Raw genomic sequence first — 55,768 nt, forward strand, 5'->3', positions numbered from 1 at the left:
GGTCGACAATAATACCGTCATTGCCCCTTTTGCGAATAAAACCTATCAGCTTAAACATGCCCCTGCCAGTGGCTCAGCCGTGGAGTGGGAAGCCATAAATGATTTCGGCACAACGTCTAAAACCTTTACCCAGAAAATGAATTAACAGGACGTTATGCGCTGTATCAGTAAGTTGTGCCTGGCTGTTTCTGTGATGCTTTCGAAAACAGTGTTTGCCGGGGAATATTTCGACCCCGGCTTATTACAGTCGGCAAACGGCAATACAGTGATTAATGACACCAGTCTCCTCAGCCAGGGCGTTCAGCCGGCGGGGACTTATCGCGTCCGGATTAAGGTCAACGGAAAGCCATCTCTGGTTTCAGATGTCCGGTTTGAACTGAATGACAAAAAGGAGCTCGTACCCTGTCTCACTTTTCAGACCTATCAGAAACTCGGCGTGGATTTGAAAAAGGTCGCTTCGAATGCTGAGGATAATAGCGTGAAAAATGCCTGCACTGACATGCAAGAGCAGTTTCCCGGTACGAAGGCGGATTTTGATTTTTCAAAACTGACGCTGGATATTTCTCTCCCGCAAACCGTGATGCGCGATGAGTCGCTGACCGGCGTGCCGGAAGAGGAGTGGGACGACGGCGTGCCCGCCATCATCAGCATGTACCAGCTTTCCGGGCAGCAATATCTCCATCGCACCAGCGACACCCAGGACACGGTATTTGCTAATCTGACCAACGGCTTTAACTTTGGCCGCTGGCGCTATCGCAATAACGCCACCCTCAGCAATGACGATGGCTGGAAGACGCTCTCAAACTATGTCGAAACCGCCGTCCGCTCCCTGAAAGGGGAGTTGACCCTGGGCGACGCCAGCACACCGGGCGATATTTTTGACAGCCTCGTGGTGCGTGGGGTCCAGCTCAATTCCGATGATGATATGCAGCCTGACCAGTTAACGGGCTTTGCGCCTCTCATTCGCGGGATTGCGAAGAGTAACGCCCAGGTCACCGTACGCAGTAATGGCTACATCATTTATCAGCGCTCGGTTCCGCCAGGCCCGTTCGTGATTCAGGATCTGTCGTCCGTTTCAAACGGCGGCAAGCTGGATGTCACCGTCACCGAGGCCGATGGTTCAGAAACGCACAGCACCGTCTCTTACTCGAACGTTCCGCAACTTTTACGCGCGCATCAGATGAAATACAGCCTGGCAGCGGGGCGGTATGTGACGAACAGCAACAGCGTGGAAGAGACCCCGGAAATACTGCAGGCGGCGATCTCCTGGGGGCTGCCGCTGGATATCACTACTTACGGCGGTATCCAGTATCAGGAAAAATATAAGGCGGCGAGCCTGGGCGCGGGTTTTGACCTGAAGCGTGCGGGCGGCATCGCCATTGATGTCACTGAAAGCCAGGGGCAGCGCGGCAATTCGCCAGAGTATAAAGGCGATATGCTGCGTCTGACCTACCGCAACGGCATCCCGGAAACCGGGACGCAGATCCAGCTGGATAATCGCTATTACCGCCGCAACTACCTCTCTTTTAGTGACTGGGCCGATTCAGAAACGCTGTTCGAAGACTCGCGGTTAAAACGCGAATACAACCTGACCCTCAATCAGACCCTGACGGACGAACACAGCTTCTTTGCCACGCTGAGCCGCACGGCGAACCAGGACAGCTCGGTCTCGCGCTCCTGGCAGCTCGGCTGGAACGGCTCGTGGCAACGCGTCAGTTTTTCACTGGCGTGGAGCATGACCCGTAGCGAAGGGATGTCCGACTGGGATAAGCAGCTGGCGCTCACGTTGTCTGTTCCGCTGGGGAATATCTTCCCGGCCACGCAGCCGATGGTCAACTACAGCGCCACCACGGGCCTGAAAGGCGATCTGACAAACCAGGTCGGCGTGTCGGGTCACATGGGGGAAGGGCAGGATCTGAGCTGGAATACCCAGGTCTCTTACGCGTCGCAGAACGGGCAAAGCGACACTCAGAGCGGCTCCGCAGGCATCGATTACCAGGGCAATCGCGGCGAATTCAACGTGACCTATAACGCCGACCGCAACCAGTACCTTTCCTGGAACGCCTCCGGGAACTTACTCGCGCATAAAGACGGCATCACGCTGGGACGTTTCTCCAGCGGTAGCCAGGCGCTGGTGGCGATCCCTGGTGCGGAGAATGTCGAGCTGGGCAGCAACCAGAATATTCGCACTGACTCCCGGGGCTTTGCCATCGTGCCCGATCTCCAGTCCTATCACCGCAACACCATGACGGTCGATCCGCAGAGCAATAAAGAGGTCGATTTTGTCAGCACCTCCTCTGAGGTGATCCCGACGAAAGACGCCATTGTGCTGGCCCGCTTCAAAGCGATCGGCGGACGTAAAGTGGTGATGAACGTGAGCTACAAAGGCCAGCCGTTGCCCTTCGGTGCGCGGGCAAGAATCGAGGGCAACGACGACACCTGGTACGTCGGGGATCAGGGCCAGGCTTACCTCAACTCCGCCCCCGACAGCGGCACGGTGAATTTCAGCTGGGGCGATAAACAGCAGTGCTCCGCGCCATTCGCCATCCCGACAAAAGCGTCGGTGAAGCTGGCTATCGCCATCCTGAACGTCGAATGCCACTGAGGAGCGCACGATGAAACCTTTTTCCTGCTGGGGAATCGCCACCGTCATGATGCTAAGCGCCGTTGCGTTAACCGCCCGCGCGCATGACTGCCAGATCCAGAATCGACAGGCGCCGTTAAATCTGACGATCCCGTTAACCGTTCAATTGCCGGACATAGCGGGTACCGCCGCTATCGGGACAGTTTTGTCGGTGAACGAGAAAACTCTCGCGCAGCTGACCGGGTCGCATCATGCAATCGCTCCGGCGTGCCAGGGTGAAGTACAGCGCATCCTGAACGGCAGAATGAGCACGGCGCAAAGCGGGGATCATATTTACAGCACTTCGCTGCCGGGCGTCGGTGTAAGAATTACGGTTATCTATGACCAGCCGGCGAGGGCAAAAAAAGAGTGGGTATTACCTTTTAACACGCCTTTTTCGGAGGTCCCGACGCATCCGCTCAGCACCGATGATATTAAATTGCGCATTGAAGCGATCAAGACCGGCATTATTCAGGGCGGCACGATGACCATTCGACTGCCGTCCCTGGTCTCACTGAATGACAATTCCCTGGTGGTAAACCTGGCGATGACGGTGTTAGCCGCCAGAGCCCACTGTGAAATTCTGGTCGATCAGCCGCAAATCGAATTGCCGCCGATTAATGTGAAGGATCTGGCCAGCAGCATGGCAAAACAAAATTATCCGGTCGGCGTGAATCTACAGTGCATGAACACCACCCGGGCCAGCATGAATATCGAAGGCGCTACCGAGCCACAAAATGTCACCGTCTTTAAAAATGTCGCACCCGAAAACCCGGCCTCCGGCGTGGGCATCGAAATGCTCTATAACGGCAGCGTGATGACCCCTTTCCAGCCCATCGATATGGCATTGCCCGTGCAGCAGATGAATATCCCGGTCCCGCTGTCGGTTCGCTATGCAAAAACGGATCAACCCGTCAGCGAAGGAAAAGTGAAAGCCCAAATTACGCTGAGAATTAATTATTTATAACGAAATAGGGAAGGTTTCTTTTTTCATTCTGAAATGAGAAGGCTTCGCCTATTTTATTCAGATACAACACTATAAGGATATTATTTATGAAAAAGTCAATTTTAGGACTGGCCGTCTCCGCATTGTTTGTGATGGGCGCAGCTCAGGCTTCCACCAACCCTGATGACATCTCAGCAAACCTGACCATTTCCGGTACGGTGACTCCGACTCTGTCACCTTGCACCGTTAACCTCGGTCAGTCTTCTGTTGACCTGCAAGCAGACATTTCCACCTTGGTGACTCAGGGCACTTCTACCACTCCGATGAATACCGTAGACCTGACCGTCACTGGCGATGAGCAGTGCGCAGACCTGGTTTCTCAGGGCAAAATCGCCTACAAATTCCTCGGCACGGCAGATAGCTCAATGGGCAGCGTCCTGGCAAACACGGCGACGGGCGAAGGCGCAGCAAGCGGTATTGGCATCGCGCTGTATGACAACGCAGGCCAGAATCTGCTCATCAACAAAGATACGATGACGGCGACGACGGGTGCCGCTCATTTAGGTCTGGGGATGGTAAAACTGGCAGGCCAGGCAGCGAACGCGGGTGCTGTACAGGGTTCTCTGACGATTCAGATCGAACGTCTGTAATAAATCCCTCCTCGTGAAATCGAGGGGGAATTCTATTCTGCGTTGTTGACTAATAACCGAGAACACCATGAAAATTATCTACTCTGCATTAATCCTGTCATCAGTGATGACAGGCTTTGCCGCGCAGGCCGAAGATGTTTCCGCCACGCTGTCGATTACCGGGAATGCCACCAGTGGACCGACGGGTTGCGAAGTGATTATGAACCCACAGACCATCGCATTAGATACTATCGATCTGGATGCGCTGCCATGGCAGGGGGGAAATACCATTCCGAAGAATCCAATTAACCTGCATGTTTCAGGTAGCAGCGAGTGTTATGCATTAGTGGCAGCGAATCGCATGGCTTATCGTTTTGTGGGTACGCCAGATGCCGGTGAAGGGTCGGTGTTAGCCAATACAGATACGTCATCTCTCGCCGCGCAAGGCGTAGGGATTGGCATATTTGATATGCACGGTAAATTCCTGGATATCAGGAAAACTGTATCGGCGCTGGATATAGAACGTATTACCCTGCAGGTCGTGTCTCTCAAAGGAACGGAACAAAGACCTACCGAGGGGAATGTGAACGGCGATCTCACGGTCCAGATTGAACGTCTGTAATCCATAGCGACAACCACCCGTTTTGTGGAATTTAAAACGGGAAATAAAAAAGCCCGAAGTCTCTTCGGGCTTTTCACTCACAACGTGAGAATCAACTTACAGGAAGTTAATCTGGACGTTGGCATTCGCTGCAATCGTCCCTGCGGTTGCGGGTTTAGTGTTATCAGACAGCACAACATCCGTCTGAATGGCGATGTGTGCTTCGCCCATCTCGTTAATATTGCGCGAGGTCGTGCTCCCCGAGTTGATTGGGACTAACGGATGCAGGTCATTACCTACCTGTTCGTAAAAACCAATCGCCACGTTTTGCGCGGCACCCGCAGCGGCCGATTGGGTGCTGAGCAGTTTGCCGTTCACGGCATCAGCGGCACCCAGTACGGTGGCGGAAACATGCATACCCTTGTGGCAACCCATAATGTCAATCATATACAGCTGGGCATGCTGAGGGCCGTCTTCCGCGCGGCGGATCTCATCCGGGCCTGAGATGTTGTCAAAAGTTAAGCTTGTCGGGGCCGAAATGACGCAATCACTGGCGGAGATCACCTTTGCGGTGACGTCCATATCGTATGTCCCCAACGTGTCACTCGCATTAACCGTTCCTGCACAACCCAGGGCTACGGCAGTCAACGCAAAACAGAGAAGTTTTTTATTCATAATAGTTGCCTTGATGAAATCGATATAGGCGAACAGATCAATGTGGCGATCTCTTCACGCTAAATAAAAATTACAGATAGTCGATTTTGAATTGTGCAGAAGAGGTCACCAGACCAGGTTCAATTGTTTTTGCGCCATCTGTTTTCGCCAGCGCGACAATTAAGTTAATGCCCAGGTTTGTAACCCCGGCAGGTTTCGCGAACGTACTGGCTTCACCCCCGACGGTGAGTTGTTTAAAGTCAGGGAAAGTCCAGACGCCAACGCCCACATTAGATGCGGCACCGGATTGCGAGGTATTGGTTAACAGAGAGGCATCCGTTGCATCCGCCGATCCCTGGAGGCTCACAGAAAGTACGCTTTCCGCTGACGCACAGTTTTCAAATGAGAGGGTCGTCGCGCCCGTCATGGCCTGCGGTGCCTGATCGCTGGTTTTGATATCGGTATCGATAACTTCGCCAAGATCGAGGGAGGGTTTGATGTTGACCGTGCATTTTTCACTCGAAACAATCGCACCGGATATTTCCAGTGGCAATGTGCTGTCCGTCGCGGCATTTGCCATTCCTGGTGCCAGTATCAGGGTGACCAGTGAAGCCAGTGCCATATTTGTGCTGAATTTTTTCATACTCTTTTCCTTTGAGTTTATAAATACCAAATCTTATCCATGAGGAATGAATAGGATTTGCTATTTATTTAAAATTCCTTCCCGTCTACATATCTTTCTATTAATGGTAAATCGTAGAGCGCGTTCAGCTTAGCCTAAAAAGATATATTCCTGTATTTAACGCGGGCTTTTCTGAGGTCTAAAAATATACCTTCTGGCGCTATATTCTTCGGTTAATTTCAGGTCGGGCAAAAGCGCGTCTTTATGAGAATGGGACTTTCCCTCTACTCTTCCTGCGATTAGGAGGTATCCTTAGGGTCAGTCGTTGGTCGTTAATGTTTCGAATTCGCGGATCTCACCAAACTATGCAAAAAATGTTCAGAATGCCGCTGCTCCTGGCATTGTTGTCGTGCCTGATGATGATGCCTTTTCTCTCGCAGGCAGAGGACGCCCCCTCGCAAACCGAGGCAGAGCAGCCCGTCAAGGTCAACGTCGGCACGGCGTTGCCGGCCCTGCAAAAACGCCTGGATACCCTCAAACAGCAGGTGTCTGCGGTCAAAACCGACAAAAAATTCACCGCCCTGAATGACGATGCGCTCAAGCTCGCCGAAGACGCCAACAAACTGGCGGTGGTGCTTGCCCCGCAGCTGACGCAGATTCAGGCCCAGCTGGATGTGCTCGGTCCGGCTCCCGCGCCTGGCACGGTCACGGAAACGGCGCAGGTGGTCGGCCAGCGTAAGCAGCTTAATAACAGCAAAACGCTGCTGACCACCCAGATTGAGCAGGTCAAAGCCATCGCCGTTAACGCCCAGAATCTCTCCAGCCAAATCTACGGCCTGCGACGCGATGCGCTGAAAACCCAGATCGCCCTCAATACCGGCAGCATTCTGGGAGAGAAATTCTGGTCGCCGCTGATCTCGCCTAACGAGAAAGACACGCAACGGTTCGACGAGTTCGGCTCGCAGGTGAGCGACGCCTGGCATCAGGCGTGGGACGAAGACTGGTATTTCGGCTCCGGGTTCTACCTGCTGTTGGCCTTGGTCATCGGCCTGTTCGGGCGCAAAGCGCTGGACAGACCGATGAACTGGATCTTGCCGCGCTGGCTGCCGCAGGGGCGTTTTCGCCGCAGCTTCCTCGCCTGTTTCACCACGCTCAGCACCACGGTGACACTCGGGATCAGCATGCAGCTGATCTGCTATATCTTCACGCGTCTGCCGGACACCTCCCGCCTGGTGATGGATTTCGCCGATCAGCTGGTTGAGCTGACCTGGTTCTCGGCGATCATCGCAGGCCTGGGTATCGCGCTGCTCTCGAACAGCCACCCGTCGTGGCGTCTGCCGGGCATCGCCGATCCGCTGGCGAAAACCCTCGCCTCGTTCCCGATTCTGCTCGCGGCCTCCATTTTCATCTTCGGTATTATCGAGCAGCTCAATGGCCTGGTGGGCTCGAGCATTGATGCGACCCTGTTCGGTAACGGTCTGTCGGCGCTGCTGGTGGCGCTGAACTGCCTGATTGCGCCAATCCGCGTTAACCGGATGCGGCGTAAAATGCGCGCGGAAGGGGAGCAGACCGAGGCGCGTTCGACGATGGCGGGGCTGATTCACCTGGTGATCAGCCTGACGGCGTTCGTCATTCTGCTCGCGCTGCTAATTGGTTATATCCCGCTGGCACGCTTTGTCACCTTCGAACTGCTGTGGATTGGCCTGGTGGTCAGCTGCCTCTACCTGCTGATCCACTTCGTGGTGGATCTCTGTGAAGCGGTGTTCTCGCCGACCACCCAGAGCGGGAAAATCCTCCAGAGCACCCTGAGCGTCAACGAGCGCCACCTGTCTCTGGCGTCGACCTTATTCTCTGCCTTGGGCAAAACCACGCTGCTGTTGATGGCCCTCGTGGCGCTGCTCAACGGCACTTTCGGCACCACCACGCCGCTGGAACTGGTCAGTAAAATCGCCGATATCTGGGGCGGCAAAGGCCTCGAGAGCATGAATATCATCCCGGCGCATGCGGTGAATGCCGTGCTGTGTCTGGTGGTCGGATGGTATATCTTGCGCTCGTCGCGCCGCTGGCTGGATCACGAGTTCCTGCCGAAAACCACGATGGACAGAGGCCTGCGCGCCTCGCTGGTGACGCTCTTTACCAATGTTGGCTACGTGCTGCTGATCATGCTCACTCTGTCGATGCTCGGCATCGAGTGGAATCGTCTGGCGTGGATCGTCAGCGCCCTGTCGGTCGGTATCGGTTTTGGTCTGCAGGAGATTGTGAAGAACTTTATCTCCGGCCTGATCCTGCTGACGGAGCGCCCGGTAAAAGTGGGGGATTTGGTGAGTATCAGCGGCGTCGAGGGCGATATCCGCCGCATCAACGTGCGTGCGACGGAAATTCAGCTGAGTGATAAATCCACGGTTATCGTGCCGAACTCGCAGCTGATTTCCCAGAACGTGCGTAACGCGACCATGGGCAATGCGCAGGGCGTCGCGACTATCGCGCTGACCTTCCCGCTGGATATCGACCCGGAGCAGGTGCGTAATCTGCTGCTGGAGGCCTATAGCCTGCATGAATCTATTCTGGAAGCGCCCGCGCCGTCGGTCAGCTTTAAAGAGCTGGGGCCGAACGGGATTGTGCTGAGCGTCACCGGGTACGTGAACAGCCCGCGCATGGTCAGCGGAACGCGCAGCGACCTGCTGTATGAGATCCTCAAAATGCTGCGCGCGGCGGGCATCAGCCTCAGTCAGACGCAGACGATGGTGCTGGAACAGCCGCACCGCGTCACAGTTGAGGATGAAGCGAAAGGTCAGTGATAAACTGGATTGGGGCCGGGAACGGCCCATTTTAACTTTGTTGTTTTTTTTCAATTCTGCATGGTGTGTTTTTTGTAATTAAAAGGGTTGTGTAATGGCATCTGCTCATCTCGGTTTCCCGACGGAAACCGTCGTTGTATTTGTGGTGATGGCGGTGGGGGCGATGTTTATCGATCTCTTCATGCATCGTCACGACAAACCTGTCTCGCTGAAAAGCGCCGTGATGTGGTCCATTTTCTGGGTCATGCTGGCGATGGCGTTTGCCGGGTTCCTGTACGTTCACCATGGCGCCGAAATGGCGAGCCTGTTCCTCACCGGCTATGCGCTGGAAGAGGTGCTGTCGGTCGATAATCTGTTCGTGATGATGGCGATTTTCGCCTGGTTCGGCGTGCCGGATAAATATCGTCACCGCGTGCTCTACTGGGGTGTGCTGGGGGCGATTGTGTTCCGCGGGATTTTCGTGGCGATCGGCACCAGCCTGCTGAGTCTTGGCCCGTATGTGGAAGTGGTTTTTGCGCTGGTGGTCGGCTGGACCGCGCTGATGATGCTCCGTCGTAACGAAGAGAGCGACGAAGTGGAAGACTATTCTCACCATCTGGCGTATCGCCTGGTGAAACGCTTCTATCCGGTGTGGCCGAAGATCAGCAGCAACAAGTTTTTGCTGACCCAGAAAGAGGTGGATGCCGAGCTGGAAAAACCGGAAAACCAGGATGTGATGGTGGGCCGCGTGAAGAAAGCGAAGCGCTACGCGACGCCGCTGCTGCTGTGCGTGGCGGTGGTGGAGCTGTCGGACGTGATGTTTGCTTTCGATTCGGTGCCCGCGATTATCGCCGTCAGCCGTGAACCGCTGATCATTTACAGCGCGATGATGTTCGCGATCCTCGGCTTACGTACGCTCTACTTTGTGCTGGAAGCGATGAAACAGTATCTGGTCCATCTGGAGAAATCCGTGGTGCTGCTGCTGTTCTTCGTGGCGTTTAAGCTGGGGCTGAATGCCACCGACCACTTCTGGCATCACGGGTATAACATCTCCGCGAACATGAGCCTGTTTGTGGTGTTGGGTGTGCTGGCGCTGGGGATTATTGCGAGTGTGGTGTTCCCTGGGAAACGTGCTGCCTGATGCCCTCACCCCGGCCCTCTCCCACAGGGAGAGGGAGAAAGTGTTGTAGGCCGGGTAAGGCGAAGCCGCCACCCGGCGATACCGACTACTTAATCGGCGAATGACGCCGCGCTCTTGGCGGATGGAAATGCCGCCAGTGCGGATCCTGCGCGGCGGCCAGCAACTCATGGTCGCCGCGCGTATCGCCCCAGGCGCGCAGGTGGTAATCGTTCAAATCACCATACACCCGCTCCAGTCTCGCGACCTTCTGCGCACAGCGGCAGTTATGTCCGGTGATCCGGCCCGTCAGTTTACCGTCCACCACTTCCAGCTGCGTACCAATCAGTTTAATACCGAGCTTATCGGCCCATGGCTGCAGGACCAGCGCCGGAGAGGCTGAACAGATCGTCACCTCCGCACCGGAATTCACTTCCGCCGCCACCGCCATTACGCCCGCCGGACGCATCAGCTTGTTCCAGTATTTCTCGCAAAATAGCTCCGCCTGCTCGCGCAGCCAGTGCTCGTCTACGCCAGTCAGGAAGGTCTTCACCAGCACCTCTTTCAGCTCATCGCGCGTCAGTTTGCGGCGCACGCAGTGGAGGGTCGGCAGCGCCATGCGCACCAGTCGTCCGGCAAAATAACGTTTACCAAAGGCAAATCGCAGAAAGGGGATAAAGCTGTCGTGGTGCGTCAACGTCCCGTCAAAGTCAAAAACGGAGAGCACCCGGGATTTTGCCACTGCCTCATCGGCGATCATATTGGTCATAAAGATGTCTTAGCTGAAATACACATTCTGGTCATTAGTTTACCTGCTTTACCTTTCCAGTCCCTCAATCACGTGCTTTTTTTTCACAAAGTTGCGACCCGGCTGGAATGTCCGTTTTTGGACCAACTAGTGATTGGATGAAAAGTGAGCTGTCTATATTATCACCGCATCGAAAGCCTATTCGAGGGACCATTGCCCCCTCACCGGTAAGGAAAAACTCACTCACAGCTTAGAATTGATATGACCTTTAGACTGCTTTTTTCAACCCTCTTGTTAAGTTTTGCTTCGTTTTCCGCATTCAGTTTCGAACTGCCTGCATCCATGTTATCGCATCAGCATCAGCTGTCGCTCTCACCGGCAAAAACGTCGCTGGAGCATCAGGAACCGGGCCAGCTGCGTGGCCGCATCCTGGCGCAGTATCAACAATGGAAAGGGACGCATTACGTCTGGGGCGGCACCTCGCACCGCGGCGTGGATTGCTCAGCCCTGATGCAACATCTGTTTAGCGAGGCTGCCGATCTGTCGCTGCCGCGTACAACGGGAGAACAGATCAACCGTGGCGTTCAGGTGGCGGAATACCGCCTCAAAGCGGGTGATCTGATCTTCTTCCAGACCGGGCCGCACCGCCGCCATGTTGGCGTGTATATTGGCCACGACCAGTTTATTCACGCCTCAACCAGTCAGGGCGTGACGGTCTCGACGCTGGCGAACAACTACTGGCATTCGCACTTCATTACCGCCCGCCGGGTGACGGGCAGCAATGCCTAAATAATGTCGTCGACCACGCCACCGTCCACGCGCAATGCCGCGCCGGAGGTGGCGGAGGCCTGCGTTGAACAGACATACACCACCATATTGGCGACCTCTTCCACGGTCGATGCGCGCTGAATCACCGACGTCGGTCGATTGGCCATGACAAACTCTTTCGCCAGCTGTTCGAGCGACTTGCCCGTTTTCTCCATCTCATCTTTCATCATCGCCGCGAATCCGTCTGACATCGTCGGCCCCGGCAGGACGCTGTTCACGGTCACGCCGCTGCCCGCCACAAATTTCGCCAGACCGCGCGCCAGCGACAGCTGGGCCGTCTTCGTCACGCCGTAGTGGATCATGTCCGCCGGAATATTGCATGCCGATTCAGACGAGATAAACACCACTCGACCCCAGCCTTTTTGCACCATCCCCGGCAGCAGGGCGCGCGACAGGCGCACGCCGGACATCACGTTGGTCTGCCAGTAGCGATCCCAGGTGTCGTCGTCGGTGGCGTAGAAATCCTCCGGCCCGTAAATCCCGGCGTTGTTCACCAGGATGTCGACGTTCGATGCCACCTTCAGCACCGACTCCACGCCTTCGGACGAGCTGAGATCGGCGATGGTCGCCCGCACCTGTGCGCCAGGCACCGCCTGCTGGAGCTGCTGAATACCGTTATTTACCGACTCCGCGCTGCGCCCGTTGATGATCACTTCCGCACCGCTTTCCGCCAGCCCGCGCGCAATGGCGAGCCCAATGCCGCCGGTAGATGCCGTGACCAGTGCGACTTTTCCCGTCAGATCGATTTTCATAGGCTGTTCCTTATGATGAGTAAAGTTCAGACCCTAAAGCGTAGCAGTTCACGGGCCCTTCGATGACCTCATCTATTCTTGCTTTTAACCGGTAATATTAAATAAAAACGACAATCGTCGAGAATGAAAAGTTCCGACTCACTTCGCATTTATTTAAATGAAAACAAGGTTTTTTGGATCTGTTAAGCGTTCGTTTACTTTTATCCGGTGGGCGACTGAAATATATTCTTAACATGACGTGAGCATTGTCACACAAATTTATTATGCGCAGGCGTTTCTTAAGTTACTGTTACTTATGATTTTTTATCGCTGTCTTTTCATGTCGATATGTTTTAGCTCTCCGTCTCTTAATTCTTTCCTAAGAAAAGAAGATTACTTTGGCGTTATTGAGGCATTGTTGACATTAATGACGCTATGACTAGATTTTATTTCGTCTTTATTTAAAAAGCATCCCGCACTATTCGGTGAACTGCCGTGACGATCGTTAAGAATAATATCGCAAGGAAATTAATAATGAGTGATTTTCTGCCTTTTTCACGCCCGTCGATGGGCGCGGAAGAAATTGCCGCTCTGCAGGACGTTCTGGCGTCTGGCTGGATCACCACCGGGCCGAAGAATCAGGCGCTGGAAGAGGCATTCTGTACCCTCACGGGAAACCGCCACGCGATTGCCGTCAGTTCAGCCACGGGCGGAATGCACGTCACCCTGATGGCGCTGGGCATCGGACCAGGGGATGAAGTGATCACCCCGTCCCTGACCTGGGTGTCGACGCTGAATATGATCGTGCTGCTGGGTGCCACGCCGGTGATGATCGACGTCGATCGCGATAACCTGATGGTCACGCCGGAGGCTGTCGAAGCGGCGATCACACCGCGCACCAAAGCCATTATCCCGGTGCATTACGCCGGGGCGCCGGTGGATATCGACGCCATTCGCGCCATCGCTGAACGCCACGGTATTCCGGTTGTCGAAGACGCCGCCCACGCCGCCGGGACGTACTACAAAGGCCGTCACGTCGGCTGGCAGGGAACGGCGATTTTCTCTTTCCACGCCATCAAAAACATGACCTGCGCAGAAGGCGGGCTCGTGGTGACGGATGACGAACAGCTGGCGCAGCGCATTCGCAGCCTCAAATTCCACGGTCTCGGCGTGGATGCATTCGACCGCCAGACGCTCGGTCGCGCGCCGCAGGCCGAAGTGATCTCCCCCGGTTTTAAGTACAACCTCGCCGATATCAACGCCGCGCTGGCCCTGGTGCAGCTCGGCAAGCTGGGCAATGCCAACCGCCGCCGCGCGGAGATTGCCAGCCGCTATCTGCTGGAGCTTGCCGACACGCCGTTCAAGCCCCTGAGCGTACCCGCCTGGCCGCATCTGCATGCCTGGCATCTGTTCATCATTCGCGTGGACGAAGCGGCGTGCGGCATCACCCGCGACGCGCTGATGGAAGCCCTGAAAGCCCAGGGTATCGGCACTGGCCTGCATTTCCGCGCGGCCCACACGCAAAAATATTACCGCGAGCGGTTCCCGGAGGTGTCCTTGCCGAACACCGAATGGAACAGCGCACGCATCTGTTCACTCCCTCTTTTCCCGGATATGACTCATGACGACACAACCCGCGTCATTACCGCGCTCCATCAGCTTGCAGGACATGGACATGTTTAGTCTGCCGCCTGTGAAAAAAGTCTCGGTGGTGATCCCGGTTTATAACGAGCAGGAGAGCCTGCCGGAGCTGATTCGCCGCACTACCGCCGCCTGTGACACCATGGGCAAGGAGTATGAAATCCTGCTGGTGGACGACGGCAGCAGCGACGACTCCGCGATGATGCTCACCGAAGCCGCTGAGCTCGACGGCAGCCACATCGTCGCCGTGCTGCTGAACCGCAACTACGGGCAGCACTCGGCAATCATGGCCGGGTTCAGCCACGTGACGGGCGATCTGATCATCACCCTCGACGCCGATCTGCAGAACCCGCCGGAGGAGATCCCGCGCCTGGTCGCGACCGCCGACGAAGGTTATGACGTGGTCGGCACCGTACGCCAGAACCGCCAGGACAGCGTGTTCCGCAAGCTGGCCTCGCGCACCATCAACCGCCTGATCCAGCGCACCACCGGCAAGGCGATGGGCGATTACGGCTGCATGCTGCGCGCCTACCGTCGCCACATCGTTGACGCGATGCTGCACTGCCACGAACGCAGCACCTTCATTCCGATTCTCGCCAATACCTTTGCGCGTAAGGCCACGGAGATCCCGGTGCTGCACGCCGAGCGCGAGCACGGGGAATCGAAATACAGCTTTATGCGCCTGATCAATCTGATGTACGACCTGATCACCTGCCTGACCACCACGCCGCTGCGTCTGCTCAGCGTCTTCGGCAGCATCATTGCCCTGATGGGCTTTGCGCTCTCTGTGCTGCTGGTGGTCCTGCGTCTGGCCTATGGCCCGCAGTGGGCGGCGGAAGGGGTCTTTATGCTCTTCGCCGTGCTGTTCATGTTTATCGGCGCCCAGTTTGTCGGCATGGGGTTACTCGGTGAGTACATCGGCCGTATCTACAACGATGTCCGCGCACGTCCGCGCTACTTTATTCAACGTGTTGTCCGTCAGGAACACAAATCCTCTCAGGAAGGAAATCACCCATGAAAGCCGTTGTTTTTGCCTATCACGATATGGGATGTACGGGCACGTTAGCCCTTCTGGAAGCGGGTTATGACATCGCCGCTATTTTCACTCACCCGGATACCGCGGGCGAGAACCACTTCTTTAGCTCCGTGGCGCGTATCGCCGCTGAGCGTGAAATCCCGGTGTACGCACCCGATGACGTGAACCATCCGCTGTGGGTGGACCGCATCCAGAAACTCGCGCCCGATGTGATTTTCTCGTTCTACTACCGCAACCTGCTGTGCGATGAGATCCTCAGCGCTGCAAACGCCGGGGCGTACAACCTTCACGGTTCCCTGCTGCCGAAATATCGTGGTCGCGCGCCGCTGAACTGGGTGCTGGTGAACGGCGAAACGGAAACGGGCGTGACGCTGCACCGGATGGTGAAAAGCGCGGATGCCGGGGCGATTGCCGCCCAGCAGCGGGTCGGTATTGAAGCGGATGACACCGCCCTGACCCTGCATCATAAGCTGTGTGCCGCGGCACAGACATTACTGCGCGACGCCCTGCCAGCCCTGCGTGAGGGCACGATTAAAGAGACCGAACAGAATCACAGCGAAGCCACCTGTTTTGGCCGTCGCACCCCGGAAGACGGGCGTCTCGACTGGACCAGACCGGCGGCACAACTCCACAACCTGGTGCGCGCGGTGACCGATCCGTGGCCGGGTGCGGTGGCTTACGTCGGGGCGAGTAAATTTATCGTCTGGAAATCCCGCGTGCGCGCCGACATTCCGGCGGCGAAACCGGGCACCGTCATTTCCGCTTCCCCGCTGGTGATCGCCTGCGGCGAACAGGCGCTGGAGATTGTCACCGGACAGACGGAAAACGGCGTCTATATGCCGGGCACACAGCTGGCGCAGTCCTTAGGCCTGGTGAACGGCGCACTGGTGACCAGCGCCCCGTTTGTGGCCCTGAAACGCCGCACCCGCGTGCTGATCCTCGGCGTGAACGGTTTTATTGGTAACCACCTGACCGAACGTTTGCTGAAAGACGACAACTACGAAATCTATGGTCTCGATATTGGTTCGGATGCGATCAGCCGTTTCCTCGACTGCCCGCGCTTCCATTTCGTGGAAGGGGATATCAGCATCCACTCCGAGTGGATCGAATACCACATCAAGAAATGCGACGTGGTGCTGCCGCTGGTGGCCATCGCCACGCCGATCGAATACACCCGTAACCCGCTGCGCGTTTTCGAGCTCGATTTTGAAGAGAACCTGAAAATCATCCGCGACTGCGTGAAGTACAACAAGCGCATCATCTTCCCGTCCACCTCGGAGGTGTACGGCATGTGCACCGACAAAGTGTTCGACGAAGACACCTCGAACCTGGTCGTCGGGCCGATCAACAAACAGCGCTGGATTTACTCCGTATCGAAACAGCTGCTGGACCGCGTGATCTGGGCCTACGGCGAAAAAGAGAATCTGCGCTTCACCCTGTTCCGTCCATTTAACTGGATGGGGCCGCGCCTCGATAACCTGAACGCGGCGCGCATTGGCAGCTCGCGTGCCATCACCCAGCTGATCCTCAATCTGGTGGAAGGCTCGCCGATCAAGCTGATCGAAGGCGGCAAACAGAAACGCTGCTTCACCGATATCAGCGATGGCATCGAAGCCCTGTTCCGCATCATCGAGAACAAAGACGGGCGCTGCGACGGGGAGATCATCAACATCGGCAACCCGGAGAACGAAGCGAGCATCCGCGAGCTGGCCGAAATGCTGCTTGAAAGCTTCGAGCGCCATCCGCTGCGCGACCGCTTCCCGCCGTTCGCCGGTTTCCGCGAAGTGGAAAGCAGCAGCTATTATGGCAAAGGGTATCAGGACGTTGAGCACCGCAAACCGAGCATTCGCAATGCGAAACGCTGCCTGAACTGGACGCCGACGGTGGATATGGTCCAGACCATCGACGAAACGCTCGATTTCTTCCTGCGCACCGTGGAGCTGACGGAACAGGCATCATGAAAAAAGTCGGTTTACGCATTGATGTCGATACCTTTCGTGGCACCCGCGACGGCGTGCCGCGCCTGCTGGAACTGCTGAGCGAGCACCAGGTGCGCGCCAGCTTTTTCTTCAGCGTCGGGCCTGACAACATGGGGCGCCACCTGTGGCGCCTGTTTAAACCGACCTTTCTGATGAAAATGCTGCGCTCGCGCGCGGCCTCCCTCTACGGCTGGGATATTCTGCTGGCAGGCACCGCCTGGCCCGGAAAACGCATCGGGGCGGGCAACGAAGAGGTGATCCGCGCCGCGGCCCTGAGCCATGAAGTCGGGCTGCACGCCTGGGATCATCACGCCTGGCAGGCCTGGAGCGGGGTGTGGAAAATCCCCCGTCTGACCCGTGAAGTCGAACGCGGTCTGATGGAGCTGGAGGCGATCCTCGGCAAGCCGGTCCACTGCTCGGCGGTGGCGGGCTGGCGCGCGGATCAGCGCGTCGTTCGCGCCAAAGAGCCGTTTAAGTTTCGCTATAACAGCGACTGTCGCGGCAGTGGGCCATTTCTGCCACAGCTCGGCGAATCGCGGTTCGGTACCGTGCAAATCCCGGTCACGCTCCCGACCTGGGATGAAGTGGTCGGGCGAGAAGTGACGGCGGAGAATTTTAACCGCTATATTCTCGACTGCATTCACCGCGATACCGGCACGCCGGTCTACACCATTCACGCCGAAGTGGAGGGGATTGCGTATCAGCAGGACTTCGCCGCGCTGCTGCAACTGGCCGCGCAGGAAGGCATTCAGTTTTGCCCGTTAAGCGAGCTGTTGCCTGACGACCTCAGTACCTTACCCGTCGGCAAAATTGTTCGTGATGAAATGGCTGGCCGTGAAGGCTGGCTTGGCTATCAACAAACCGTGAGCCCAGCTCCATGAAATCTGCGCGTTTTGGTGTCGCTCTTTTCGTTCTGTTTGCGCTTTACTATCTGCTGCCCGTCGATATCCGCCTGCTCTGGCAGCCGGATGAAACGCGCTATGCGGAGATCAGTCGGGAAATGCTGGCTACAGGAAACTGGGTGGTGCCGCATTTCCTTGGGTTGAGATATTTTGAAAAACCGATTGCCGGGTACTGGATTAACAGTCTCGGCCAGATGCTGTTTGGCGACTCGAACTTTGCCGTGCGCGCCGGGGCGATTTTCTCCACCGGGCTGACCGCGCTGCTGGTTATCTGGCTCGCCTGGCAGATCTGGCGCGATAAGCGCGTGGCGCTGACCTCGGGCGTGATCTTCCTGACGTTGCTGCTGGTCTACGGCGTCGGCACTTACGCCGTGCTCGACCCGATGATCACCCTCTGGCTGGTCGCCGCGATGTGCAGCTTCTGGATTGCGGCGCAGGCGAACACCCGCGCGGGCAAAATCGGCGGCTACCTGCTGCTGGGGCTGGCCTGCGGCATGGGCGTCATGACCAAAGGCTTTCTGGCGCTGGCGGTGCCGGTCGTTGCGGTACTGCCGTGGGTGATCGTGCAGAAACGCTGGAAAGAGGTGCTGTTGTACGGCTGGCTGGCGGTGCTGAGCTGCGTGCTGATCGTCCTGCCGTGGGCGCTGGCGATTGCCCATCGCGAGCCGGATTTCTGGCGCTACTTCTTCTGGGTCGAGCATGTCCAGCGCTTTGCCAGCAGCGATGCCCAGCACAAAGCCCCGTTCTGGTACTACATTCCGTTCCTGATGGCGGGAAGTTTACCCTGGCTGGCGCTGCTGCCTGGCGCACTGCGCCTCGGCTGGCGCGATGTGAAAGAGGCGCGCGGCGGGTTCTACTTGCTAGGCTGGGTGGTGATGCCGCTGCTGTTTTTCAGCATCGCGAAAGGCAAACTGCCGACCTACATTCTGCCGTGCTTCGCCCCCCTGGCGATGCTGATGGCGCGCTACGCCTGTGGGCTTATCGGAAACGGCGTGAAAGTCCTGCGGGTCAACGCGATCATCAACCTGGCGTTTGGCGTGCTGGGCGTCGTCGCGGCGCTTGTCGTCTCGCCGTGGGGACCGACCAAACATCCGGTCTGGACCTCCGTCGAGCTGTACAAAGTCTTCTGCGCGGTGGTGGCGTTTCTGGTCTGGGCGCTGGTCGGCTGGTGGACATTACGCCGGGCGCAGCAGCGCTGGTGGCTGGCGGCGCTCTGTCCGCTGGGGCTGGGTCTGCTGCTTGGGTTCGCCGTGCCGAATCGGGTGGTGGATTCCAAACAGCCGCAGTCGCTGGTGGATACCGTGCGACAGCCCCTGACGGAGAGCCGCTTCGTGCTGGCGAACAACGTCGGGGTTGCCTCCGGGCTGGCGTGGGATCTGAAACGCAGCGATATCATCATGTTTGGTCAGAGCGGCGAGCTGAAATACGGCCTGGATTATCCGGATGTGCAAGGGCGTTACGTGGGCAGAGACGAGTTCCGCAGCTGGCTGGCGGAGCATCGCGCGCAGGGGAAAATCTCGCTGGTAATTTTGCTGTCGAAAAACGATGACCTCGCGCGCGCCGATCTGCCGAAACCCGACAGTCTCTACATTCAGGGACGTCTGGCCTACCTGCAGTATCTCCCGCAATGACGGTCTGGATCTGGCTGGGACTGGCAAGCCTGCTGAGCTGCGCGGGCCAGCTGTGCCAGAAACAGGCCACGCGCCCGGCAAAAAACGGCGGGCGCGGCAGGCATATCATCTTTTGGCTCGGCCTGGCGCTGCTGGCGCTGGGCCTCGGCATGGTGCTGTGGCTGATGGTGCTCCAGCGCGTGCCGGTGGGGATTGCTTATCCGATGCTGAGCCTGAATTTTGTCTGGGTGACGCTGGCGGCAAAAGCGTTCTGGCGCGAGAAGGTCGCGCTTCATCACTGGCTGGGCGTGGGGCTGATCATGGCCGGTATTGTGCTCCTGGGAGGTAGCCTGTGAAAGGGACATTCTGGGCGCTGTGCAGCGTGGTGCTGGTGAGCGGGGCGCAACTCCTGCTGCGCTCGGCGATGGTCTCTTTGCCGCCGGTCGCTGAGCCGTTCACGTTGCTTAGCGCGTTGCTACACTTCGCCCCCGGCACCGGCATATTGCTGCTGGGACTGAGCGGGTATATCGCCTCGATGGGCTGCTGGTATCTGGCGCTGCACCGCATGGCGCTGAGCCAGGCCTATGCGTTGCTCAGCCTGAGTTACATTCTGGTGTGGATTGCCGCTATCGTGCTACCCGGCTGGAATGAATCTTTTTCCTGGGCCGGGCTGGCGGGCGTCGGTTTGATTATCGCTGGGGTGCTGGTGATTTTTCGGCCAGCGGTTCAAAAGGCGAAATAGACTCAGCGGTCAGACTAAAAGGCGTTGGTGTACAGACCGCCAGACTCAGAGAGCCGAACTGAAGCTGGCTCACGGAGTGCGGCTGCTTTGCCGCACTGTCGATGCTGACAATCTGCCAGGCACTGCCGCCGCGCTGTTTGACGATGGCCTCTTTGCGCGTCCAGATGCGCCAGAATGCCGACAGTTTTTCCGCCGGTGGCTCACGCTCCAGCTCATCATGCTCGGCCACGCTAAACACGGCGTTGGCCAGCGCCTGCCAGTTATCGCGCGGGCGGATCACTTCGATATCGCAACCCACTTCGCCTTCATCGCTCAGCAGCAGCGCAATATCATCCCCGCTATGGCTCAGGTTGAACCACAGGGGACGGTCGTCCACAAACGCGGGTTTCCCCTGTTCACCAAAGACGATTTCCGGCAGCGGCGCGGGGGATAACACGCGGGTGAGCAGCGTCCGTCCCGCCAGCCAGCGGGCACGTCGGGCGCCCGGCGGCGCCATATCTGCCAGCGCTGAAGCATAAGGATCAGCGTTAAGAGTCGAAATTTTTCCCAGTACAAACTGGTACATAGTTACGCCCAGCGTTTGATGATTATCGAGGTGTTTATGCCGCCAAACGCGAAGTTATTGCTTTGCAGGTATTCGCAATCAATCCGGCGGGCTTCCCCCATAATATAATCTAAAGCGCCACATTGCTCGTCGGGTTGTCTTAAATTCAGCGTTGGAGCGAACCAGCCTTCGCGCATCATCTGCAAACTCATCCAGGCTTCCAGCGCTCCGCAGGCCCCTAACGTGTGGCCAAAATAACTTTTTAACGACGAAATCGGCACGCTCTCGCCGTAAATGGCCGCTGTGGCCAGGCTTTCGGCGATATCACCGCGGTCCGTTGCCGTGCCGTGCGCCGAGATATAACCCATATCCGAGGCGCTCAGCCCCGCCATTTTCAGCGACTGCTCCATGCAAATCTGCATCGTTTCGCGCTGCGGCTGGGTGATGTGCGCGGCGTCGCAGTTGGTGGCGAAGCCGACGATTTCGCCGTAGATGGTCGCCCCGCGCGCTTTGGCGTGCTCCAGCTCTTCCAGAATCAGCGTGCCCGCACCTTCGCCAATCACCAGCCCATCGCGCTGGGTATCGAAGGGGGACGGTGTGGTTTTCGGCGCATCGTTGCGCTGGCTGGTGGCAAACAGGGTATCAAACACCGCTGCTTCGGACGGACACAGCTCTTCCGCGCCGCCTGCCACCATCACGGTCTGATAGCCGTGGCGAATCGCTTCCCATGCATAGCCAATCGCCTGGCTGCCGGAGGTACAGGCGCTGGAGGTGGGGATCACCCGTCCGCGCAGGCCGAAGAACAGGCCGGTGTTCACCGCCGTGGTGTGCGGCATCATCTGCACGTAGGTCGTGCCGGTGATGTTGTTGGTGTGCTTTTCCGTCAGCATGGTGGCAAATTCGCTCACCGGGCCGGTGCTGCCGGTGGAGGAGCCGTAGGCGATCCCGGTTTCGCCGTTGGTCAGCACCGCTTCGCCGATCAGCCCGGCCTGCTCCAGCGCTTTTTCGGTGGCGCGCGTCGACATCAGCGACACGCGGCCCATCGCGCGGATACGCTTGCGGGTGTAGTGCTCCGGCAGAGTGAAATCGTCAATCGGTGCGCCGAGCAGGGTGTGCAGGCCGTCGTAAATCTGCCACTCCGGCATTTTACGCACCGCGTTAACGCCCGCCTGAAGCCCCGCCGAAACCGACTGCCAGTCCTCGCCAAAGGCGGTGACGCCGCCCATGCCTGTAATAACCACGCGACGTGTCATAGCATTCCTCCATTAATGGAAATGACCTGGCGGGTGACGTAGCCCGCAATATCTGACATCAGGTAACTGGCAAGACCAGCCACTTCATCGGCCTGGCCCATACGTTTCATTGGGATGATGGACATCGCCTCTTTCAGCGCCGCCTCTTCCATTTCGATCATCCCGGTGTCGATTAACCCCGGAGCAATGCAGTTGACGGTGATTTTGCGCTTCGCCAGTTCAATCGCCAGCGCTTTGGTCGCGCCAATGATCCCGGCTTTGGCGGCGCTGTAGTTCACCTGCCCACGGTTGCCCATCACGCCCGATACGGACGATAGAGTGATAATCCGCCCACCTTTGCGCAGGCCAATCATCGGCATGACGCACGGGTGGATGACGTTGTAAAAACTGTCGAGATTGGTGTGGATCACGCTGTCCCAGTCATCTTCGCTGAGGGCCGGAAACGCGCCGTCGCGGGTGATGCCCGCGTTGCTGACCAGGCCATACCATGCGCCGTGGGTCTCGATATCCTGCTCCAGCACCTCGCGGCACTGCTCGCGATTGCCGACGTCAAAAGAGAGCAAACGGCCCTGACCGCCCGCCTGCTGGATGGCCTCCAGCGTCTGCTGCGCGCCGTCGGCATCGCGGTGATAATGCACGCCCACGGTAAAGCCGTCAGCGGCGAGCTGGCGGGCGATAGCGCGTCCGATGCCTTTGCTGGCTCCGGTGACCAGAACGGAACGATTCATGTGGAAGATCCCTGATTAAAAAGCGAAGTTAGCTCTTCCGCGCTCGGCTGGAAGGTATTCACGCGGCCTGTCGCCAGCGTTGCGCCGTTTGCGGCGATCGCGCACTCGAAGCTGCCGAAACGTTCGTCCTGCATCAGCAGTTTGACGGTTACGGTCAGGGTAGAGTCTGCCGCAAAGCGCCCCTCGGCGCACACCAGTTCGCGCGCGCCCAGCACCATCCCGAGCGCAATGCTGCTTTGCCCCTGCTGGTGGCGATGCCAGCCGGACCAGACGCCGACGGTCTGCGCCATCAGCTCAAGGGCGTACCAGCCGGGCAAATCGCCATCGGCATTGAGAAATGGCGCCAGAACGCTTTGGCTGCTGACGCGCACGCGGCACACGGCGCTCTCGTCCGTGACGCTTTCCACCGTTTCCAGCAGCAGCATTGGCGCATCGTGGGGCAAATAGTCCACGGGGGATAAATAACTCATGACACTCTCCCCAGCAAAATGCTGGCATTGTTGCCACCAAACGCGAACGAGTTGGACAAAATAACCGGTTTTTCCAGCGCTGCGGGCTGATGCAATACGCCGCAGGAGGGCAGCGCCGGATCGGGCGCGTAGCGGGTGAAATCCTGCGCGGGCAGCGGCAGTTTCTGGGTCAGAATCAGCCAGCTGAGAGCGGCTTCCGTAATGCCCGCCGCGCCCAGCGTATGGCCGGTCAGATGTTTGGTGGAGCTGCACGGCACGGCATCTCCGAAGAGATCGTGGATCACCTGGGACTCAATCTGATCGTTGAGCGGCGTCGCCGTGCCGTGCAGGTTGATATAGCCAATTTCGTCGGGTTTCAGGCCCGCTTCGTTGAGCGCCTGTTGAATCGCGCGAATCGCACCTTCGCCCTGTGGATGGGGCGCAGAAATATGGTACGCATCGCTCGACTCGCCGATGCCCAGCAGGGCGACGGGCTGCGGTTCGCGCGTCAGGATCATCAGCGCTGCGCCTTCCCCGATGGTGATCCCGCGACGGTCGCGGCCAAAGGGTTCGCACAGGGTGGTGGAGAGCGATTCGAGGCTATGGAATCCGTTGACCGGCATCCGGCTCAGAGTATCGGCACCGCCGACGATGGCGATATCCACCATCCCGGCGTCAATCAGACGGCGGCCGCTGATAATCGCTCGCGCGCTCGACGAGCAGGCGGTCGAGAGGGTAAACGCGGGCCCGTCGAGATTCAGCCAGTTGGCGAGAAAACGTGACGGATCGCCCAGCTCCTGCTGCGGGTACTGCCAGCGGGTGCTGGCTTCGCCGTTCAGCGACAGACGGACATGCTCATCGCCCTCGTCCAGCCCCGAGGTGCTGGTGCCGAGCACCACGGCCACGCGATCAAGGCCGACGCGGGCAATCGCCTCGTCGACGGCAGGCTGGATCTGCGCCAGCGCTGCCAGGAGCAGCTGGTTGTTTCGGGTTCGGTGGGCGGCGAGGTGATCCGGGATGGACGGCAGTTCGCCTTCAACGCCGCCGAGCACAATGTCCTCGCCTCCCTGCAGCCAGCCCGCGCGGCTGTGCATGCCCGGCGCGACGCCACGCGACAGGTTCGCGGCAATCTCTTCGGCGCTGTTTCCCAGCGCGTTCACCATGCCCACGGCAGAAATGTAGATCATCTTAGTCACTCAGATATTGAATGGTGATGTGGTAGTTAAAGACATGCTGTTCAATGCTGATCGGCTCGCGTTTGCCTTTGCGCTGCAGATAGACAATCTCGGTTACCAGCTTGCCGCTGGCGTTGCGCAGCTCGCGGCGGTCGCCTTTATCCGTCAGCGTCCAGCCTTTAGGCAATTGCGGCAGCCAGGCGCCGATCGGCCAGTGACTGAGCATCACGTCGGCCAGCACCTGGCTGGCGGGCGGCAACTGCGGCACGATGATCGACTGCTCGGTGTGAATACCGGTTTTGTCATAGGTGGCGAGGAACAGGCGGATCCCGACGGAGGAGAGCCCGGCCAGCGTAATTTTATCCGCATCGGCGTTGAGCATCACCAGCAGAGACTGGGTCTGGCCGTTGAAACTGCCTGTCAGCAGCTGCTGGGAATTCACCGCCGGAGAGATCCCCGGTGCAGGCAGGGTCACTTTGGTACCCGGTTGTAACCAGGCCTGCGGACGGGTGCCATCGCTGTTTTGCGTCGAGTGGCTACAGCCCGTCAGCCACAGGGCGGCCATCAGCGCAAGCGCGCGGCCAAAATGGGTCATCATCGTTTTCTCTCTCGTTTAGCGGGCATCGCCAGCGGAGCCAGCAGGAAGGCGGTGAAAATACCGCTGACCAGCACAATGCCGAAGCTGCTGATCGCCTGGGTGGCGCTAAAGACCAGCATGCCGAGGGTCAGTAACGTGGTCATCATCGCCAGCGTAATCGCCAGCATGGAGGTGAGCGGTGTTCCGCGTGGATTGCTGAAGAACAGGGTGTAGTTAATGCCAATCCCTAAGACCAGCACCAGTGCCAGCAGCGAGAACAGATTCACCGGATGGCCGCTGGCCGCCAACGCCGCCAGACCGCAGCCGAGCGACAGTACCGACGGCACCAGGCTTATCAGCCCTTTACGCCAGCCCAGACGCAGCATCGCCCCGCAGGCGATCACCGCCAGTGCGACCAACAGCAGGCCCGTCAGCACGCCGCGATAGAGCGAGAACAGGCTGTCGAAGCTCGCTTTGCGATCCACCCACACTACGCCCGGATGCGCTGCGGCTAATTGGCTTAGCGCCGCGCTGTTTTTCACGCCGTCGACCGGCACCAGCACGCCGCTTTCGCCGTCGGGCAGCGTCAGCCACAGCAGCCGCCAGCCTTCACTTGCCGGGCTGGCAAGCCAGTCTTCTGTGCTCACGGGCATGGCGTTCAGATCCGGCGTTACGGTCGTCAGCCCCGCGCTTTGCAGGACGTTTGTCACTGCCGGAGCGGCGTTGTGCAGGAGTGCCAGATCGCTTTTCTGCCGCGCCAGCGAGTTTAGCGGGAGGGTGCGGAACGTTTTAATGTCACCGGCCTTTTGCGACGCTGCCAGCGCAGGCGTGAAGGCTTCAAGCCGCTCCAGCGTTTGCTGGGCCGTTGCGCCGTGGACCACGAACCATTTCTGATCGACGCTCTGCCCGGTCAGTGCAGTGATGGTTTTTTCCTGTGCCAGAATATCCTTCGGCAGCGCCTGGAGCTGGGCGATATCGTCATCCACCCGCAGACTGGCGATGCCGACCACGGAGACGACGGCCAGAATCACCGGCAGCCCGACGGAGACCGCCTTGTTACGTCGCCACGCGGCCAGCCAGCGCAGCATCAGCACCATTGCCGGAACCGGACGCACCGGCAAACCGCGGCACAGCCACGGATGCCAGAAGATCACCGTCAGGCACGAAGCGCTCAGCCCCACGGCAGCAAACACCGCCATCTGACGAATGCCGGGGAACGGGGCAAGCATCATGATCAAATAAGCCGCCACGGTGGTCAGCAGCGCCAGCAGCAGGGCGTTACACACTTTGGCCAGGCTTTGCCACGGCGAATCCTGCACGCCGTGGACCATGCGCTCGGTCAGGTAATAGAGCGTGTAGTCGGCGGAAATCCCGATGATGCTCATGCTCATTACCAGCGTCATCAGGTGCAGCTCGCCGAAGATCGTTAGTGTGGCGACGGTCCCGGCCAGCGCGCCGATGCCGATGGAGATCAGGCACAGCAGCAGCGGGCGCAGGGAGCGGAACACCGCCACGATCAGCAAAATCACCCCCAGAATCGTGGCGATGCCGAGGGTGGAGATGTCCTGTTTCGCCTGCTGGCTGGCGTAGTCGCTATAAAATACCGTCCCGCGCGAGAGCAGCTGCGCCTGCGGGAAATGGGTTTTCAGCTGGCTTTCAAGGCCGTGCAGCGTTGTCACCAGACGGTGTGTTTGCTGCATATCGAACGACTCACCGGCCAGCTCGCCGTGCAGCAGATACCAGTAATTTCCGGCCTCGTCTTTGGTCACCAGCCAGCCGTCCATCAGCCGCAGCTTCTGGCTGTTTTGCGCAAGCGAAAGCTGCGAACCGCGCATCAGCATCAGCGGGTCGTTTTGCAGCTCTTTGCCGCTGACGCCGGAGAAGGCCGAATACAGCTGGGACAGGATCCACTGGGCCTGCGCCTCGCCGCCGTTTTGCAGACGGGCGCGGGTCGCGGTGTCGATGAGGCCGTTACGGTGCTGCCAGAAAAATTCGCCCCAGGCTTTCTGGCTGTTGGCATCCATTGGGCCTTTCACCTCATGGAGGGAACCCGATTTTTGCAGCAGAGTTAACCACTCCTGCGCCACGCGCGGGTTCGGCTCTTTGCCAGGGCTGACTAGCCACACCAGCTGACGGTCCAGACGCTGCATAAATCCGTCGTTGAGCGCAGGTGGAATGGCGCCGAGCGTCTGCTTGGGCAGCATCGCCAGCACGCTGCTATTGAGCCGCGCGCCGGGCAACAGCGACAGCAGTACGCCCAGCAGCGCCAGGCATAACAGACCCCACAGCAGCGCCGGGCGCAGACGGTTACGGCGCGGCAAAGCGTTGGCGTTCGTCATGAGTCAGGCTGGCGGGCGTCAGTTGATGATGGGAGAGGGCGATATCCGTGCGGTCGCCCTGTTTGTCGTTGAGCTGAATCGACTCCAGATAGGTCGCGCCCCCCAGATTCATGGTGGCGAAAATCTTGTCCAGCGGCGTGGTGATGGGTGTCAGCACCAGCGACCAACGGCCCGCGCCGAGGTCTTTGAAATCAATGCGGAAGTTCTCCTCCAGCACTTTGCTATCGGCCTGGAACAGGGCGCGCAGCAGGTGGTTAAACTGGAACATCTGCGGATTATTGTCGGCGGTGATGGTTTGCGGCGGTTGGCCGTTGATCGCCTGCACCATGCGTTTGTCGTCCAGCAGCAGGGTCATCGGGAACGGCGCTTTCTGATCCCACAGCAAACCGTCGTCGCGGGCGATTAGCATTTCGCCCTGCGAACGCAGCGGCTGCGGGAGATCTTTGATGGTGCGGGTCTGCTCGAAGTGCGCGCGCACCACGGGCTGCTCGGTAAAGCGCTGCTGGAGTTCATCCAGCGTGACCGCGCCGACCAACGGGCTGACCAGCAGGGCCAGCAGGGGCAACCATTTCATGGCATCACTCCCATACGTTCAAACAAAATTGCCGGGCTGACGAAACACATTTCGCGGCTGCTCTCTTCGACGGCCACCTGGATGGTGTACCCGGTGGTGGTGCGCTTCCCGGTTTCGGTGTCGAAAATCTGGTAGGCGATGCGCAGGCGGTTTTCAAACTCTTCGATCTGCGCCCGCACGCGGATGCGTTGCTCGAATATCACTGCGCTGCGGTACTTCACGCGCGTATCGACCACCGGCCAGACGTAGCCAGACGCCTTCATCTGGCGATAGCCATAGTTAAACTGATTGAGCAGCGCCTCGCGGGCAATCTCAAAGTAGCGGAAATAGTTGCCGTGCCAGACGACGCCCATCATATCCACGTCGTGGAAGGGGACGGTCAGCTCAACTTCGGTCGTAAAACGGGGATCGGTCAGCACCCTTTACTCCTTCTCTTTGGCATCCGGCAGATGCCAGAAATCGAAAAAATTAAACCAGTCGAGCGGCGACATCAGCGCGTAGTGCTCGAGGCGTTGGGCATAGCGATCGATAGCGTGCTGGAGCGCCTGCTGGCGCTCGCCGCGCGGCAGAAGCAGCGGATCGGCAAAGGACTCGCAGTGAATGTGCAGCTTGTCCTGCTGGCGCAGGGCGAAAATCAGCACCACCGGGCAGCGCAAAATCGAGGCGAGGATAAACGGCCCTTGCGGGAACGGGGCGGGCTTGCCGAGAAACTCACTCCAGATCACGCGCCATTCGCCGCCGCGCTGAGGATTGACGGCGATACGATCGCCGACGATCGCCACCCACTCGCCGCGATCGAGCTTCTCTTTCAGGGCGATAGCGGTGTCCGGCCCGATATCGGTGACGGGCATCAGGTTCAGCCCGGCCTGCGGGGCCATCTCCTGCATAATCTGCTTAAAGCGCTGGGCATTGTCGCTAAACACCAGCGCGTTGATGGTCTTGCTGCCTTCGATCTGGGCCAGCGCGCGGCAGGCTTCGACGTCGCCGAGGTGCGAGGCCAGCAGCAGCTTGCCCTGAGGGGCGTCGACGTTGAGCGCCTCAGGAGCGCCCGGCGCGAAAACGACATCCCGGTTCATCTTCAGCTCGCCGCGCCAGCCCGCGACTTTATCCAGCATTGAATAGCCGAAACGCATGAAGTGGAAAAAACTGTTAAAGCGCGGCGGCAGCGGGCGCTGCTGCGTCTTGAGCTCATCAGCCACGCGCGCCAGCCACTGCTGCGACGCCTGTCGCGCCGGGCGGGCGGTGAGCCAGTAAACGCCGATCACCGGCCATAGCAGCAGGCAAAATGCGCGACGTCCGAACAGCTGCCAGACGCGCAGCATCAGGCGCATCCCCCACAGTCCTTTCACTTCCTTCTGCTCAGCCCAGTGCTCACGACGCCGCCGCATCAGAAGCGAAGGGATCCGCGGCAGCATGCCGAAGAACAGGCGGGTGTGCATCAGGGAGATGCGCACGTTGTCTTTCAGGGCGTCGAAATGGGACAGGCCGTCGTGGGGATAGGTCACCCGCGTCGGCACAAAATAGCTGTCGTTGCCCTGCCAGTAGAGGCGGACCATCACTTCCGTATCAAAATCCATCCGCTTGCCGAGCGTAGCGTGTTCCGCCAGTTTCAGCGTCGGTGCGACGGGGTAAACGCGAAACCCGCACATGCTGTCTTTCAGCTGCAGGGAAAGGGTTTCGATCCACACCCAGACGTGGGTGACCCAGCGGCCATACAGGCGCGAGCGGGGGATCGAGTCGTCATAAATCGGCTGGCCGGAGATCAGTGCCTCCGGGTGGCGTTCGGCCAGAGCCAGTAGCTGCGGAATATCTTCGATGGCGTGCTGGCCGTCGGCATCCACCTGCACGGCGTGAGTAAACCCGGCGCGGGCGGAGGCTTGCAGGCCACGGATCACCGCCGTGCCTTTCCCGGCATTTTGGGGCAGGCGGATCAGCGTCACCTGCGGAAATTCAGCTGCCAGGCGTTCCAGCTCCAGTCGGGTGGGCTCGTCGCTGCCGTCATCAACGATCAGACACGGCAGCCCGCACGATCCCAGCCGCGACAGCACGCTCGCCATCATCGCGCCGTGGTTGTAGCAGGGGATCAGCACGCAGGGGCGGAACGTCAGCGACATAACCGAATCTTCCCGCTGCTGGCGGTGTGGCGCTCGTCGCCGTCGTGACGCTGATAGCTAAAGGTGAGGATCTGGCGTTCGGCGTTCCAGCTGAGCGTCAGGGTCACGGTGGTGTCCGGCAGCAGGGGTGCCTGGAACTTCACGTTCTGAATGCTGTGAAAACGGTAGTCGGGGGCCAGCAGCGTAGTGGCGTAGTGCATCACCCAGTCGAGCTGCGCGACGCCCGGCAGCAGCGGCTGCACGGCAAAATGTCCCTGGAACCAGAACAACGCAGGGTCGAGATGCAGGACAATCTCCAGATCCTCTGGCTGCGGCTGGTGGCGCTCGATTTCATGGATTTTCATGAAATAACTCCTGTAACTGCGCATAGACACGCTTGTTCATACTGTTGACGGGCATCTCATCGATAATCCGCCAGTAGCGCGGCACGGCGACGGGCTCAAGCCACGGCAGCAGGGCACGACGCCAGGCAAACTCCTGCGCTTTGTTGCCCTGTTGGTTGAGTCGCTGACGCGCGTCATCGTTCAGAACCAGCAGTACGCCGATCCCCTGACGCCCGCCGCGCGTGACGGGCAGGGCCGCGACTTCGCGAATGCCGTCCAGCTCCAGCAGGCGCTGTTCAATTTCGTTGAGCGATACGCGCTTCTCTTCGATTTTAACCACTCGCCCACGGCGTCCGGCGATGCTGAACATCCCGTTGCTGTCGAAGTGCAGAATATCGTCCAGCGGTAAGCCGTCCGGCTCATGGATCAGCGGAGAAGTCACGTGGCAGATCTCGCCTTCATGACGGAAATGCACGCCGGGGAACGGGAGCCATGGAATCGACTCCTCCTGACGATGTCGCCAGGCCAGAATGCCGGTCTCGGTGCTGCCGTAGATTTCATCCGGCCAGACGTTCATCCAGCGATGCGTGGCGGTCACTTCGTCCCACGGCAGCATGCCACCGGCGGAGAGCAACATCACCACGGGGGGCGGCGCGAGCTGGGTATCGAGCCGCTTCAGAAACGCCGGGCTGCTGATAAACACGTAGCGCCGATCATCGGGCAGCGCCGCCAGCTGTTCGGCGTAATAGAGCATCGCCGCGTGGAGCGGCAATCCTTGCGACATGGGTAAAAAGATGCGGAAAGTCAGGCCGTACAAATGCTGCGGTACTACGGAGGCGACGATACTGCAGCCCGTCAGACGCGTGCCAAAGCGCTCGGCAAGCAGAGTGGCTTCGCGATCGAGCCGGGCGATAGGTTTCACGATACGTCGCGGTGCACCGGTTGAGCCGGAGGTGAACAGCTCGACAAAACTGTCGTCGGCAATCGGCGGCAGCGGGGTGAAGGCGTCACTCGTGCGGCGGGCGGAATTCACCACAATCAGGCGGCCCGGATAGTTCAGGGTTTGATCGCTCAGCACGCCGCTGAACAGCGCGCGCTGTTCTTCAAGCAGCGAGACGCGGCTGTGGCCGGGGATCACCGGCGTCTTGCCTGCATGCAGCGTTGAGAGCAGGGCGACGATAAACAGATAGCTGTTTTCGAAGCACAGCGCCCAGCGCTCGCCTTCCTGCTGGATAAGCATGCTTGTCAGATTGGAGACGTCGTGACGAAGCTGCCCGAGCGTCCAGGTGTGATCCTCAAGCCAGGCGATCGGCGTCTCATCCGGACGCGGCGCATTCAGCCACTGGCTTAGCGGCAGGGGTTTATTCATGTGCTTCACTTTTTTTCATCACCCGTTGACGCACCAGCCACTCCGTCGCCATCAGCGTCCCCATCAGGATGTACGCGATCATGCCGTTCCACAGCGTCCAAAGCTGCATATCACCGTGAATAACGGTGAACAGTGCCACCGAACCATTAACGATGAAAAAGCCGCACCACACGCGGGTCACATTGCGGGTATAGCGAACGCCTTCTGGCGGCAACTGGGGATCGCGCAGGCGCGCCAGACGCTCGACCAGCGGCATCGCCGTCCACAGCGATCCGCCGAACACGGCCAGCATCACCAGATTCACCACCACGGGATAGAGCAGCAGCCACTGGTGCGCTTTCAGCAGGTAGCTCGCTGTGCACAGTGCAATGCCCGCCAGCGCCACGCTTTGCACCACAAAGCGCATCGGCCCGGCGTTATGCCGCGCCTGGCGCAGACGGCAGACCAGCAGCAGCGCCATCAGCGGCAGCAGCCAGTGCAGACTGTTGTGCGTCAGCCCGAAGCCAATCAGAAATGGCCAGGCGAGCAGCATCAGCCCCGTCAGCAGCGGGATGGCCGGAAAAGATCGTCCGCCACGCATGGCGTCTTACTCTTCGCGCAGAAGCTGTTCGACAGCGTCCACCACGTCCTGAACGGTACGCACCGATTTGAAGGTTTCAGGTTTGATTTTTTTACCTGTTTTCTTCTGCAGATGAACAATCATGTCGACGGCGTCGATGCTGTCCAGCTCCAGATCTTCGTACAGGCGCGCCTCGGGGGAGATCGCGTCCGGTTCGATTTCAAACAGTTTGGTCAGGAGCCCGCAGACTTCCTGATAAATGGCGTTTTGTTCTGTCATAGCAAATTCGTTCTCAGGCGCGTTGGGCATGGATAAATGATGCCAGCGTGGCGACGGAATAGAAGTGCTGACGCATCTCTTCGCTTTCCGCGGATAGCACGACGCCATACTGGTTTTTCACGGCCAGGCCAAGCTCCAGCGCGTCGATGGAATCGAGGCCCAGACCATCACCAAACAGCGCCGCATCCGTATCGATATCGTCGGCGGTCAGTTCGTCCAGATTCAGCGTGGAGATAATAAGATTTTTAATTTCAAGATAAAGCGCTTGCATCATTAATTCCTGACAAAGATTGAAGACCTGATGTTAAGCGATGCTGCAGGTGCCGGTTTAGCTGGCGCGCGGCCAGGGCCGGTTCTTGTTCTGTCGCATCGTAAAAATCGTGAATATTGACCCGCTCACGGACGTCGACCGTGAAAAAGGGTTTGCGCGGCGGTACGTCGTACCAGCGGCTTTTTTTATCGAGCAGGTGTTCGCTGCAGTGGATCACCACGACCCGCAGGTCGCTGCCGCAGCGCACGGCGATATTGGCCGCGCCGCGTTGCAGCGTCATGGCCTCCCCGATGCGGGTGCGCGTGCCTTCGGGGAAAATGAGTAAGGTATCGCCCTGCGCCAGACGGCGCTGGCTGGCGGCGAGCAGGGTGTCTGCTTCGCTGTTGATCAGATAATCCGCCGCGCGAATCACGCCGCTGACGAAGGGGTTACGCAGCAGGGCGCTTTTCACCAGGCAGTCCGTTTCCGGCATCACTGAGGCGAGGATCACGTAATCAATCAGCGTGGGATGGTTGGCGATCACCAGACAGCCGCGTTCGCTGCGCAGGGCGTCGAGATTATCAATGCGGTAATCGAGTACGCCCGTCAGGCGCATCACGTTCATGAAGAAACGGAAGCTGGCGGAAATACTGCGGCGCGCCAGGCGGCGGCGTTTGGCGCGATCGCGCTGAACCATCAGCAGCAGGTTGAACCAGACCAGCGACAGCAGCAGACCGCCCACGCCAAACAGCGCGAAGCAGAAGCCGGTCATGACCAGACGCCACACCCGATTCATACTGCTGGCTAACGCGTTCATGCGCGCGACCACTGCCAGAGCAGGCGTTCGCCGGAGACCACAAACTGCGGCTCGTCGCTCAGATAGCGTTGCAGGAACATCAGGCTTTGCGGCAGCGGCGGCTCTTCGCCAGTACTGCCAGAACGGGTTTCGCAGCGCAGCGTATCACCGGCTTCGATAACGACAGCCAGCGCATAGGGCCAGGTCGGCATTTGCGCGGGTAAGTGCGGGTGGTAAAACACCGGCAGCGCCCCGTCGAAATCGACCAGCAGCACGCGGGAATAGCCCGCCTGCAGCAGGCACAGCACTTCGCACAGGCCCTGCTGGAAAGTATCCAGCCCGGCAGAGAGAGAAGAGGAGACAATCGGCTGACGCGCGGCGATGGTGAGATTCCCCACCGCTGAGTTGTGCACGGACATGGCAAAATCGGTGGGTGACACGGCCTGATCCGTCGCCAGGGCATGCAGAATGCGGTAGTTGCGCTCCAGTTCGCCGTGGCGGCTGGTGTAAACCACCGCGTCGATGGCATGCTTTCGCAGCATGGACAGGCCGCAATCGACGGCCAGTTTGCTGCCCGAGTTGAGGCGGCGCGCGGTCATCATCGGCAAATCCGTGAGTTTTGCCTGTGGCGCAGTGGGATCAATGGCGAGCGAATCGCGTGACCACGCCTGCCATTGATCGGCATCACTGAGACCAGGCGCTCTGGCCTGCCAGTCGATAATGTTAAGTGCAAATTTCATCTACGCGCGTCCGCGATCTATCGTCATCAAATAACGGCGTGAACCCTCAGGTATTTCACCGAATTTATTGTTCTTTTTTCTGACAAATCAGTAAGGTATGACCCAGGCCTAAATTGTCCAGTCGTTGCTCTACGTGGAAACCGGCCTGTTCCAGGTAGTGATAAAATTTCTCGACGCTATAAAAGCGGCTGTTGCCATTCGCCATACAGGTGAAATAGAGCGAGGTCGCATTGAGGCTAAACGAGGCCGCTTCGAATTTCTGGGCATCCCAGAACAGTTCCATAATGCATAACCGCGCGCCGGGCTTCATGACCTGCGCCACGTTGCTCAGCATGGTGACAATCTGATCGGGAGAGAAGCAGTCGAGGAACTGACTCATCCACCATACGTCTGCTTCGCCCGGCAGCGCCGCGTTGCTAAGCATATCGACAGCATGGAACCCAATGCGATGAGATAATCCTGCATTTGCGATATTTTCCTGCGCCAACGCTATTTGCTGCGGGAGGTCGAGGAGGGTAACGGCGACATTTTCATCATACCGGCAGCAGCGTAAAGCCCATTTGCCTGTATTACCGCCTACATCGTACAATTTTGTCGGCTTGCTTGCGAATATATATGGCAAAGCGGCATCAAAAGCAGCGTCAGAATAGTAATGATCAAACGCAAACCAACTCTCTTTTGCCTGCACAGGTAATTGCGACAATGCGGGATAGATGGTCGGCCATTCGCCAAATACCGATAATCCCGCGGGTTTTTCATGTTTTAGGGAATCGGAGAGGTGGAATAATCCCTGATAACAAACGTCCTGGGTAAAATCCATATTTACGCGGGTCATCGCATCGTGCAGGAGAAAATGTCCCACTTTTGCCAGATAGTAATGTCCCTCTTTATGGGTAACGATCCGTCCGCTTAATCCCATATCCAGCAAAACGCTGACAGCGTATTCATTCAGGGTACTGTTCTCGACAATGTCTTCAAGGCGTGCGCCCTGTTTCCCTTGTTTATCGAGCCAGGCCAGAACGCCAGAGTTACGCAAACAAAGCGCGGTTTGAAACAACATCGGAGCAAAAGCAATACGTTGTGCTTCTGTAATGGCATCCAGCGCGCTGAGCGAGTCCGTTTCGTACATTATTGCGTAACCTTTCGCGGGGTTGAGGAATACATTATCGGGCCGATAGCGGCCCGACTTTAGGCAATTTTACTGCGCGGCGCTTCTGGCGAGATTCAGCTGAATATCTTTGTCGAGATTACGAACCCAACGGTTGTAATTTTTGTGAATTTTACCGTCGCTGGCTTTCAAGTTGAGGCTGTTTTCGTAATTAATTGAATAGCTTGTGGCCGTGTAAGGGATGCGAACTTCGGCGCTGTGGTCGCGTGCCTGCAGGCGGCCTTTAATGACGCCAGGGCTGACTTCAGTCATGATCCAGTCACGCTGAAGGCCCGCTTTCAGAATGGCAGACTTCACCTGTTCCGCAGAATGGCCCGCGCTAACGGTAGAGTGAACCTGATCCACCGGGGCAGTACGCGCACAGCCTGCCAGCGCACCCATAATGGCAAAAGCCGCACACCATTTAACAATCTTCTTCATCAACAACTCCGTATCAATAATAGTGATCTCGTCCACGATATTTACGCAATATAATTCTTAAGGCAAATTTTAACCATTGCGGTAAATATCATTTTTGCATTATTTATTTTTTGACATTGCCAATTTAACTTTAATTAACGCGCTGGCAATGTAGACAACGCTTTTGTTATCGGCTTTGCTAAGAAAATATTCACTTAAAAACAACAATTATGCCGATTCTAAAAAAATCGGCACAGAGTTTATAGATCTGATGAAGTCCGTAAACCTACCTCGTTGGGTAGGTTTACGAGAAAATTGTTACCCCGGAAGCCGACTTTTCGGTCGCCCTGGCCCGAGCAGGATGGCCAGTTTTCCGCCGCCTTTAGTGGTCTCCATCCATATTTTACACACGCTGGTCAGCGGTACTGAAAGCAGCATACCCACAGGTCCCAATAGCCATCCCCATATTAACAATGACAAAAAGACCACCATGGTCGACATTCCCAGGCGATGGCCCATCATACGCGGCTCGACGATATTTCCGAGCACCATGTGAACGACCAGGAATAATGCGCCCACCAGCATACATTCATAAAAGCCATTGAAAAGAAACGCCTGAATCATCGGCGGCACGGCGGAAAGCACCGCGCCGATGTTGGGCACGTAGTTGAGCAGAAACGCCAGTACGCCCCACATCAGCGCGAACTGAACGCCCATAAGCGACAGCCCGAGCCAGATAATCGCCCCGGTCCAGAGGCTGAGTAAGGTTTTCAGCGCCAGATAGTGGGAAACACCCTTCAGCGCCCGGTGCAGGCCAGCAATGTGAATCTGTGGATTGTTGAGGGCGAAGCGCAGTTTGTACGGCACGTGGCGCACCTCGAACAGCATAAACACTACCGTCATCACCAGCAGCAAAATGCTGGCCATCGCGCCGGAAAGCCCGGTCATCAGCGTGGTGGCGAAGGTCATCACTTTCTCTGAATCCATGCGCTTGAGCATGCGTTCAGGCGAGATATGCAGGTTAAGGAACGGCAACATCTCCTGCAGATCGACAATCTTGCGCGTCAGCTCTTTATTGTATTTCGGCAGCAGGGTGGAGAATTCGCTCAGCGATGCCGCCAGCACGCCGAACAGGGCGGTGAGGACCACCAGCATCACCAGCACCACAATGGTGATGGCGACAGGGCGACGCACGCCGCGACGGATAAACCAGGTGACTAACGGATTAAGAACAATGGCGAAAAAGAGCGCCAGCAACAGCTGAACGATAATATCCGCCGCCGCGTGAATACCGGCGAGGATCACCACCAGACAGGCGAGTTTTAATAATATGTGCAGGCCCGTCTTGTCGGGCTGGGGGGTTGTCATGCTGATTCCTTATGTTGTGTGCCCGTTAAGTGTAGTGCGTAGGGACCGCTGCGTTTGACGCCGTTAATCTGAAAGTCGCTGCTGCTTTTCGCCGCATGACGTGGTAATAGTGAAACACTGTTGCAAAATACCAGGTAGAACCTCATGCCCGACCCTGCCGCCGAACCGGCACTGAGCGGATTGCGCCTCAATCTGCGCATTGTTTCTGTTGTGATGTTTAACTTCGCCAGCTATCTCACCATTGGCCTGCCGCTCGCGGTGTTGCCCGGTTACGTCCATGACGTGATGGGATTCAGCGCCTTCTGGGCGGGGCTGGTGATTAGCCTGCAATATTTCGCCACCCTGCTGAGTCGCCCGCAGTCAGGGCGTTATGCGGATCTGTTTGGCCCGAAAAGTATCGTGGTCGTGGGGTTGTGCGGCTGTTTCCTCAGCGGTCTGAGCTATCTTCTGGCGGCGACCACCAGCGGCTGGCCGCTGCTCAGCCTGGCGCTGCTGTGTCTGGGGCGTGTGATTTTAGGCATCGGGCAAAGTCTGGCGGGGACCGGCTCGACGCTGTGGGGCGTAGGCGTGGTCGGCACGCCGCATATCGGGCGTGTGATTTCGTGGAACGGGATTGTCACCTACGGCGCGATGGCCCTCGGCGCGCCGCTGGGTGTGGTGTGCTATGCGTGGGGTGGGCTGCACGGACTGGCGATCACTATTATGGTCGTCGCGCTGATGGCGATTTTACTCGCGCTCCCACGACCGAAGGTGAAAGCCAGCAAAGGCAAGCCGCTGCCGTTTCGCGCAGTGCTCGGGCGCGTCTGGCCTTACGGCATGGCGCTGGCCCTGGCATCCGCCGGTTTTGGCGTGATCGCCACCTTCATCACCCTGTTTTACGACGCCAAAGGCTGGGACGGTGCGGCGTTCGCCCTGACGCTGTTTAGCTGCGCCTTCGTCGGCGCGCGCCTGCTGTTCCCGAACGGTATCAACCGCCTTGGCGGGCTGAACGTGGCGATGATCTGCTTTAGCGTGGAGATTGTCGGCCTGCTGCTGACGGGCATTGCGGGTGAGCCGTGGGTGGCGAAGATCGGCGTATTCCTCGCGGGCGCGGGTTTCTCGCTGGTCTTCCCCGCGCTGGGCGTGGTGGCGGTGAAAGCGGTGCCGCAGCAGAATCAGGGTTCGGCGCTGGCGACTTACACGGTGTTTATGGATATGTCGCTGGGAGTGACCGGGCCACTGGCCGGGCTGTTGATGGCCTACGCGGGCGTTCCGGTTATCTATCTTGCGGCGGCGGGGCTGGTGGGCGTTGCGTTCCTGCTGACCTGGCGCTTAAAAAAACGGCCCCCGGCGCAAGCGACGGAGGCCGTTGAATCGTGATGAAAATTACTGAATCACGAGGGTATTGATGATGTTTTCTGCGGCGGTCTGCGCTTTCTGCTGATCGTCAGCTGGCAGGGTGATTTGCATGGTCAGCAGTTTGCCGTCCACTTTGCCGAGCACCACGGAAGAGTAAGCGGTCTGGCCTTTGGCAGAGATAATGCTGTCCAGCTGTTGCAGGGTGTGGCCTTTCAGTTCGATGGACTTGTTGGTCACCACCTGCAGCTGCGGATCGCGGCTACGCTGTTGATCTTCCAGACGCTTGGTCAGCACCGCCAGATCTTCATTGGTGTCGTCACCGACAATCACGATGACCGCTTTCTGCCCGGTGGCATCGGAATAGACGTGCATGTTGTTCGCCTGGGTGCCCAGCTTGCCGCTCTGATCGGTCATATCCGCTGGCAGAGAGAAGCTGAGTTTGCCATCCATCAGATTAACCGGCTGTCCGGTGGCATTACTTTCCGCGGACGCACCCTGAGCAGGGGTCTTCGTATCGCTGTTATCACAGGCCGCCAGACCCACTACCAGCAGGCCAATCCCGACATATTTAACCAGATTGCGCATTAACTTATTCCTTTCGATAAACGGCCATAACGGCTCATTCATCCATCTTATCACAACTGATAAACCGAACCTTTAACCTGCCTGCAATGCCGAGATTTCAGATTTATCCGCCAGCCTTTTCAGTAGCATATTCAGCAGCACGCCGTACATCGGCAGGAAGAAGACAATGCTGATCAGCACTTTGAAGCAGTAGTCCACCAGCGCGATTTCCATCCAGTGGGCGGCCATAAAGGCATCCGGGCTGCGCCAGAAGGCGATGAAGAAGAAGGCCAGGGTGTCGCTGACGTTGCCGAACAGCGTCGACGCCGTCGGTGCCATCCACCAGCGGTGGTTCTGTCGCAGACGGTTAAAGACGTGAACGTCGAGGATCTGCCCCAGGGCGTAGGCCATAAAGCTGGCGGCAGCGATACGGGCGACAAACAGGTTGAAGTGCGTCAGCGCCTCAAAGCCCTGCCAGCTTCCCATGTAGAACAGGGAAGAGATGACGTACGAGACGAACAGCGCAGGCAGCATCACCGCAAAGATAATGCGTCGGGCCAACGGCGCGCCAAAGATACGCACGGTCAGATCGGTCGCGAGGAAGATAAACGGGAAGCTGAATGCGCCCCAGGTGGTATGGAAACCAAAAATGGAGATCGGCAACTGCACCAGATAGTTACTGGAAGTGATCACCAGCAGATGGAATAGCGATAGCCAGAACAACGCTTTTACGCGCTGCGATTGAGAGAACTGCGTCATATTGTGACCTTTTTAATTAATATTTGGGGTGAGGGAACCCAATTAAGCCGCCGCATATTACTGCTTTCAGTCCGTATTGCAATGGCTAATTTTCGCGCAATCGTTAACCTGGTTTGCTTTGCCGAAAACGCGGCGTAAACTACAGCCGTTTTTTTGATGTAAACGAGAAGATGATGACCGACCTGTTTTCCAGCCCCGACCATACCCTTGATGCGCAGGGCCTCCGCTGCCCGGAGCCGGTGATGATGGTGCGCAAAACCGTGCGCAACATGCAGACCGGCGAGACGCTGCTGATCATTGCTGACGATCCTGCGACCACCCGCGATATCCCCGGTTTTTGTACCTTTATGGAACATGAGCTGGTGGCGCAAGAGACGGGCTCCCTTCCGTATCGGTACCTGGTGCGCAAAGGGTAGTCGTGGTTTGCCGGGTGAACCCGGCATACAAGGGTACGGAAACGTAGGCCGGGTAAGGCGAAGCCTCCACCCGGCGTTTATCATCTCTGGCGCAACAACCGCAGCGCGTTCGCCGTCACCAGCACCGTCGCCCCCGTATCCGCTAATACTGCCAGCCACAGACCCGTGATCCCCAGCAGCGTGGTGACCAGGAAAATCCCCTTCAGCCCCAGCGCAATCGTGATGTTCTGACGAATATTGGCCCGCGTCGCACGTGCCAGCGAAATCATCTGCGCGAGCCCGGTTAACCGGTTGTGCGTCAGCGCCGCATCGGCAGTTTCGAGCGCCACGTCGGTCCCGCTGCCCATCGCAATCCCAATCGTCGCGGCTTTCATCGCCGGAGCGTCGTTGATGCCGTCGCCGACCATCGCCAGCGGGGCCTGAGCGTTCAGACCCGTCACGGCCTGTACTTTATCCGCTGGCAACAGCCCGGCCTTAAACTCCAGACCCAGCTCATTGGCAATCGCTGCCGCCGCGCGCGGGTTATCCCCGGTCAGGATCACGCCCTGAATCCCCAGCTGATGCAGCGCCGCCACGGCCTCTTTGGCATCTTCACGCAGGGTATCGCGCAGGGCCAGCACCCCTTTTGCCACGCCGTCGACCACGACGATGACCACCGTCTGCCCGGCCTGCTCCAGCTCGCGGATCTGCGCGCTGAACTCGTCAGCCGGGAATTTATCGGCAGCGCAAATCAGCACCTTGCTGCCCTCAACTTCCGCTTCGATGCCTGAGCCCATCAGCGCTCGCTGCGCGCTGGCCTCTGGAATCGTCAGCCCGCGCGACTGCGCTTCACGCACTATTGCCTGCGCCAGCGGGTGAGTGGAACCCTGCTCGACGGCGGCGGCCAGCGCCAGCAGGGCGTCATCGGCAGGATAAATGCCCGTGACCTGCGGTTTGCCGACGGTCAGCGTGCCGGTTTTATCGAAGGCGATCTGTTGAACCTGGCTGAGCTGTTCCAGCGCCGCACCGCCTTTAATCAGCGCCCCGCGTCGTGCAGCCGCCGCCAGACCCGAGGTGATGGCCGCAGGCGTTGAAATCACCAGCGCACACGGACAGCCGATCAGCAGCAGCGTCAGCCCTTTATAGATCCACGCCTCCCACGGGGCGCTGAACAGCAGCGGCGGAACCACCGCCACCAACAGGGCAATCAGCATAATCACCGGCGTGTAGATGCGGCTGAAGCGATCGATAAACCGCTCGACGGGCGCGCGGCGCTCTTCGGCCTCTTCGATCAGTTTCAGAATGCGGTCAATGGCGCTGTCGCCGGGTTCGGAAAGCACTTTGAGCTGCACCAGACGGTCCACGCTGGTGGCTCCGGCGGGGACTTTCTCGCCGGTTTCGCGCTCAACGGGAATCGATTCGCCGGTCAGGGCGCTTTCGTCGAAACTGGCCGTCGCGGTGAGAAGCGTCCCGTCCGCAGGCAGACGCCCCCCGGCGGCCACCTCCATCACATCACCCGGACGCAGCGCCGTGATAGCGACCGTCTGGCGTTCGCCATTCACCACCACTGTGGCAGTTTCCGGTTTCAGCGCCATTAACGCGCTAACCCCTTTGCGTGCCCGGCTCGCCGCCCAGCCCTCAAGGCGTTCGCCGATCAGGAACAGGAGCAGCACCATCGCCGCTTCTGCCGTCGCGCCAATAAACAGCGCGCCGATTGCCGCGACGCTCATTAAGGTTTCAATCGCGAACCAGCTGCCGGTTTTGATCAAACGCAGAGCCTGGCGCGCGATGGGGAACAGCCCAACCAGCGTGGTGGCAATAAACGCCAGATTGCCAAACGGGTGGTTAACCTGCTCCAGCGCCCAGCTGAGCGCCATCATGATAATCAGGGTGATGAGTGGCAGATTTTCCCGCAGGGGAGAGATTTTTTCGGCAGGTTCCTGTTCGCTACGCAGGGAGTAGCCGGCTTTGGTCACCGCCGCTTCAACCTGCTTGCTGACGTCAGCATCGGCGCTGACCAGCAGTTTTTCGGTGGCGAACAGCACCTGGACCTGGTTGACGCCCGCCACCTGTTTCACCGCATTTTCGACTTTGCGGGCGCAAGCGGCGCAGTCCATGCCGTTGACGATCCAGGTGTAGCGATCGCCGCTTTCAGGCAGTACGGGCGCAGCCTGGGTTTCGCATCCGCTGTCGCAGCAGCAGTCGTCTTTTGCGGGGACGGGATTGAGTTTGAGTGCCGAAAATTGCGGCACTTTTTTCGGTGTTTCTGGAGTCGACATGGCACTCTCCGGTAATGATAATTTTCTCATTAACCGCAGCATACACTCTGGAGTCGACTCCAGAGTCAAGCACTATTAAATATACAGCGAACGCACAATCAGGAAATGCCCGGCAAAGTAGCAGGCGGAGGCGATGGCGTTATCCGCGCGGAAGCGACGACGGTAGTGACTCCCGAGCCAGACGATGTTGCCAATCAGCAGCAGCGCAGCACCGAAGAACGCCGACATCGCAGGCGACGTTGGGCGGAAGAACCACAGCTCACCCGCAAGCCAGACCATCACCAGCGTCATGGCGATAAAGGTACAGACCGGCCAGCGCATCTCTTCGAGCCGCGTCCAGATCACCGCCACCAGCAGCGCGCCCATCACCAGTAAAATCAGCGGTAACGGCCAGAAGAAGGAGAGGGTCATCTGGCTTGCGAAGTAGATGGTGTAGAGCAGATGCGAGAGAAAAAACGCCCCAATGGCATACAGCAGGCGCTGGCGTGGCAGCAGCGTGAGCGCGTCACCAATCAACGAGGCGCACAGACCCGCGAGCACCAGATAGCAGACGGCGTTGAACATCGGTGCCTGCCAGCCGAGCAGCAGCAGGAGCAGCAGCGTCACCGGTTTAAACAGCCAGCGCTGCCACGCAGGGCCGCGATACGACGCATCGACATAAAGCCATGCGGAAAAACAGACAGCGATAAATGACCAAAGCATATTAACTCCCTGTATCTGTTATTTTTGAATAACACTCTGATTCAGTGTAGTGACGCGGGCAGGCGTTTGGCAATGGCGGATAAGGCGGGGTATCCTGATTTCCGCAAAATCTGATGGGATTCAACAATGAGCAAAATGCCACTTTTCTTCGTGATCGTGGTGGCGATTATCGTCATCGCCGCCTCGTTCCGCTTTGTGCAGCAGCGCCGTGAAAAGGCCGATAACGACGCCGCGCCGCTGCTGCAAAAACGCGTGGTGGTGAGTAATAAACGCGAGAAAGCGCTCAATGAGCGCCGCTCACGTCAGCAGCAGGTGACGCCAGCGGGAACGCCGATGCGCTACGAGGCGAGCTTTAAGCCGCAGAGCGGCGGGCTGGAGATGACGTTTCGCCTCGACGAGAAGCAGTACCATCAGCTGACGGTCGGGGAGCGTGGTGTGTTGAGTTACAAGGGGTCGCGGTTTGAGGGGTTTACGGCGGAGCCGTGATTTGCCGGGCGGCGCTTCGCTTGCACCGGCCTACAGGTCTCGTAGGCCCGGTAAGCGCAGCGCCACCGGGCAAAAAATGCACGCACCTTACTTCTTCGCCTGCGCCTTAAACTTCTTCATCCACACCAGCAGCTCGAACACGCCAAAAATAAAGACGCGCAGCTGCTGCCAGCCGGTCATCGGCGGTCCGTCTTTCGGCAGGCCGTTTTTCAGCATCACCATCTGCAGGGCGTGCATAAAGGCGGTGAAAATCAGCGCCACGTTGACGAAAATATTCATCGGACGCGGGAACGGGTGGACCAGGTTCAGGATCAGAAATGCCCAGACGCCCAGCATCAGTAAACGGCCAAAATTAATCAGTACTGGCATCAGGCTCTCCTTGTACTTCACGGTGATACAAACGGTAAGCGACCTGCCCGGCAACCTGTTCGCGGTGCAGATCCCAGTGAACGGGAACCGGCGGTAAGCCATTTTCCACTTCACTCTCGACATAAATCAGCGCGTCATCCGCCAGCCAGCCGTTGTTCTCCAGCAGCGTCAGCGTCTCTTCCAGCAGCCCTTTGCGGAATGGCGGATCGATAAACACCACGTCGTGCGGCGTGCCCTTTTGCGCCAGAAACGCCAGCGCGTTGGTGTTCACCACTTTGGCATTGGTCGCTTTCAGGGTAGTGAGATTTTGCTGTAACTGCTGGGAAACGCTGCGATCCATCTCCAGCAGGGTGGCGCTGGCGGCATAGCGCGACAGCGCTTCGAGGCCCAGTGCGCCGCTTCCGGCAAAACAGTCCAGGCAGCGAGCGTCAACCATTGACGGCGCCAGCCAGTTAAACAGCGTCTCCCGGACGCGATCGGTGGTCGGGCGCAGCCCAGGGCTGTCGGGGACGGGCAGTTTGCGGCCTCGCCACTGGCCGCCGATAATGCGAATTTGTCCGGCCGGGCGGTTCGTTTTCTTCATTTCAGGAAAGCTCTGCTAACAATTGGCCTGCGATTCCAGGCGGTGATGTTAATTAGGTAAAGTGTTAGACTATTTCATCATTTTTATAGCTTCCATGTATATAGCACCGCGAGGAGTGTCGTCGCAGATGGCAAAACAAAAAAAACGTGGCTTCTTTTCCTGGCTGGGCTTCGGCGAAAAAGAGCAAGACACAGAACAAAAAATCGAAGAGCAGCAGACAGTTGAAGAACAGTCGCAGCCTGAAACCCCTGTCGAAACCGCCGCGGTAGTTGAAGCGGAAGCGCACGCGCACAGCAAAGAAGAGACCGAAGCTTTTGCTGAAGAGGTGGTGGAAGTCACCGAACAGGTTCAGGAAAGCGAGAAACCGCAGCCGGAAGAGGTAAAAGCCGAAGCGATCGCGCCAGAAGAGTGGCAGGCGGAAGCTGAAACCGTCGAAATCGTGGAAGCCGTCGAAGAAGAAGCGGAAAACGAACCCGAAATCACCGACGAAGAGCTCGAAGCTCAGGCGCTGGCCGCAGAGGCTGCCGAAGACGCGGTGATTGTCGTTCCGGTCGAAGAGCCGGAAGCAGAGGCCCCGGCAGAAGAGATCGTTCAGGAGCAGGAAAAACCGACCAAAGAAGGTTTCTTCGCGCGCCTGAAACGCAGCCTGGTCAGAACCAAAGAAAACCTCGGTTCCGGATTTATCAGTCTGTTCCGCGGCAAAAAAATCGACGATGATCTGTTTGAAGAGCTGGAAGAACAGCTTCTGATTGCCGACGTCGGCGTGGAAACCACGCGCAAAATTATCGCTAAGCTGACCGAAAGCGCGAGCCGCAAACAGCTGCGCGACGCCGAGGCGCTGTACGGCCTGCTGAAAGACGAGATGGGCGAAATTCTCGCAAAAGTTGATGAACCGCTTAATATTGAAGGCAAAACGCCATTTGTTATTCTGATGGTCGGCGTCAACGGCGTGGGTAAAACCACCACCATCGGTAAGCTGGCGCGTCAGTTCGAGCAGCAGGGCAAATCGGTGATGCTGGCGGCGGGGGATACCTTCCGTGCGGCCGCCGTTGAGCAGCTGCAGGTCTGGGGCCAGCGCAACAACATTCCAGTGATTGCGCAGCACACCGGCGCGGATTCCGCGTCAGTGATCTTCGATGCCATTCAGGCCGCGAAGGCGCGAAACATCGACGTGCTGATTGCCGATACCGCAGGGCGTTTGCAGAATAAATCGCACCTGATGGAAGAGCTGAAGAAAATCGTTCGCGTCATGAAGAAGCTGGACGAAGACGCGCCGCATGAGATTATGCTGACCATCGACGCCAGCACCGGACAGAACGCCATCAGCCAGGCGAAGCTGTTCGATGAGGCGGTCGGGCTGACCGGGATTACGCTGACCAAACTGGACGGCACCGCCAAGGGTGGGGTGATCTTCTCCGTGGCGGATCAGTTCGGCATCCCAATCCGCTATATCGGTGTCGGCGAACGTATCGAGGATTTGCGTCCGTTTAAATCGGACGACTTTATTGAGGCACTATTTGCCCGAGAGGACTAACAATGATTCGCTTTGAACACGTCAGCAAGGCCTATCTCGGTGGGAGACAAGCGTTGCAGGGGGTGACATTCCACCTGCAGCCAGGCGAGATGGCATTCCTGACCGGCCACTCCGGCGCGGGGAAAAGTACCCTGCTCAAGCTTATCTGTGGGATCGAGCGGCCAAGTGCCGGGAACATCTTTTTTGGCGGCCACGATATCAGCCGCCTGAAAAACCGTGAGGTGCCGTTCCTGCGTCGCCAGATCGGCATGATTTTCCAGGATCACCACCTGCTGATGGATCGCACCGTCTTCGATAACGTGGCGATCCCGCTGATCATTGCGGGTGCCAGCTATGATGATATCCGCCGTCGCGTTTCCGCGGCGCTGGACAAAGTTGGCCTGCTGGACAAAGCGAAGAACTTCCCGATCCAGCTCTCCGGCGGTGAACAGCAGCGCGTGGGCATTGCTCGCGCGGTGGTGAACAAACCCGCCGTTCTGCTGGCGGATGAACCGACCGGTAACCTGGACGATGCGCTGTCGGAAGGGATCCTGCGTCTGTTTGAGGAATTTAACCGCGTTGGGGTGACAGTCCTGATGGCGACGCACGACATCGGGCTTATCTCCCGTCGTTCGTACCGCATGCTGACCCTGAGCGACGGTCATTTGCACGGAGGCCACGGTGAATAAGCGCGACGCAATCAACCAGATTCGGCAGTTCGGAAACCGATTCGACCGTTTCCGCAAGCCGCAGGGCGGCGGGGATGGCAACCGCAATGCGCCAAAGCGCGCCAAAGCGGCGCCAAAACCGAACTCCCGTAAGACCAACGTCTTTAACGAACAGGTGCGCTACGCCTTCCACGGCGCGGTGCAGGATCTGAAAAGCAAACCGCTGGCGACGTTCCTGACGGTGATGGTGATCGCCATCTCCCTGACGCTGCCGAGTGTCTGCTACATGGTCTATAAAAACGTCAACCAGGCGGCCTCGCAATACTATCCGTCACCGCAGATTACGGTGTATCTGGATAAGGCGCTGGACGATAACGCCGCCGCGCAGGTGGTGGGGCAACTCCAGTCGGAGCAGGGCGTTGAGAAAGTGAACTACCTCTCGCGCGACGAAGCGCTGGGCGAGTTCCGCAACTGGTCCGGGTTTGGCGGCGCGCTGGATATGCTCGAAGAGAACCCGCTGCCCGCCGTGGCGGTGGTGATCCCGAAGCTGGATTTCCAGGGCACCGATTCGCTTAACACCCTGCGCGACCGCATCACCCGCATCAACGGGATTGATGAAGTGCGCATGGACGACAGCTGGTTTGCTCGTCTCGCCTCCCTGACCGGGCTGGTAGGACGCGTAGCGGCGATGATCGGCGTGCTGATGGTGGCGGCGGTCTTCCTCGTCATCGGTAACAGCGTGCGACTGAGTATCTTCGCCCGTCGCGACAGCATTAACGTACAGAAGCTGATTGGTGCGACGGATGGATTCATCCTGCGACCGTTCCTCTACGGCGGCGCATTGCTCGGTTTTTCCGGCGCATTTCTTTCACTGATTTTGTCAGAAATTTTGGTGATGCGGCTCTCGTCTGCCGTCACTGAAGTGGCACAGGTTTTCGGAACTAAGTTTGATATCAGTGGGTTAGGCTTCGATGAGTGCCTGTTGCTCCTGCTGGTCTGCTCGATGATCGGCTGGGTTGCCGCCTGGCTTGCGACGGTACAACATTTACGTCACTTTACCCCGCAGTAAAAAATCTCTGGTATAATCTTTCCCTGCACTGAGTACTTCACGCTGCAGGGAAAGAGTCCCTGTTGACTCTCCCCCGCAATCAGTAGTCCATGTCACAATTTGTGCGTAATTTATTCACAGCATTACATGGAACTTGTGGATAAAATCACGGTCTGATAAAAATGTGAATGTTAGTCTCACTGCTCAAATGCTTTGGCATGCTTGTTGCCTGATGGGGACAAACCACCGCCAGAAGACACTAAATTGAGAGGAATGAATGACCAAAGAAATGCAAACTTTAGCTTTAGCCCCTGTTGGTAACCTGGAATCTTATATCCGGGCTGCGAACACCTGGCCGATGTTGACGGCTGAGGAAGAAAAGGAGCTTGCTGAAAAGCTGCATTACCAGGGCGATCTGGAAGCAGCTAAGACGCTGATCCTGTCTCACCTGCGCTTTGTTGTTCACGTTGCTCGTAATTACTCGGGCTACGGCCTGCCGCAGGCGGACTTGATTCAGGAAGGCAACATCGGTCTGATGAAGGCTGTACGTCGCTTCAACCCGGAAGTGGGTGTGCGACTGGTCTCCTTCGCCGTTCATTGGATCAAAGCTGAAATTCACGAATACGTCCTGCGTAACTGGCGTATTGTGAAAGTCGCCACGACCAAAGCACAGCGCAAACTGTTCTTCAACCTGCGTAAAGCCAAGCAGCGTCTGGGCTGGTTCAACCAGGATGAAGTCGAAATGGTGGCGCGTGAGCTGGGTGTATCCAGCAAAGACGTGCGTGAGATGGAATCCCGTATGGCCGCTCAGGATATGACATTTGATATGTCTTCTGACGACGATGCGCAGGATAGCCAGCCGATGGCACCGGTTCTGTATCTGCAGGATAAAACCTCTAACTTTGCCGACGGCATCGAAGAGGATAACTGGGAAGATCAGGCCGCGAACAAACTCACCCACGCGATGGAAGGTCTCGACGAGCGTAGCCAGGCGATTATCCGCGCCCGCTGGCTGGACGAAGACAACAAGTCCACGCTGCAGGAACTGGCCGACCGCTACGGTGTCTCCGCTGAGCGTGTGCGTCAGCTTGAAAAGAACGCCATGAAAAAACTTCGCGCCGCTATCGAAGCCTAATTTTCGCGAAGTATCCCGATAACCCCTGGATGAAAGTCTGGGGGTTTTGTTTTTTATACTCCCCAAAACCGTAGGCCGGATAAGGCGCAGCCGCCATCCGGCAAAGTGCGGGCACAGATGCCCGATGGCGCTTCGCTTATCGGGCCTACTGGTTTTTTTTATACTCCCCAAAACCTGTAGGCCGGATAAGGCGCAGCCGCCATCCGGCAAAGTGCGGGCACAGATGCCCGATGGCGCTTCGCTTATCGGGCCTACTGGTTCTTTTTATACTCCTCAAAACCTGTAGGCCGGATAAGGCGCAGCCGCCATCCGGCAAAACGCACCCAACCTCGCTTTTTTCATCACCCGCTCTGGCGAATTCTTCCCCCCTGGCAAACACTTACAGATGCGCTACGCATGCGAATCTCTCAGGGGGACAGGGTGAAAAATAATGAGTTAAATGAACGGCGTGTGCAGGCCACGCCGCGCGGCATCGGGGTGATGTGCGGTTTCTACGCCGATAAAGCGGAAAACGCCACGCTGTGGGATGTCGAAGGTAACGAGGTGATCGACTTCGCCGCCGGGATCGCGGTGCTCAACACCGGTCATCGCCATCCCAAAGTGATCGCCGCCATCGAAAAACAGCTCCAGTCGTTTACCCACACGGCGTACCAGATTGTGCCGTACGAAGGCTACATCGCCCTCGCGGAGCGTATCAACGCCCGCGTGCCAATTGAGGGACCAGCCAAAACGGCTTTCTTCTCGACGGGCGCAGAAGCAGTCGAAAACGCAGTCAAAATTGCCCGCGCTTACACCAAACGTCCGGGCCTTATCACCTTCGGCGGTGCCTTCCACGGGCGCACCTTTATGACCATGGCGCTGACCGGCAAAGTGGCGCCGTACAAACTCGGCTTTGGCCCGTTCCCCGGCTCGGTCTATCACGCGCAATATCCCAATACGCTGCACGGCGTGAGCTCGCAGGACGCGCTGAAAAGTCTCGAACGTATCTTTAAAGCCGATATCGCCCCGGACCAGGTGGCGGCCATCATCCTTGAACCGGTTCAGGGCGAGGGCGGTTTTAACGTCGCCCCACCTGATTTTATGCAGGGCCTGCGCGCCCTGTGCGACACCCACAGTATTTTGCTCATCGCCGACGAAGTGCAGACCGGCTTTGCCCGTACCGGCAAACAGTTTTCGATGGAGCATCACTGCGTGAAGCCAGATCTGATCACCATGGCGAAAAGTCTGGCGGGCGGGATGCCGCTCTCGGCGGTATCGGGCCGCGCCGAAGTGATGGACGCCCCCGCGCCGGGCGGGCTCGGCGGCACCTACGCCGGGAATCCGCTGGCGATTGCGGCGGCGTTGGCGGTGCTGGAGGTGATCGACGAAGAAGATCTCTGCACCCGCGCGTCACACCTGGGTCATCATCTGGTTGAGGTGCTGAGCAAAGCCCAGTCCAGCTGCCCGTTTATCGCCGATATCCGCGCACAGGGGTCGATGGTCGCGGTCGAGTTCAACGATCCTGAGACCGGGCAACCCTCGCCGGAATTCACCCGCCAGGTGCAGGAGCGCGCGCTGGCCGAAGGGCTATTGCTGCTCAGTTGCGGCGTCTACGGCAACGTGATTCGCTTCCTCTATCCGCTCACCATCCCCGAAGCGCAGTTCCGTAAAGCGCTGGATATCATCTCTGCGGCGCTGACTCGATAAAGCCAAAGCCCGGTCGCAAATGCGTGCCGGGCTCAGCATATATACATTTCAAATTAGCTATTCCAAAATCATAAAAATGGGGTATGTTTTAGCAGAGTGTGCTGAAAAAGCGCGAGCAGCAGACCAATAATTGAAATAAAGCGCTACACAACAACATCACAACAATCGTAATAACCATAATAATGGGGAATCTCAGGATGAATATGAAGGGTAAAGCGTTACTGGCAGGATGTATCGCGTTGGCATTCAGCACTATGGCTCAGGCGGATATCAAAGTGGCTGTTGTCGGTGCGATGTCCGGTCCGGTAGCGCAATACGGCGACCAGGAATTTACCGGCGCAGAACAAGCGGTTGCAGACATTAATGCCAAGGGCGGGATCAAAGGCGAAAAACTGCAGATCGTAAAATATGATGATGCCTGTGACCCGAAACAAGCGGTCGCGGTGGCGAACAAAGTGGTGAACGACGGGATCAAATACGTTATCGGTCACCTGTGCTCCTCTTCCACTCAGCCAGCGTCTGATATCTACGAAGACGAAGGCATTCTGATGATCACCCCGGCGGCGACGGCGCCAGAGCTGACCTCACGCGGCTATAAACTGATTCTGCGCACCACCGGTCTGGACTCTGACCAGGGCCCAACCGCAGCGAAATACATTCTTGAGAAGGTGAAACCGCAGCGCATCGCGATTGTTCACGACAAACAGCAGTACGGCGAAGGCCTGGCGCGCTCCGTGCAGGACAGCCTGAAGAAAGCCAATGCGAAAGTGGTGTTCTTCGACGGGATCACCGCCGGTGAGAAAGACTTCTCCACCCTGGTGGCGCGTCTGAAGAAAGAGAATATCGATTTCGTTTACTACGGCGGCTACCACCCGGAAATGGGCCAGATCCTGCGCCAGGCGCGCGCGGCCGGTCTGAAAACCCAGTTCATGGGCCCGGAAGGCGTGGCGAACGTTTCTCTGTCTAACATCGCGGGCGAATCGGCTGAAGGGATGCTGGTGACCAAGCCGAAGAACTACGATCAGGTTCCGGCGAACAAACCGATTGTGGATGCGATCAAAGCCAAGAAACAGGATCCAAGCGGCGCGTTCGTGTGGACCACCTACGCGGCACTGCAATCTCTGCAGGCGGGCCTGAACCAGTCAGCCGATCCGGCTGAGATTGCCACCTGGCTGAAAGCGAACTCTGTCGATACTGTGATGGGGCCGTTGTCCTGGGATGAGAAGGGCGATCTGAAGGGCTTTGAGTTCGGTGTCTTCACCTGGCATGCGGATGGTTCAGCGACCGACGCTAAGTAATTAAATGCCCGGTGGCGCGCAGCGATCCGGGCCTACGGGAAGTGCGGTCTGATGCCCTCACCCTGGCCCTCTCCCTTTGGGAGAGGGCCTAAAAACGGCAACCTTTGGTTTTAATACCAGTCAGTTAAGCAACATAATGAATTTAAATTTATTATGTTGCTTGCTCCAGGACCTTTATGGCATCAGTGGAATTGTTCCGTTCACTTTCGTTCCTCTGCTTCCGGTCTATCACTCTGCGGTGAACGTGCCAGGGTGGCTCAATCGCCACCACCCTGGCAACCCCGGCTCCCGGCAAAGAAAATCGCCGCTTCGCGGTGCCCTCAGCTTATTCCTTGCGGCTATCGGGTCGGGCGCGATCCTGCATCCATGCAGGTCGCACCCTCTCGGCGCTTCCCTGCGCCTCGACCCGGCCTCCAGGAAACGCTTCGGCGATTTTCAGCCGGACTCACGCTCCCTCCAGCTTTACAGCCGTCTGAATGTGGCACCGGTATGGGTCCCCGCAGGCAGCGGGCCGGGAGGTGTGCGCAGTGCGAAGCACCGATTTCATGGCGGGGCGCGGGGATTGACAAGGGGGCCGCGCAGCCCCCTTGTCACGTTCACAGGTTAAGACGCCATTATATTCTGCTGAACATAAGGTGAACGGAATAACCTCAGATGCTTAACTGACCAGCATTACAACCTTTGGTTGCCGTTTTGCGTTGAACTTGTAGGCCGGGTAAGGCGCAGCCGCCACCCGGCTTTTTTTAACGCCGCTGCCAGCCGCTCTCCCGCTCCACAAACCCCAGCGCCTGCATAAATGCGGTCATCACCGCGCGGTCTTCCACGCCGACATCCGCCATCCACCAGGAGGAGACGTCCGGGTTGTCGCGAATCACCTCTTCAATCAGATATTGCCCGACGCCGCGACGGCGGGTGATTTCGCGCACACGCAGGGAGTCCAGCGCGCCTTCGCTGCCGCTCAGGGTCACGCGCACCGCGCCCAGCAGACGCTCGTTAAAGCGGGCGGCATAGATACGGTGAATATCATCCACGGCCAGTGAGGAAGGGGAATATTCCGGCCAGATCTTGCCCAGGTCGATATGATCCTGGTCGCTAAAGGACACCAGACGAAGGATGGTCAGTTTCATTAGCTGCTTGTCCAAATCAGAAAGAATAAAGGCAGTGTACTCAATTTATCTCGCCAGCGGCTTCCCCTTTTTTAAACCATTCTCCAGGTGATTACTTTTTTAGCTGCGCGATGTGCAGTGCGAAAATGCATGGATCGAAAATTAAGCAGAATTTTAACCTGAAAGGCAGTGTTTTATTCGGCGCTTTGTACCGTTATTTTATGCTGCAAACTGCACTTTTATTTGTTTATCTCTGTCGGATTTCAGAATATTATCTTTGCTTAATCGCCTGAAAAATAGAGATTTTAGTCTGGTTTTTAGCAAAAAACTGCGCTAAACCATTAAAGGCACTGGTAAAAATAGCGTTGTTCATTAAAAGTACAGAATGCTTTTTAACCATAATAAAACAAAATATATACATCACGTCACGAATGGGGATTCACAGATGAAAAGGAACGCGAAAGCATTAATCGCGGGAATGGTTGCATTAGCGATTTCGCAGGCAGCCATGGCGGAAGACATAAAAGTTGCCGTCGTCGGTGCCATGTCCGGTCCGGTTGCCCAGTGGGGCGATATGGAGTTCAACGGCGCGCGTCAGGCGATCAAAGACATCAACGCCAAAGGCGGCATCAAAGGGGATAAGCTGGTTGGCGTGGAATACGACGACGCCTGCGATCCAAAACAAGCCGTCGCCGTGGCCAACAAAATCGTTAACGACGGCATCCAGTACGTGATCGGCCACCTGTGCTCGTCCTCGACTCAGCCTGCTTCCGATATCTACGAAGACGAAGGCATTCTGATGATCACGCCTGGGGCGACGAACCCGGAGCTGACGCAGCGTGGCTACCAGCACATCATGCGTACCGCCGGTCTGGACTCCTCTCAGGGCCCGACTGCCGCGAAGTACATCCTCGAGAAAGTGAAGCCGCAGCGCATCGCGATCATTCACGATAAACAGCAGTACGGCGAAGGCCTGGCGCGTTCCGTCCAGGACGGCCTGAAAAAAGGCGGCGCGAACGTGGTCTTCTTCGACGGCATCACCGCCGGTGAGAAAGATTTCTCCGCGCTGCTGGCCCGTCTGCAAAAAGAGAATATCGACTTCGTCTACTACGGCGGCTACTACCCGGAGATGGGACAGATGCTGCGCCAGGCGCGCGCGACCGGTCTGAAAACCCAGTTCATGGGTCCGGAAGGCGTGGGTAACGCGTCCCTGTCGAACATCGCGGGCGATGCGGGCGAAGGCATGCTGGTGACGATGCCAAAACGCTATGACCAGGAACCGGCGAACAAAGCTATCGTAGAGGCGCTCAAAGCGCAGAAGAAAGATCCGAGCGGTCCGTACGTCTGGATCACCTACGCGGCGGTGCAGTCTCTGGCGACTGCCCTGGAACGTACCGGCAGCAAAGAGCCGCTGGATTTAGTCAAAGATTTGAAAGCACACGGCGCTGATACCGTGATTGGGCCGCTGAACTGGGATGAGAAAGGCGATCTAAAGGGATTTGAATTTGGTGTCTTCCAATGGCACGCCGATGGATCTTCCACGGTAGCCAAATAATCATCCCGCCGCCCGCGCAAAACGGGCGGTTATAAAAAGGTTTTCTTATGTCCGAGCAGTTTCTCTATTTCTTGCAGCAGATGTTTAACGGCGTCACGCTGGGAAGCACCTATGCGCTGATCGCCATCGGCTACACCATGGTTTACGGCATTATCGGCATGATCAACTTCGCCCACGGCGAGGTCTATATGATCGGCAGCTATGTCTCCTTTATGATCATCGCCGCCCTGATGATGATGGGCATCGACAGCAGCTGGCTGCTGGTAGGTGCCGGGTTTGTCGGCGCGATTGTGATTGCCAGCGCCTACGGCTGGAGCATCGAGCGCGTGGCCTATCGGCCCGTGCGCAGCTCCAAGCGTCTGATTGCGCTCATCTCCGCCATCGGGATGTCCATCTTCCTGCAAAACTACGTCAGCCTGACGGAAGGGTCACGCGACGTGGCGCTGCCAAGCCTGTTCAACGGTCAGTGGATTGTCGGAGCCAGCGAAAACTTCTCGGCGTCTATCACCACCATGCAGTTGGTTATCTGGATTGTGACCTTCCTGGCGATGCTGGCGCTGACCATTTTCATCCGTTATTCCCGCATGGGCCGCGCCTGCCGCGCCTGCGCAGAAGATCTGAAAATGGCCAGCCTGCTCGGGATTAACACCGACCGCGTGATCGCCCTGACCTTTGTGATTGGTGCAGCGATGGCCGCCGTCGCGGGCGTGCTGCTCGGTCAGTTCTACGGCGTGATCAACCCGTACATCGGCTTTATGGCCGGGATGAAAGCCTTCACCGCCGCGGTTCTGGGTGGGATCGGCAGTATTCCTGGCGCGATGATCGGCGGCCTGATTCTGGGCGTGGCCGAAGCGCTCTCCTCGGCGTACCTGAGTACCGAATATAAAGACGTGGTGTCGTTCGCCCTCCTGATTCTGGTGCTGCTGGTGATGCCTACCGGGATCCTGGGTCGTCCGGAGGTAGAGAAAGTATGAAACCGATGCATTTTGCGATGGCGCTCCTCTCTGCCGCCATGTTCTTCGTCCTCGCGGGCGTCTTTATGGGCGTGCAGTTAGAACTGGATGGCACCAAACTGGTGGTCGATACCGCTGCGG

At 57.9% G+C, this 55,768-nt stretch carries 58 protein-coding genes (2 of these 58 only partly in view); 27 read left to right on the top strand and 31 right to left on the bottom strand.

From position 1 onward, the window contains the following. The 5 genes from QQF33_RS04430 to QQF33_RS04450 form a co-directional block, all read left to right on the top strand. Nucleotides 1-145, top strand: partial view of a fimbrial biogenesis chaperone gene (locus QQF33_RS04430; RefSeq protein ID WP_285157441.1) — the 3' end only. It extends 563 nt beyond the left edge of the window; 145 of the gene's 708 nt are visible here — the last part of the coding sequence; its start codon lies beyond the left edge, outside the window; its stop codon occupies nt 143-145. A gap of 48 nt (nt 146-193) precedes the next feature. Further along, complete coding sequence (locus QQF33_RS04435; RefSeq protein ID WP_285157442.1) at nt 194-2,605, top strand: fimbria/pilus outer membrane usher protein; 2,412 nt, start codon at nt 194-196, stop codon at nt 2,603-2,605. A 10-nt stretch (nt 2,606-2,615) separates the two neighbouring features. After that, a complete protein-coding gene (locus QQF33_RS04440) occupies nt 2,616-3,590 on the top strand; it encodes a fimbrial protein (protein WP_285146095.1) in 975 nt (324 codons plus the stop codon). A gap of 86 nt (nt 3,591-3,676) precedes the next feature. Continuing rightward, the gene (locus tag QQF33_RS04445) at nt 3,677-4,219 is read left to right on the top strand and encodes a fimbrial protein (protein ID WP_282493610.1); all 543 of its coding nucleotides are present in this window, start codon (nt 3,677-3,679) and stop codon (nt 4,217-4,219) included. Between the two features lie 67 nt (nt 4,220-4,286). After that, complete coding sequence (locus QQF33_RS04450) at nt 4,287-4,820, top strand: fimbrial protein (RefSeq protein ID WP_282493609.1); 534 nt, start codon at nt 4,287-4,289, stop codon at nt 4,818-4,820. 96 nt (nt 4,821-4,916) lie between these two features. Here the strand turns inward: QQF33_RS04450 and QQF33_RS04455 are convergent, their stop codons facing one another. Together QQF33_RS04455 and QQF33_RS04460 are read right to left on the bottom strand one after the other, a co-directional pair. Further along, nucleotides 4,917-5,474, bottom strand: a complete 558-nt coding sequence (locus QQF33_RS04455; protein ID WP_285157443.1) for a fimbrial protein — start codon at nt 5,472-5,474, stop codon at nt 4,917-4,919. A gap of 70 nt (nt 5,475-5,544) precedes the next feature. Beyond that, on the bottom strand, nt 5,545-6,096 hold the full coding sequence (locus QQF33_RS04460; RefSeq protein ID WP_285157444.1) for a fimbrial protein: 552 nt from the start codon (nt 6,094-6,096) through the stop codon (nt 5,545-5,547). Nucleotides 6,097-6,440: 344 nt separating this feature from the next. On the opposite strand from QQF33_RS04460, the gene QQF33_RS04465 reads away from it, so the two are divergent. Then, nucleotides 6,441-8,873, top strand: coding sequence for a DUF3772 domain-containing protein (locus tag QQF33_RS04465; protein ID WP_285157445.1), 2,433 nt, complete (start codon nt 6,441-6,443; stop codon nt 8,871-8,873). Between the two features lie 94 nt (nt 8,874-8,967). Further along, entirely contained in the window at nt 8,968-9,993 is a 1,026-nt protein-coding gene (locus QQF33_RS04470; protein ID WP_285149921.1) for a TerC/Alx family metal homeostasis membrane protein, read from the top strand. An 85-nt stretch (nt 9,994-10,078) separates the two neighbouring features. Here QQF33_RS04470 and QQF33_RS04475 read toward each other — a convergent pair whose 3' ends face one another. Next, nucleotides 10,079-10,738: an HAD family hydrolase gene (locus QQF33_RS04475; protein WP_282493604.1), complete on the bottom strand. Its 660-nt coding sequence runs from the start codon at nt 10,736-10,738 to the stop codon at nt 10,079-10,081. Nucleotides 10,739-10,978: 240 nt separating this feature from the next. Here QQF33_RS04475 and QQF33_RS04480 point away from each other — a divergent pair, with 240 nt between their 5' ends. Continuing rightward, nucleotides 10,979-11,506, top strand: coding sequence for an NlpC/P60 family protein (locus tag QQF33_RS04480; RefSeq protein WP_282493603.1), 528 nt, complete (start codon nt 10,979-10,981; stop codon nt 11,504-11,506). On the opposite strand, the gene QQF33_RS04485 is transcribed toward QQF33_RS04480, so the two are convergent. After that, entirely contained in the window at nt 11,503-12,297 is a 795-nt protein-coding gene (locus QQF33_RS04485; RefSeq protein WP_285157446.1) for an SDR family NAD(P)-dependent oxidoreductase, read from the bottom strand. The genes QQF33_RS04480 and QQF33_RS04485 overlap by 4 nt on opposite strands. Before the next feature lie 513 nt (nt 12,298-12,810). Between QQF33_RS04485 and arnB the strand changes: the two genes are divergently transcribed. From arnB to arnF, 7 genes are read left to right on the top strand one after another with little or no spacing between them, the layout of a single operon-like run. Next, nucleotides 12,811-13,959, top strand: coding sequence for a UDP-4-amino-4-deoxy-L-arabinose aminotransferase (gene arnB / locus QQF33_RS04490; RefSeq protein ID WP_285157447.1), 1,149 nt, complete (start codon nt 12,811-12,813; stop codon nt 13,957-13,959). Continuing rightward, nucleotides 13,952-14,935, top strand: coding sequence for an undecaprenyl-phosphate 4-deoxy-4-formamido-L-arabinose transferase (gene arnC / locus QQF33_RS04495; protein ID WP_285146185.1), 984 nt, complete (start codon nt 13,952-13,954; stop codon nt 14,933-14,935). The genes arnB and arnC overlap by 8 nt, the downstream gene beginning before the upstream one ends. Then, a complete protein-coding gene (gene arnA / locus QQF33_RS04500) occupies nt 14,932-16,914 on the top strand; it encodes a bifunctional UDP-4-amino-4-deoxy-L-arabinose formyltransferase/UDP-glucuronic acid oxidase ArnA (protein ID WP_285157448.1) in 1,983 nt (660 codons plus the stop codon). The genes arnC and arnA overlap by 4 nt, the downstream gene beginning before the upstream one ends. Further along, on the top strand, nt 16,911-17,813 hold the full coding sequence (gene arnD / locus QQF33_RS04505) for a 4-deoxy-4-formamido-L-arabinose-phosphoundecaprenol deformylase (protein ID WP_285157449.1): 903 nt from the start codon (nt 16,911-16,913) through the stop codon (nt 17,811-17,813). The genes arnA and arnD overlap by 4 nt, the downstream gene beginning before the upstream one ends. Beyond that, a complete protein-coding gene (gene arnT, locus QQF33_RS04510; protein ID WP_282493598.1) occupies nt 17,810-19,465 on the top strand; it encodes a lipid IV(A) 4-amino-4-deoxy-L-arabinosyltransferase in 1,656 nt (551 codons plus the stop codon). The genes arnD and arnT overlap by 4 nt, the downstream gene beginning before the upstream one ends. Next, nucleotides 19,462-19,800, top strand: a complete 339-nt coding sequence (gene arnE, locus QQF33_RS04515) for a 4-amino-4-deoxy-L-arabinose-phosphoundecaprenol flippase subunit ArnE (RefSeq protein ID WP_285155425.1) — start codon at nt 19,462-19,464, stop codon at nt 19,798-19,800. Before arnT ends, arnE begins: the two co-directional genes overlap by 4 nt. After that, nucleotides 19,797-20,186 carry a 4-amino-4-deoxy-L-arabinose-phosphoundecaprenol flippase subunit ArnF gene (gene arnF / locus QQF33_RS04520; protein ID WP_285157450.1) on the top strand — a complete coding sequence of 130 codons (390 nt, stop codon included), beginning with the start codon at nt 19,797-19,799 and terminating at the stop codon, nt 20,184-20,186. Before arnE ends, arnF begins: the two co-directional genes overlap by 4 nt. Here the strand turns inward: arnF and acpT are convergent. From acpT to QQF33_RS04620, 20 genes are all read right to left on the bottom strand, one after another. Continuing rightward, complete coding sequence (acpT, locus tag QQF33_RS04525) at nt 20,134-20,751, bottom strand: 4'-phosphopantetheinyl transferase AcpT (RefSeq protein ID WP_285157451.1); 618 nt, start codon at nt 20,749-20,751, stop codon at nt 20,134-20,136. The genes arnF and acpT overlap by 53 nt on opposite strands. Before the next feature lie 2 nt (nt 20,752-20,753). Next, nucleotides 20,754-21,983: a beta-ketoacyl-ACP synthase gene (locus QQF33_RS04530; RefSeq protein ID WP_282493594.1), complete on the bottom strand. Its 1,230-nt coding sequence runs from the start codon at nt 21,981-21,983 to the stop codon at nt 20,754-20,756. Next, on the bottom strand, nt 21,980-22,711 hold the full coding sequence (locus tag QQF33_RS04535; RefSeq protein ID WP_285157452.1) for a 3-ketoacyl-ACP reductase FabG2: 732 nt from the start codon (nt 22,709-22,711) through the stop codon (nt 21,980-21,982). The genes QQF33_RS04530 and QQF33_RS04535 overlap by 4 nt, the downstream gene beginning before the upstream one ends. Continuing rightward, nucleotides 22,708-23,181, bottom strand: coding sequence for an ApeP family dehydratase (locus tag QQF33_RS04540; RefSeq protein WP_285157453.1), 474 nt, complete (start codon nt 23,179-23,181; stop codon nt 22,708-22,710). Before QQF33_RS04540 ends, QQF33_RS04535 begins: the two co-directional genes overlap by 4 nt. Further along, entirely contained in the window at nt 23,178-24,347 is a 1,170-nt protein-coding gene (locus QQF33_RS04545; protein ID WP_285157454.1) for a beta-ketoacyl-[acyl-carrier-protein] synthase family protein, read from the bottom strand. Before QQF33_RS04545 ends, QQF33_RS04540 begins: the two co-directional genes overlap by 4 nt. Nucleotide 24,348: 1 nt before the next feature. After that, nucleotides 24,349-24,930 (bottom strand): DUF3261 domain-containing protein, encoded by a 582-nt coding sequence (locus QQF33_RS04550; RefSeq protein WP_390888459.1) that lies wholly within the window; start codon nt 24,928-24,930, stop codon nt 24,349-24,351. Then, nucleotides 24,930-27,251 carry an MMPL family transporter gene (locus QQF33_RS04555; protein ID WP_285157456.1) on the bottom strand — a complete coding sequence of 774 codons (2,322 nt, stop codon included), beginning with the start codon at nt 27,249-27,251 and terminating at the stop codon, nt 24,930-24,932. Before QQF33_RS04555 ends, QQF33_RS04550 begins: the two co-directional genes overlap by 1 nt. Beyond that, on the bottom strand, nt 27,220-27,825 hold the full coding sequence (locus tag QQF33_RS04560; protein ID WP_285157457.1) for an outer membrane lipoprotein carrier protein LolA: 606 nt from the start codon (nt 27,823-27,825) through the stop codon (nt 27,220-27,222). Before QQF33_RS04560 ends, QQF33_RS04555 begins: the two co-directional genes overlap by 32 nt. After that, the gene (locus tag QQF33_RS04565; protein ID WP_285157458.1) at nt 27,822-28,244 is read right to left on the bottom strand and encodes an acyl-CoA thioesterase; all 423 of its coding nucleotides are present in this window, start codon (nt 28,242-28,244) and stop codon (nt 27,822-27,824) included. The genes QQF33_RS04560 and QQF33_RS04565 overlap by 4 nt, the downstream gene beginning before the upstream one ends. Nucleotides 28,245-28,247: 3 nt before the next feature. Then, nucleotides 28,248-29,939 (bottom strand): glycosyltransferase family 2 protein, encoded by a 1,692-nt coding sequence (locus tag QQF33_RS04570; RefSeq protein ID WP_285157459.1) that lies wholly within the window; start codon nt 29,937-29,939, stop codon nt 28,248-28,250. After that, complete coding sequence (locus tag QQF33_RS04575) at nt 29,930-30,283, bottom strand: ApeI family dehydratase (protein WP_285157460.1); 354 nt, start codon at nt 30,281-30,283, stop codon at nt 29,930-29,932. Before QQF33_RS04575 ends, QQF33_RS04570 begins: the two co-directional genes overlap by 10 nt. Then, a complete protein-coding gene (locus QQF33_RS04580) occupies nt 30,270-31,631 on the bottom strand; it encodes a class I adenylate-forming enzyme family protein (RefSeq protein WP_285157461.1) in 1,362 nt (453 codons plus the stop codon). The genes QQF33_RS04575 and QQF33_RS04580 overlap by 14 nt, the downstream gene beginning before the upstream one ends. After that, nucleotides 31,624-32,211, bottom strand: coding sequence for a COG4648 family protein (locus QQF33_RS04585; protein ID WP_282493583.1), 588 nt, complete (start codon nt 32,209-32,211; stop codon nt 31,624-31,626). The genes QQF33_RS04580 and QQF33_RS04585 overlap by 8 nt, the downstream gene beginning before the upstream one ends. Nucleotides 32,212-32,217: 6 nt before the next feature. After that, nucleotides 32,218-32,469 (bottom strand): acyl carrier protein, encoded by a 252-nt coding sequence (locus tag QQF33_RS04590; protein WP_100780796.1) that lies wholly within the window; start codon nt 32,467-32,469, stop codon nt 32,218-32,220. A 13-nt stretch (nt 32,470-32,482) separates the two neighbouring features. Further along, nucleotides 32,483-32,740 carry a phosphopantetheine-binding protein gene (locus QQF33_RS04595; protein WP_095283784.1) on the bottom strand — a complete coding sequence of 86 codons (258 nt, stop codon included), beginning with the start codon at nt 32,738-32,740 and terminating at the stop codon, nt 32,483-32,485. Next, nucleotides 32,721-33,536 carry a lysophospholipid acyltransferase family protein gene (locus QQF33_RS04600; RefSeq protein WP_282493582.1) on the bottom strand — a complete coding sequence of 272 codons (816 nt, stop codon included), beginning with the start codon at nt 33,534-33,536 and terminating at the stop codon, nt 32,721-32,723. Before QQF33_RS04600 ends, QQF33_RS04595 begins: the two co-directional genes overlap by 20 nt. Next, the gene (locus QQF33_RS04605) at nt 33,533-34,255 is read right to left on the bottom strand and encodes a beta-ketoacyl synthase chain length factor (RefSeq protein ID WP_285157462.1); all 723 of its coding nucleotides are present in this window, start codon (nt 34,253-34,255) and stop codon (nt 33,533-33,535) included. The genes QQF33_RS04600 and QQF33_RS04605 overlap by 4 nt, the downstream gene beginning before the upstream one ends. A gap of 64 nt (nt 34,256-34,319) precedes the next feature. Then, nucleotides 34,320-35,384 carry a class I SAM-dependent methyltransferase gene (locus tag QQF33_RS04610; protein WP_285146121.1) on the bottom strand — a complete coding sequence of 355 codons (1,065 nt, stop codon included), beginning with the start codon at nt 35,382-35,384 and terminating at the stop codon, nt 34,320-34,322. A 69-nt stretch (nt 35,385-35,453) separates the two neighbouring features. After that, nucleotides 35,454-35,843, bottom strand: a complete 390-nt coding sequence (locus QQF33_RS04615) for a hypothetical protein (RefSeq protein ID WP_100780797.1) — start codon at nt 35,841-35,843, stop codon at nt 35,454-35,456. A gap of 297 nt (nt 35,844-36,140) precedes the next feature. Beyond that, nucleotides 36,141-37,190, bottom strand: a complete 1,050-nt coding sequence (locus QQF33_RS04620; protein ID WP_282493578.1) for an AI-2E family transporter — start codon at nt 37,188-37,190, stop codon at nt 36,141-36,143. Between the two features lie 144 nt (nt 37,191-37,334). Between QQF33_RS04620 and QQF33_RS04625 the strand changes: the two genes are divergently transcribed. After that, nucleotides 37,335-38,549 (top strand): MFS transporter, encoded by a 1,215-nt coding sequence (locus QQF33_RS04625; protein WP_285146123.1) that lies wholly within the window; start codon nt 37,335-37,337, stop codon nt 38,547-38,549. 6 nt (nt 38,550-38,555) lie between these two features. Here QQF33_RS04625 and QQF33_RS04630 read toward each other — a convergent pair whose 3' ends face one another. After that, nucleotides 38,556-39,113, bottom strand: a complete 558-nt coding sequence (locus tag QQF33_RS04630; protein WP_282493576.1) for a DcrB family lipoprotein — start codon at nt 39,111-39,113, stop codon at nt 38,556-38,558. A 72-nt stretch (nt 39,114-39,185) separates the two neighbouring features. Next, a complete protein-coding gene (locus QQF33_RS04635) occupies nt 39,186-39,851 on the bottom strand; it encodes a 7-cyano-7-deazaguanine/7-aminomethyl-7-deazaguanine transporter (protein ID WP_285146124.1) in 666 nt (221 codons plus the stop codon). Nucleotides 39,852-40,024: 173 nt separating this feature from the next. On the opposite strand from QQF33_RS04635, the gene tusA reads away from it, so the two are divergent. Continuing rightward, a complete protein-coding gene (tusA, locus tag QQF33_RS04640; RefSeq protein ID WP_282493618.1) occupies nt 40,025-40,267 on the top strand; it encodes a sulfurtransferase TusA in 243 nt (80 codons plus the stop codon). A gap of 80 nt (nt 40,268-40,347) precedes the next feature. On the opposite strand, the gene zntA is transcribed toward tusA, so the two are convergent. Together zntA and QQF33_RS04650 are read right to left on the bottom strand one after the other, a co-directional pair. Beyond that, the gene (zntA, locus tag QQF33_RS04645) at nt 40,348-42,525 is read right to left on the bottom strand and encodes a Zn(II)/Cd(II)/Pb(II) translocating P-type ATPase ZntA (protein WP_285157463.1); all 2,178 of its coding nucleotides are present in this window, start codon (nt 42,523-42,525) and stop codon (nt 40,348-40,350) included. A 75-nt stretch (nt 42,526-42,600) separates the two neighbouring features. Beyond that, on the bottom strand, nt 42,601-43,227 hold the full coding sequence (locus tag QQF33_RS04650; protein ID WP_282493573.1) for a lysoplasmalogenase: 627 nt from the start codon (nt 43,225-43,227) through the stop codon (nt 42,601-42,603). A 126-nt stretch (nt 43,228-43,353) separates the two neighbouring features. On the opposite strand from QQF33_RS04650, the gene QQF33_RS04655 reads away from it, so the two are divergent. Next, nucleotides 43,354-43,713, top strand: coding sequence for a DUF2500 domain-containing protein (locus QQF33_RS04655; RefSeq protein ID WP_285157464.1), 360 nt, complete (start codon nt 43,354-43,356; stop codon nt 43,711-43,713). 87 nt (nt 43,714-43,800) lie between these two features. Here the strand turns inward: QQF33_RS04655 and QQF33_RS04660 are convergent, their stop codons facing one another. Further along, entirely contained in the window at nt 43,801-44,082 is a 282-nt protein-coding gene (locus tag QQF33_RS04660) for a DUF1145 family protein (RefSeq protein WP_282493571.1), read from the bottom strand. Then, nucleotides 44,066-44,665 carry a 16S rRNA (guanine(966)-N(2))-methyltransferase gene (gene rsmD / locus QQF33_RS04665; RefSeq protein ID WP_285149959.1) on the bottom strand — a complete coding sequence of 200 codons (600 nt, stop codon included), beginning with the start codon at nt 44,663-44,665 and terminating at the stop codon, nt 44,066-44,068. The genes QQF33_RS04660 and rsmD overlap by 17 nt, the downstream gene beginning before the upstream one ends. A gap of 127 nt (nt 44,666-44,792) precedes the next feature. Between rsmD and ftsY the strand changes: the two genes are divergently transcribed. The 6 genes from ftsY (at nt 44,793) to livJ (ending at nt 52,013) form a co-directional block, all read left to right on the top strand. Continuing rightward, a complete protein-coding gene (ftsY, locus tag QQF33_RS04670) occupies nt 44,793-46,199 on the top strand; it encodes a signal recognition particle-docking protein FtsY (protein ID WP_285149960.1) in 1,407 nt (468 codons plus the stop codon). A gap of 2 nt (nt 46,200-46,201) precedes the next feature. Beyond that, nucleotides 46,202-46,867, top strand: coding sequence for a cell division ATP-binding protein FtsE (ftsE, locus tag QQF33_RS04675; protein ID WP_282493568.1), 666 nt, complete (start codon nt 46,202-46,204; stop codon nt 46,865-46,867). Beyond that, the gene (gene ftsX, locus QQF33_RS04680) at nt 46,860-47,915 is read left to right on the top strand and encodes a permease-like cell division protein FtsX (RefSeq protein ID WP_282493567.1); all 1,056 of its coding nucleotides are present in this window, start codon (nt 46,860-46,862) and stop codon (nt 47,913-47,915) included. The genes ftsE and ftsX overlap by 8 nt, the downstream gene beginning before the upstream one ends. A 256-nt stretch (nt 47,916-48,171) precedes the next feature. Continuing rightward, nucleotides 48,172-49,029 carry an RNA polymerase sigma factor RpoH gene (gene rpoH / locus QQF33_RS04685; protein WP_059180334.1) on the top strand — a complete coding sequence of 286 codons (858 nt, stop codon included), beginning with the start codon at nt 48,172-48,174 and terminating at the stop codon, nt 49,027-49,029. Between the two features lie 420 nt (nt 49,030-49,449). Then, nucleotides 49,450-50,715 (top strand): 4-aminobutyrate--2-oxoglutarate transaminase, encoded by a 1,266-nt coding sequence (locus QQF33_RS04690; RefSeq protein WP_285157465.1) that lies wholly within the window; start codon nt 49,450-49,452, stop codon nt 50,713-50,715. 197 nt (nt 50,716-50,912) lie between these two features. After that, nucleotides 50,913-52,013, top strand: coding sequence for a branched chain amino acid ABC transporter substrate-binding protein LivJ (livJ, locus tag QQF33_RS04695; RefSeq protein ID WP_282493565.1), 1,101 nt, complete (start codon nt 50,913-50,915; stop codon nt 52,011-52,013). 743 nt (nt 52,014-52,756) lie between these two features. Here livJ and panM read toward each other — a convergent pair. After that, on the bottom strand, nt 52,757-53,140 hold the full coding sequence (gene panM / locus QQF33_RS04700; protein ID WP_285146132.1) for an aspartate 1-decarboxylase autocleavage activator PanM: 384 nt from the start codon (nt 53,138-53,140) through the stop codon (nt 52,757-52,759). Nucleotides 53,141-53,564: 424 nt separating this feature from the next. Here panM and livK point away from each other — a divergent pair, with 424 nt between their 5' ends. The 3 genes in view from livK to QQF33_RS04715 are tightly spaced (at most 47 nt apart) and all read left to right on the top strand, a layout consistent with a single transcriptional unit that may run on beyond the window. After that, entirely contained in the window at nt 53,565-54,674 is a 1,110-nt protein-coding gene (gene livK / locus QQF33_RS04705) for a high-affinity branched-chain amino acid ABC transporter substrate-binding protein LivK (protein ID WP_285155405.1), read from the top strand. A gap of 47 nt (nt 54,675-54,721) precedes the next feature. Next, on the top strand, nt 54,722-55,648 hold the full coding sequence (gene livH / locus QQF33_RS04710; RefSeq protein WP_095283762.1) for a high-affinity branched-chain amino acid ABC transporter permease LivH: 927 nt from the start codon (nt 54,722-54,724) through the stop codon (nt 55,646-55,648). Next, nucleotides 55,645-55,768 carry the 5' end (the start) of a high-affinity branched-chain amino acid ABC transporter permease LivM gene (locus tag QQF33_RS04715; RefSeq protein ID WP_285157466.1) on the top strand. The gene runs 1,154 nt beyond the window's last position, so 124 of the gene's 1,278 nt are visible here — the first part of the coding sequence; its start codon is at nt 55,645-55,647; its stop codon lies off the right edge, out of view. Before livH ends, QQF33_RS04715 begins: the two co-directional genes overlap by 4 nt.

The organism is Lelliottia wanjuensis, assembly GCF_030238365.1.
Taxonomy (GTDB): Bacteria; Pseudomonadota; Gammaproteobacteria; order Enterobacterales; family Enterobacteriaceae; genus Enterobacter; species Enterobacter wanjuensis.

Bases quoted from the DNA above. Each gene is read 5' to 3' on its own strand.
- QQF33_RS04630 (WP_282493576.1), bottom strand. From the start codon at position 39,113: ATGCGCAATCTGGTTAAATATGTCGGGATTGGCCTGCTGGTAGTGGGT.
- QQF33_RS04460 (WP_285157444.1), bottom strand. From the start codon at position 6,096: ATGAAAAAATTCAGCACAAATATGGCACTGGCTTCACTGGTCACCCTG.
- QQF33_RS04450 (WP_282493609.1), top strand. From the start codon at position 4,287: ATGAAAATTATCTACTCTGCATTAATCCTGTCATCAGTGATGACAGGC.
- QQF33_RS04530 (WP_282493594.1), bottom strand. From the start codon at position 21,983: ATGACACGTCGCGTGGTTATTACAGGCATGGGCGGCGTCACCGCCTTT.
- QQF33_RS04455 (WP_285157443.1), bottom strand. From the start codon at position 5,474: ATGAATAAAAAACTTCTCTGTTTTGCGTTGACTGCCGTAGCCCTGGGT.
- QQF33_RS04485 (WP_285157446.1), bottom strand. From the start codon at position 12,297: ATGAAAATCGATCTGACGGGAAAAGTCGCACTGGTCACGGCATCTACC.
- QQF33_RS04575 (WP_285157460.1), bottom strand. From the start codon at position 30,283: ATGAAAATCCATGAAATCGAGCGCCACCAGCCGCAGCCAGAGGATCTG.
- QQF33_RS04540 (WP_285157453.1), bottom strand. From the start codon at position 23,181: ATGAGTTATTTATCCCCCGTGGACTATTTGCCCCACGATGCGCCAATG.
- QQF33_RS04660 (WP_282493571.1), bottom strand. From the start codon at position 44,082: ATGCCAGTACTGATTAATTTTGGCCGTTTACTGATGCTGGGCGTCTGG.
- zntA (WP_285157463.1), bottom strand. From the start codon at position 42,525: ATGTCGACTCCAGAAACACCGAAAAAAGTGCCGCAATTTTCGGCACTC.
- QQF33_RS04600 (WP_282493582.1), bottom strand. From the start codon at position 33,536: ATGAACGCGTTAGCCAGCAGTATGAATCGGGTGTGGCGTCTGGTCATG.
- QQF33_RS04535 (WP_285157452.1), bottom strand. From the start codon at position 22,711: ATGAATCGTTCCGTTCTGGTCACCGGAGCCAGCAAAGGCATCGGACGC.
- QQF33_RS04625 (WP_285146123.1), top strand. From the start codon at position 37,335: ATGCCCGACCCTGCCGCCGAACCGGCACTGAGCGGATTGCGCCTCAAT.
- QQF33_RS04435 (WP_285157442.1), top strand. From the start codon at position 194: ATGCTTTCGAAAACAGTGTTTGCCGGGGAATATTTCGACCCCGGCTTA.
- QQF33_RS04585 (WP_282493583.1), bottom strand. From the start codon at position 32,211: ATGCGTGGCGGACGATCTTTTCCGGCCATCCCGCTGCTGACGGGGCTG.
- QQF33_RS04590 (WP_100780796.1), bottom strand. From the start codon at position 32,469: ATGACAGAACAAAACGCCATTTATCAGGAAGTCTGCGGGCTCCTGACC.
- QQF33_RS04475 (WP_282493604.1), bottom strand. From the start codon at position 10,738: ATGACCAATATGATCGCCGATGAGGCAGTGGCAAAATCCCGGGTGCTC.
- arnB (WP_285157447.1), top strand. From the start codon at position 12,811: ATGAGTGATTTTCTGCCTTTTTCACGCCCGTCGATGGGCGCGGAAGAA.
- QQF33_RS04570 (WP_285157459.1), bottom strand. From the start codon at position 29,939: ATGTCGCTGACGTTCCGCCCCTGCGTGCTGATCCCCTGCTACAACCAC.
- QQF33_RS04580 (WP_285157461.1), bottom strand. From the start codon at position 31,631: ATGAATAAACCCCTGCCGCTAAGCCAGTGGCTGAATGCGCCGCGTCCG.
- QQF33_RS04465 (WP_285157445.1), top strand. From the start codon at position 6,441: ATGCAAAAAATGTTCAGAATGCCGCTGCTCCTGGCATTGTTGTCGTGC.
- livK (WP_285155405.1), top strand. From the start codon at position 53,565: ATGAAAAGGAACGCGAAAGCATTAATCGCGGGAATGGTTGCATTAGCG.
- rsmD (WP_285149959.1), bottom strand. From the start codon at position 44,665: ATGAAGAAAACGAACCGCCCGGCCGGACAAATTCGCATTATCGGCGGC.
- rpoH (WP_059180334.1), top strand. From the start codon at position 48,172: ATGACCAAAGAAATGCAAACTTTAGCTTTAGCCCCTGTTGGTAACCTG.
- QQF33_RS04560 (WP_285157457.1), bottom strand. From the start codon at position 27,825: ATGAAATGGTTGCCCCTGCTGGCCCTGCTGGTCAGCCCGTTGGTCGGC.
- livJ (WP_282493565.1), top strand. From the start codon at position 50,913: ATGAATATGAAGGGTAAAGCGTTACTGGCAGGATGTATCGCGTTGGCA.
- arnA (WP_285157448.1), top strand. From the start codon at position 14,932: ATGAAAGCCGTTGTTTTTGCCTATCACGATATGGGATGTACGGGCACG.
- QQF33_RS04555 (WP_285157456.1), bottom strand. From the start codon at position 27,251: ATGACGAACGCCAACGCTTTGCCGCGCCGTAACCGTCTGCGCCCGGCG.
- ftsY (WP_285149960.1), top strand. From the start codon at position 44,793: ATGGCAAAACAAAAAAAACGTGGCTTCTTTTCCTGGCTGGGCTTCGGC.
- QQF33_RS04605 (WP_285157462.1), bottom strand. From the start codon at position 34,255: ATGAAATTTGCACTTAACATTATCGACTGGCAGGCCAGAGCGCCTGGT.
- QQF33_RS04610 (WP_285146121.1), bottom strand. From the start codon at position 35,384: ATGTACGAAACGGACTCGCTCAGCGCGCTGGATGCCATTACAGAAGCA.
- QQF33_RS04615 (WP_100780797.1), bottom strand. From the start codon at position 35,843: ATGAAGAAGATTGTTAAATGGTGTGCGGCTTTTGCCATTATGGGTGCG.
- livH (WP_095283762.1), top strand. From the start codon at position 54,722: ATGTCCGAGCAGTTTCTCTATTTCTTGCAGCAGATGTTTAACGGCGTC.
- acpT (WP_285157451.1), bottom strand. From the start codon at position 20,751: ATGTACCAGTTTGTACTGGGAAAAATTTCGACTCTTAACGCTGATCCT.
- QQF33_RS04635 (WP_285146124.1), bottom strand. From the start codon at position 39,851: ATGACGCAGTTCTCTCAATCGCAGCGCGTAAAAGCGTTGTTCTGGCTA.
- QQF33_RS04445 (WP_282493610.1), top strand. From the start codon at position 3,677: ATGAAAAAGTCAATTTTAGGACTGGCCGTCTCCGCATTGTTTGTGATG.
- tusA (WP_282493618.1), top strand. From the start codon at position 40,025: ATGACCGACCTGTTTTCCAGCCCCGACCATACCCTTGATGCGCAGGGC.
- QQF33_RS04620 (WP_282493578.1), bottom strand. From the start codon at position 37,190: ATGACAACCCCCCAGCCCGACAAGACGGGCCTGCACATATTATTAAAA.
- QQF33_RS04550 (WP_390888459.1), bottom strand. From the start codon at position 24,930: ATGACCCATTTTGGCCGCGCGCTTGCGCTGATGGCCGCCCTGTGGCTG.
- panM (WP_285146132.1), bottom strand. From the start codon at position 53,140: ATGAAACTGACCATCCTTCGTCTGGTGTCCTTTAGCGACCAGGATCAT.
- arnC (WP_285146185.1), top strand. From the start codon at position 13,952: ATGTTTAGTCTGCCGCCTGTGAAAAAAGTCTCGGTGGTGATCCCGGTT.
- QQF33_RS04650 (WP_282493573.1), bottom strand. From the start codon at position 43,227: ATGCTTTGGTCATTTATCGCTGTCTGTTTTTCCGCATGGCTTTATGTC.
- arnE (WP_285155425.1), top strand. From the start codon at position 19,462: ATGACGGTCTGGATCTGGCTGGGACTGGCAAGCCTGCTGAGCTGCGCG.
- arnT (WP_282493598.1), top strand. From the start codon at position 17,810: ATGAAATCTGCGCGTTTTGGTGTCGCTCTTTTCGTTCTGTTTGCGCTT.
- QQF33_RS04440 (WP_285146095.1), top strand. From the start codon at position 2,616: ATGAAACCTTTTTCCTGCTGGGGAATCGCCACCGTCATGATGCTAAGC.
- arnD (WP_285157449.1), top strand. From the start codon at position 16,911: ATGAAAAAAGTCGGTTTACGCATTGATGTCGATACCTTTCGTGGCACC.
- QQF33_RS04545 (WP_285157454.1), bottom strand. From the start codon at position 24,347: ATGATCTACATTTCTGCCGTGGGCATGGTGAACGCGCTGGGAAACAGC.
- ftsE (WP_282493568.1), top strand. From the start codon at position 46,202: ATGATTCGCTTTGAACACGTCAGCAAGGCCTATCTCGGTGGGAGACAA.
- QQF33_RS04655 (WP_285157464.1), top strand. From the start codon at position 43,354: ATGAGCAAAATGCCACTTTTCTTCGTGATCGTGGTGGCGATTATCGTC.
- QQF33_RS04595 (WP_095283784.1), bottom strand. From the start codon at position 32,740: ATGCAAGCGCTTTATCTTGAAATTAAAAATCTTATTATCTCCACGCTG.
- QQF33_RS04480 (WP_282493603.1), top strand. From the start codon at position 10,979: ATGACCTTTAGACTGCTTTTTTCAACCCTCTTGTTAAGTTTTGCTTCG.
- QQF33_RS04470 (WP_285149921.1), top strand. From the start codon at position 8,968: ATGGCATCTGCTCATCTCGGTTTCCCGACGGAAACCGTCGTTGTATTT.